The organism is Flavobacterium silvisoli (genome assembly GCF_004329815.1).
Taxonomy (GTDB): Bacteria; Bacteroidota; Bacteroidia; order Flavobacteriales; family Flavobacteriaceae; genus Flavobacterium; species Flavobacterium silvisoli.
The window spans coordinates 230,686-288,356 of the sequence record NZ_SJPE01000002.1; the positions used below are offsets into that span (position 1 = coordinate 230,686).

The 57,671-nt window shown below is 42.7% G+C and carries 51 protein-coding genes (2 of these 51 only partly in view); 20 read left to right on the plus strand and 31 right to left on the minus strand.

Going from position 1 to position 57,671, the window contains the following annotated elements:
- A protein-coding gene (locus EZL74_RS03355; protein ID WP_131475174.1) for a beta-ketoacyl synthase N-terminal-like domain-containing protein crosses the window boundary here: on the minus strand, positions 1–423 show its start. Its footprint begins 750 nt before the window's first position; 423 of the gene's 1,173 nt are visible here — the first part of the coding sequence; the start codon lies at positions 421–423; its stop codon lies beyond the left edge, outside the window.
- Positions 424–450: 27 nt separating this feature from the next.
- Between EZL74_RS03355 and EZL74_RS13230 the strand changes: the two genes are divergently transcribed.
- Complete coding sequence (locus tag EZL74_RS13230; RefSeq protein ID WP_131475175.1) at positions 451–672, plus strand: hypothetical protein; 222 nt, start codon at positions 451–453, stop codon at positions 670–672.
- Positions 673–675: 3 nt separating this feature from the next.
- On the opposite strand, the gene bioA is transcribed toward EZL74_RS13230, so the two are convergent.
- The 3 genes from bioA to EZL74_RS03375 form a co-directional block, all read right to left on the minus strand.
- Positions 676–1,947: an adenosylmethionine--8-amino-7-oxononanoate transaminase gene (gene bioA / locus EZL74_RS03365; RefSeq protein WP_131475176.1), complete on the minus strand. Its 1,272-nt coding sequence runs from the start codon at positions 1,945–1,947 to the stop codon at positions 676–678.
- A gap of 120 nt (positions 1,948–2,067) precedes the next feature.
- Positions 2,068–2,685, minus strand: a complete 618-nt coding sequence (gene bioD, locus EZL74_RS03370; protein WP_131475177.1) for a dethiobiotin synthase — start codon at positions 2,683–2,685, stop codon at positions 2,068–2,070.
- A 143-nt stretch (positions 2,686–2,828) separates the two neighbouring features.
- Entirely contained in the window at positions 2,829–3,977 is a 1,149-nt protein-coding gene (locus EZL74_RS03375) for an aminotransferase class I/II-fold pyridoxal phosphate-dependent enzyme (protein ID WP_131475178.1), read from the minus strand.
- A 119-nt stretch (positions 3,978–4,096) separates the two neighbouring features.
- Here EZL74_RS03375 and EZL74_RS03380 point away from each other — a divergent pair, with 119 nt between their 5' ends.
- From EZL74_RS03380 to EZL74_RS13085, 3 genes are read left to right on the plus strand one after another with little or no spacing between them, the layout of a single operon-like run.
- Positions 4,097–4,600, plus strand: a complete 504-nt coding sequence (locus EZL74_RS03380; RefSeq protein WP_131475179.1) for a DUF2975 domain-containing protein — start codon at positions 4,097–4,099, stop codon at positions 4,598–4,600.
- A gap of 3 nt (positions 4,601–4,603) precedes the next feature.
- Complete coding sequence (locus EZL74_RS03385; RefSeq protein WP_131475180.1) at positions 4,604–4,816, plus strand: helix-turn-helix domain-containing protein; 213 nt, start codon at positions 4,604–4,606, stop codon at positions 4,814–4,816.
- Positions 4,817–4,822: 6 nt separating this feature from the next.
- A complete protein-coding gene (locus EZL74_RS13085; protein WP_154669975.1) occupies positions 4,823–4,987 on the plus strand; it encodes a GldL-related protein in 165 nt (54 codons plus the stop codon).
- Positions 4,988–5,047: 60 nt separating this feature from the next.
- Here the strand turns inward: EZL74_RS13085 and EZL74_RS03390 are convergent, their stop codons facing one another.
- From EZL74_RS03390 to EZL74_RS03420, 7 genes are all read right to left on the minus strand, one after another.
- Entirely contained in the window at positions 5,048–5,329 is a 282-nt protein-coding gene (locus EZL74_RS03390; RefSeq protein ID WP_131475181.1) for a F0F1 ATP synthase subunit epsilon, read from the minus strand.
- Positions 5,330–5,401: 72 nt separating this feature from the next.
- Entirely contained in the window at positions 5,402–6,913 is a 1,512-nt protein-coding gene (atpD, locus tag EZL74_RS03395; RefSeq protein WP_131475182.1) for a F0F1 ATP synthase subunit beta, read from the minus strand.
- 215 nt (positions 6,914–7,128) lie between these two features.
- Positions 7,129–8,715, minus strand: a complete 1,587-nt coding sequence (locus tag EZL74_RS03400) for a G-D-S-L family lipolytic protein (protein WP_131475183.1) — start codon at positions 8,713–8,715, stop codon at positions 7,129–7,131.
- Between the two features lie 33 nt (positions 8,716–8,748).
- A complete protein-coding gene (locus tag EZL74_RS03405; protein WP_131475184.1) occupies positions 8,749–11,571 on the minus strand; it encodes a TonB-dependent receptor in 2,823 nt (940 codons plus the stop codon).
- A 284-nt stretch (positions 11,572–11,855) separates the two neighbouring features.
- Positions 11,856–13,703, minus strand: coding sequence for a glutamine--fructose-6-phosphate transaminase (isomerizing) (glmS, locus tag EZL74_RS03410; protein ID WP_131475185.1), 1,848 nt, complete (start codon positions 13,701–13,703; stop codon positions 11,856–11,858).
- Positions 13,704–13,728: 25 nt separating this feature from the next.
- Positions 13,729–15,597 (minus strand): DUF4270 domain-containing protein, encoded by a 1,869-nt coding sequence (locus EZL74_RS03415; protein ID WP_131475186.1) that lies wholly within the window; start codon positions 15,595–15,597, stop codon positions 13,729–13,731.
- Positions 15,598–15,614: 17 nt separating this feature from the next.
- Positions 15,615–16,421, minus strand: a complete 807-nt coding sequence (locus EZL74_RS03420; RefSeq protein ID WP_131475187.1) for a glycogen/starch synthase — start codon at positions 16,419–16,421, stop codon at positions 15,615–15,617.
- Positions 16,422–16,527: 106 nt separating this feature from the next.
- On the opposite strand from EZL74_RS03420, the gene panC reads away from it, so the two are divergent.
- The 7 genes from panC to EZL74_RS03455 are packed head-to-tail and all read left to right on the plus strand — an operon-like array spanning position 16,528 to position 24,822.
- Positions 16,528–17,376 (plus strand): pantoate--beta-alanine ligase, encoded by an 849-nt coding sequence (gene panC / locus EZL74_RS03425; RefSeq protein WP_131475237.1) that lies wholly within the window; start codon positions 16,528–16,530, stop codon positions 17,374–17,376.
- Positions 17,377–17,390: 14 nt separating this feature from the next.
- Positions 17,391–17,741, plus strand: a complete 351-nt coding sequence (panD, locus tag EZL74_RS03430; RefSeq protein WP_131475188.1) for an aspartate 1-decarboxylase — start codon at positions 17,391–17,393, stop codon at positions 17,739–17,741.
- Between the two features lie 3 nt (positions 17,742–17,744).
- Positions 17,745–18,707, plus strand: coding sequence for a lysylphosphatidylglycerol synthase transmembrane domain-containing protein (locus EZL74_RS03435; protein WP_131475189.1), 963 nt, complete (start codon positions 17,745–17,747; stop codon positions 18,705–18,707).
- 57 nt (positions 18,708–18,764) lie between these two features.
- Entirely contained in the window at positions 18,765–20,024 is a 1,260-nt protein-coding gene (locus tag EZL74_RS03440; protein ID WP_131475190.1) for an alpha/beta hydrolase, read from the plus strand.
- Between the two features lie 48 nt (positions 20,025–20,072).
- The gene (gene radA / locus EZL74_RS03445; protein WP_131475191.1) at positions 20,073–21,434 is read left to right on the plus strand and encodes a DNA repair protein RadA; all 1,362 of its coding nucleotides are present in this window, start codon (positions 20,073–20,075) and stop codon (positions 21,432–21,434) included.
- Positions 21,435–21,449: 15 nt separating this feature from the next.
- Positions 21,450–23,402 (plus strand): transglycosylase domain-containing protein, encoded by a 1,953-nt coding sequence (locus EZL74_RS03450; protein ID WP_131475192.1) that lies wholly within the window; start codon positions 21,450–21,452, stop codon positions 23,400–23,402.
- 52 nt (positions 23,403–23,454) lie between these two features.
- Entirely contained in the window at positions 23,455–24,822 is a 1,368-nt protein-coding gene (locus EZL74_RS03455; protein WP_131475193.1) for a PQQ-dependent sugar dehydrogenase, read from the plus strand.
- A gap of 2 nt (positions 24,823–24,824) precedes the next feature.
- Here the strand turns inward: EZL74_RS03455 and EZL74_RS03460 are convergent, their stop codons facing one another.
- Positions 24,825–25,859: an NADP(H)-dependent aldo-keto reductase gene (locus EZL74_RS03460; RefSeq protein WP_131475194.1), complete on the minus strand. Its 1,035-nt coding sequence runs from the start codon at positions 25,857–25,859 to the stop codon at positions 24,825–24,827.
- A 328-nt stretch (positions 25,860–26,187) separates the two neighbouring features.
- Between EZL74_RS03460 and EZL74_RS03465 the strand changes: the two genes are divergently transcribed.
- The 5 genes from EZL74_RS03465 to EZL74_RS03485 all read left to right on the plus strand — a co-directional run bounded on the left by EZL74_RS03465 (position 26,188) and on the right by EZL74_RS03485 (position 33,779).
- Positions 26,188–26,871, plus strand: a complete 684-nt coding sequence (locus EZL74_RS03465; protein WP_131475195.1) for a response regulator transcription factor — start codon at positions 26,188–26,190, stop codon at positions 26,869–26,871.
- Positions 26,868–28,238: a sensor histidine kinase gene (locus EZL74_RS03470; protein ID WP_131475196.1), complete on the plus strand. Its 1,371-nt coding sequence runs from the start codon at positions 26,868–26,870 to the stop codon at positions 28,236–28,238. Before EZL74_RS03465 ends, EZL74_RS03470 begins: the two co-directional genes overlap by 4 nt.
- Before the next feature lie 74 nt (positions 28,239–28,312).
- Positions 28,313–29,563, plus strand: a complete 1,251-nt coding sequence (locus tag EZL74_RS03475; protein ID WP_161971685.1) for a TolC family protein — start codon at positions 28,313–28,315, stop codon at positions 29,561–29,563.
- A 10-nt stretch (positions 29,564–29,573) separates the two neighbouring features.
- The gene (locus EZL74_RS03480; RefSeq protein ID WP_131475198.1) at positions 29,574–30,659 is read left to right on the plus strand and encodes an efflux RND transporter periplasmic adaptor subunit; all 1,086 of its coding nucleotides are present in this window, start codon (positions 29,574–29,576) and stop codon (positions 30,657–30,659) included.
- Between the two features lie 18 nt (positions 30,660–30,677).
- The gene (locus EZL74_RS03485; RefSeq protein WP_131475199.1) at positions 30,678–33,779 is read left to right on the plus strand and encodes an efflux RND transporter permease subunit; all 3,102 of its coding nucleotides are present in this window, start codon (positions 30,678–30,680) and stop codon (positions 33,777–33,779) included.
- Positions 33,780–33,868: 89 nt separating this feature from the next.
- On the opposite strand, the gene EZL74_RS03490 is transcribed toward EZL74_RS03485, so the two are convergent.
- Together EZL74_RS03490 and EZL74_RS03495 are read right to left on the minus strand one after the other, a co-directional pair.
- Complete coding sequence (locus EZL74_RS03490) at positions 33,869–34,834, minus strand: OmpA/MotB family protein (protein WP_131475200.1); 966 nt, start codon at positions 34,832–34,834, stop codon at positions 33,869–33,871.
- A 58-nt stretch (positions 34,835–34,892) separates the two neighbouring features.
- A complete protein-coding gene (locus EZL74_RS03495) occupies positions 34,893–35,654 on the minus strand; it encodes an exodeoxyribonuclease III (RefSeq protein ID WP_131475201.1) in 762 nt (253 codons plus the stop codon).
- Between the two features lie 195 nt (positions 35,655–35,849).
- On the opposite strand from EZL74_RS03495, the gene EZL74_RS03500 reads away from it, so the two are divergent.
- Positions 35,850–37,661 carry a GNAT family N-acyltransferase gene (locus tag EZL74_RS03500; protein WP_131475202.1) on the plus strand — a complete coding sequence of 604 codons (1,812 nt, stop codon included), beginning with the start codon at positions 35,850–35,852 and terminating at the stop codon, positions 37,659–37,661.
- A gap of 36 nt (positions 37,662–37,697) precedes the next feature.
- Here EZL74_RS03500 and EZL74_RS03505 read toward each other — a convergent pair whose 3' ends face one another.
- The 16 genes from EZL74_RS03505 to EZL74_RS03580 all read right to left on the minus strand — a co-directional run bounded on the left by EZL74_RS03505 (position 37,698) and on the right by EZL74_RS03580 (position 54,679).
- A complete protein-coding gene (locus EZL74_RS03505; RefSeq protein WP_161971686.1) occupies positions 37,698–38,414 on the minus strand; it encodes a M48 family metallopeptidase in 717 nt (238 codons plus the stop codon).
- A gap of 83 nt (positions 38,415–38,497) precedes the next feature.
- Positions 38,498–38,929 (minus strand): DUF4870 domain-containing protein, encoded by a 432-nt coding sequence (locus EZL74_RS03510; protein ID WP_131475204.1) that lies wholly within the window; start codon positions 38,927–38,929, stop codon positions 38,498–38,500.
- On the minus strand, positions 38,926–39,330 hold the full coding sequence (locus EZL74_RS03515; RefSeq protein WP_131475205.1) for a DUF2752 domain-containing protein: 405 nt from the start codon (positions 39,328–39,330) through the stop codon (positions 38,926–38,928). The genes EZL74_RS03510 and EZL74_RS03515 overlap by 4 nt, the downstream gene beginning before the upstream one ends.
- Positions 39,331–39,333: 3 nt before the next feature.
- On the minus strand, positions 39,334–39,672 hold the full coding sequence (locus tag EZL74_RS03520; protein WP_131475206.1) for a TM2 domain-containing protein: 339 nt from the start codon (positions 39,670–39,672) through the stop codon (positions 39,334–39,336).
- A gap of 95 nt (positions 39,673–39,767) precedes the next feature.
- Positions 39,768–40,163: a VOC family protein gene (locus EZL74_RS03525; RefSeq protein WP_131475207.1), complete on the minus strand. Its 396-nt coding sequence runs from the start codon at positions 40,161–40,163 to the stop codon at positions 39,768–39,770.
- Positions 40,160–40,558, minus strand: coding sequence for a hypothetical protein (locus EZL74_RS03530; protein WP_131475208.1), 399 nt, complete (start codon positions 40,556–40,558; stop codon positions 40,160–40,162). The genes EZL74_RS03525 and EZL74_RS03530 overlap by 4 nt, the downstream gene beginning before the upstream one ends.
- Positions 40,559–40,605: 47 nt before the next feature.
- Complete coding sequence (locus EZL74_RS03535) at positions 40,606–42,348, minus strand: T9SS sorting signal type C domain-containing protein (RefSeq protein ID WP_131475209.1); 1,743 nt, start codon at positions 42,346–42,348, stop codon at positions 40,606–40,608.
- A gap of 271 nt (positions 42,349–42,619) precedes the next feature.
- A complete protein-coding gene (locus EZL74_RS03540) occupies positions 42,620–43,573 on the minus strand; it encodes a 2-hydroxyacid dehydrogenase (protein WP_131475210.1) in 954 nt (317 codons plus the stop codon).
- Between the two features lie 98 nt (positions 43,574–43,671).
- A complete protein-coding gene (locus EZL74_RS03545) occupies positions 43,672–44,907 on the minus strand; it encodes a M20 family metallo-hydrolase (protein ID WP_131475211.1) in 1,236 nt (411 codons plus the stop codon).
- Positions 44,908–45,026: 119 nt separating this feature from the next.
- Complete coding sequence (gene preA, locus EZL74_RS03550; RefSeq protein ID WP_131475212.1) at positions 45,027–46,295, minus strand: NAD-dependent dihydropyrimidine dehydrogenase subunit PreA; 1,269 nt, start codon at positions 46,293–46,295, stop codon at positions 45,027–45,029.
- Between the two features lie 4 nt (positions 46,296–46,299).
- Positions 46,300–47,685: an NAD(P)-dependent oxidoreductase gene (locus tag EZL74_RS03555; RefSeq protein ID WP_131475213.1), complete on the minus strand. Its 1,386-nt coding sequence runs from the start codon at positions 47,683–47,685 to the stop codon at positions 46,300–46,302.
- 102 nt (positions 47,686–47,787) lie between these two features.
- Positions 47,788–48,654: a nitrilase-related carbon-nitrogen hydrolase gene (locus tag EZL74_RS03560; protein WP_193553745.1), complete on the minus strand. Its 867-nt coding sequence runs from the start codon at positions 48,652–48,654 to the stop codon at positions 47,788–47,790.
- 80 nt (positions 48,655–48,734) lie between these two features.
- The gene (gene hydA, locus EZL74_RS03565; protein WP_131475214.1) at positions 48,735–50,117 is read right to left on the minus strand and encodes a dihydropyrimidinase; all 1,383 of its coding nucleotides are present in this window, start codon (positions 50,115–50,117) and stop codon (positions 48,735–48,737) included.
- A gap of 80 nt (positions 50,118–50,197) precedes the next feature.
- Positions 50,198–51,649: an NCS1 family nucleobase:cation symporter-1 gene (locus tag EZL74_RS03570; protein WP_131475215.1), complete on the minus strand. Its 1,452-nt coding sequence runs from the start codon at positions 51,647–51,649 to the stop codon at positions 50,198–50,200.
- Between the two features lie 12 nt (positions 51,650–51,661).
- Positions 51,662–53,014 (minus strand): aminotransferase class III-fold pyridoxal phosphate-dependent enzyme, encoded by a 1,353-nt coding sequence (locus tag EZL74_RS03575; RefSeq protein ID WP_131475216.1) that lies wholly within the window; start codon positions 53,012–53,014, stop codon positions 51,662–51,664.
- 207 nt (positions 53,015–53,221) lie between these two features.
- Positions 53,222–54,679: a CoA-acylating methylmalonate-semialdehyde dehydrogenase gene (locus EZL74_RS03580; RefSeq protein WP_131475217.1), complete on the minus strand. Its 1,458-nt coding sequence runs from the start codon at positions 54,677–54,679 to the stop codon at positions 53,222–53,224.
- A 272-nt stretch (positions 54,680–54,951) separates the two neighbouring features.
- Between EZL74_RS03580 and EZL74_RS03585 the strand changes: the two genes are divergently transcribed.
- Both EZL74_RS03585 and EZL74_RS03590 read left to right on the plus strand, forming a co-directional pair.
- Positions 54,952–55,383: a hypothetical protein gene (locus tag EZL74_RS03585; protein ID WP_131475218.1), complete on the plus strand. Its 432-nt coding sequence runs from the start codon at positions 54,952–54,954 to the stop codon at positions 55,381–55,383.
- A 67-nt stretch (positions 55,384–55,450) separates the two neighbouring features.
- Positions 55,451–55,948, plus strand: coding sequence for a nuclear transport factor 2 family protein (locus EZL74_RS03590; protein WP_131475219.1), 498 nt, complete (start codon positions 55,451–55,453; stop codon positions 55,946–55,948).
- 50 nt (positions 55,949–55,998) lie between these two features.
- Here EZL74_RS03590 and EZL74_RS03595 read toward each other — a convergent pair whose 3' ends face one another.
- The gene (locus EZL74_RS03595) at positions 55,999–56,937 is read right to left on the minus strand and encodes an L-threonine 3-dehydrogenase (protein WP_131475220.1); all 939 of its coding nucleotides are present in this window, start codon (positions 56,935–56,937) and stop codon (positions 55,999–56,001) included.
- Between the two features lie 192 nt (positions 56,938–57,129).
- Here EZL74_RS03595 and EZL74_RS03600 point away from each other — a divergent pair, with 192 nt between their 5' ends.
- Positions 57,130–57,671: the 5' portion of a hypothetical protein gene (locus EZL74_RS03600; protein WP_131475221.1), read on the plus strand. The gene runs 55 nt beyond the window's last position; 542 of the gene's 597 nt are visible here — the first part of the coding sequence; its start codon is at positions 57,130–57,132; its stop codon lies beyond the right edge, outside the window.

Below are 57,671 nucleotides of genomic sequence, written 5' to 3' on the forward strand. Positions count from 1 at the left end.
AGCCACCCAAGAAGATATATTGCCCAAAGTAGTTGTAGGCGACGTCAAAGTAGCCGTTTTACCGGTAGTCAAAAACTCTTCGTGAAATTTTTCAAACAACTGAGTAGCCCCGCGAGAAGAACCTATATTTACTCCAAAATCATCGCCTTTTTGCCAACCCGCCTCTTGCATCGCTTTCCTCGAAGTCAGCAAAGCCAATAAAACGGTTTCGTCTAAGGCTTTATATTTAATATCTTCTTTACGCAAAAGTTCCAACTCTGCTTTAACATCCTGCGGAATAGTGGCAACAAACTGCTTTTTCCCCGCAAAAGTTTGAGTCGAAATGAACGTTTCAGGCAAAAGATAATTCTCCCAAATCGCTTCGGGTGTAGACCCCAGAGGCGAAACGGAAGCAAAAGAAGTAATGGCAATCTTGGTTTTCAAAATCGTGTTTTCTGAAGCGCAAAGGTCGTGAAACTCTTCCGTACTTCAGTACAATTTGCCGTGTTTTTGTGCATGAAAAAATCAGCAATCCTTACAGACCCACAAGCAAAATCCAATCAGAAAAACCAATGTCATGCTGAGCCTGTCGAAGCACAACCCAAGCAAAATCCAATCAGAAAAACCAATGTCACCCTGAGCCTGTCGAAGGGCCCAAGAGCCGAAGAGCACTTCAATACGCAAACCGACTAAACCCTAAACCATCTCAACCGCTCGTTCAATAACGCTGTACACCCTGTCAAGCTGTTCATCCGTCATGATATAAGGCGGAATGATATATACAATATTCCCCACCGGACGCAGTATAACCCCATTTTCAATAAAGAAATTATACAACTTGTTGCGCATGCCGCCATAATAACTCTCTTGCCCTTCAGTCTTAATCTCGAGTGCAAAAATCACTCCCAGCACCCGGGTCGTTTGAACTTTGGGATGCTGTTTAATTTGAGCTTCAAAAGCCAAATGCTTAGTATTAATCCGAACAATATTATGTTGCATCTCGGGCGTTTCCAACAAACCTATACTGGCTATAGCTGCAGCACAACACGTTGGATTGGCGGTAAAAGTATGTCCGTGAAACAAAGCTTTGTTCACATCTTCATTATAAAATCCGTCAAACACTTCCTGAGTAAAAGTAGTAATGGCCATCGGAATGGTTCCTCCGGTAAGAGCTTTGGACAAACACATCATATCGGGCTTGTTCACCAAATAATCGGAGGCAAACGTCTTCCCCGTTTTCCCGAAACCGGTCATCACTTCATCAGCAATGGCAAATACCTGATGCTTCCGGCAAATGGCAATCATTTGGTCTAACACTTCCGCCGGATACATAACCATCCCTGCAGCCCCTTGCACTAAAGGTTCAAAAATAAAAGCGGCGTATTCCTCAGTAGCGGTCAATTCCCGCAAAGCATTCAGACTTCTCTCTTCGTTACCGGCTGTAGGCACCGGAATACGCACAACTTCCAACATTGAACCCTGAAAAGCTTCGGTATAAAAAGTAATTCCGCTGGCCGCCATAGCTCCAAAGGTATCCCCGTGAAACGCATCTTCAAAGGCAATAACCTTGGTTCGTTTTTCACCTTTGTTGTAATAGTACTGCAAAGCACCTTTCAAAGCGACTTCCACCGCCGTAGAACCGTTATCGGAATAAAAGATTTTCTTTTGGTTAGAGGGCAAAATAGCGAGTAACTTCTCCGAAAGTTCTACCGCTCGGTTATGTGTAAAACCGCCAAACAGAACGTGCTCCAGCGTAGTAAGCTGTTGGTAAATCGCATCGGCAATCACTTTATTGGAATGCCCAAACGGATTCACCCACCAGGACGCAATGGCATCTATGTATTCTTTACCGCTGTCTTCCCAAAGCAAAGCGCCTTCGCCCTTAACAATGGCAGGCAGTAAGCCCGTGGTTTTGTGTTGTGTATAGGGATGCCAGTTGTAGAGCTGGTCTTTTTCTGATAAGTTCATTTTTTTTAGAGAATATGAGGAGAAACAATAAAATAACAGAGTAAGAAGTAGAAATGAAAAACAGATAAAATACTGCGACAGTCTATTATCTATCCGTCTATCATCTCATGTCTTCTTAACTTACAATTTCAAAAGATTTTCACGGAATTTATCGGCATAATAAGCGATGACATTAGCATCAAAATACGGTTCGTTGTCAATTCTGCCTATCATAGCCAGTCCGGTTTTATTCAAAATAATTGATTCTGTAGCCTTATTTTCATCGCCCGAAAAGATGATTCCGGCCACGTTGATTTCACGGCTTTTCAAAGCTTCTATGGTCAACAGCGTATGATTAATACTGCCCAGATAATGGCGCGACACTACGATTACTTTATAGTCTTTCTGAATCAAATCGATGACACAATCGGTATCGTTCAGCGGAACCAAAACCCCACCGGCTCCTTCTACTACCAGATGATTTTTAGTTTGGGGCTCTTTAATGGCTTTCAGGTCAATGGTGATTCCGTCCAGAGCCGCTGACAAATGCGGACTGGCAGGAGTATTCAATGCATAAGCATTGGGATGAAATTTCGAATGGGGATTCTGTACTTGCGCTTGTACTTTGTGTGAATCGCTGTGATCTAAATCGCCGGCTTGTACAGGTTTCCAATAATCGGCTTCGAGCGCCTGAGTTACGATGGCAGAGGCTACTGTTTTACCCACATCGGTACCAATTCCTGTGATGAATACTTTCATAATCTTTTTGCTTTGGGTATTTATTTAATCATTTGAAAACGGGCACCACAAAAGGCATAAGGAAAAACAAAGTCACAAAGAAAATCTCTGCGGTTATGGGTATCTTTTTGACACTTTGCGGTTAAATCATTACCCTGTTTTTTTCAGAACACAAAAGTAGCTAACATTTCCAACACACGGGTAATTTCGGCTTCAGAATTGTAACTGTGTAAACAAAAACGCAAACGCTCCTGTCCTTCGGGAACGGTAGGTGAAAGAATAGGCTTAACATCAAACCCGTTTTCCTGCAGTTGCCCGGCGATGCGTTTTACGTTTTCATTTCCCGGAATAATCGCGCATTGTATAGCCGATTTGCTGTAAACAAAAAGCGGTTTCAGCCCCAAGCGCAATTTCTCTTGGTTGAAGAATGCAATAGTATGCTTCAGTGCGGCTAACGCCTTTTGTTCCTGTTCCAAATGTCGATAGGCAACTACTATCGTGGCAACCGCATGCGGAGACAAGCCTGTGGTGTATATAAAACTTCGCGCAAAGTTGATTAAATATTGCTTCAAATCTGAACTCCCCAATACTGCCGCTCCGTGGCATCCCAGTCCTTTTCCGAAGGTCATGATGCGGGCAAATATTTTATCCTGCAAATTCAATTGCTGAACCAGTCCTGCTCCCCCATTAGTTTCGGCACAACCAAACACCCCCAAAGCATGGGCTTCATCAATGACCAGATAGGCACTGTACTTTTCTGCCAATTGTGCCAATTCTTCCAAATTAGGCGCATCACCATCCATAGAAAAGACAGATTCGGTAACGATATATACGGTCGTTTGAGGCAGCTTCTGAATCAATTTTTCCAGCCCAACAAAGTCATTATGTCCAAACTTATAGGATTTGGCATGACCCATCTGAATTCCGTCTCGGATGGAAGCATGACACAATTCGTCGTACAACACCACATCGTTCCGTTGAGGCACTGCACTGAAAAAGCCCACATTAGCATCGTAGCCCGAATTAAAAAGTAAAGCCGACTCCGACTGATGAAAACGGGCAATCTTTTCTTCAGCCATTGGGTATATTTTGTGATTTCCGGTCAGCAATCGGGAGCCGGTAGCTCCGTTACTCTTTATTTTGTGTTCCAAAAGATACTGATGCGCCTCGTTGAAAATAGTTTCGTTTTGGGCAAAACCCAAATAATCATTAGACGCAAAATCGACTAACGTATTCCCCGAAGGCAACTGTCGCAAAGCGTTATCCGTTTCGCGTTGAAAAAGCTTTTCCTGTAGTATTTTGGGCAGTTTCATCGGTACAAATATAAGGAACGATTTAGGATTCAATTGCAAAATAATTATTGTTTTTTATCAATTTATTATTGTTTATCAATAATTATTTTATATTTGCTGAAACTAAAACGCCAATTCTCATGAAAAAACTACACTTACTCAAAACGATTGTCGACTTCATTTGGATCATGTCGTTATTTTGCTATCCGTTGATTTTGGTCTTTGCGGTTATGGTCCTGATAGACAAAGAACCTTTTGACATCCCGATTACCATGATGGGAACCCATGTAGACATAAACAATACATGGGGCAAATTAGCATTGGCATTATGCCTGGCAAATTTTGGTTTATTGCTGTACGCCGTATACTTTTTCAGAAAACTGTTGAAAAGCTTCAGCAACAGGGAAATTTTTGAAGGAACGACCTGTCATCTATTGGATAAAATAGGAACGCTGGTGATGGTATCTTCCTTCATTTACTTACTCACCGATTTGATTTCGAACCTGAAACACGGTGACATTAGCATCCAATTTGGCTACGGACCATTCCTGTACCTATTGGCTTTGGGCTTATTTTTCAAAGTCCTTTCCGAAGTATTTACGATGGCCAAAACCATGAAGGAAGAAAACGAATTAACGATTTAAGCCATGCCTATCATTTTAAATCTGGATGTGATGTTGGCCAAACGCAAAATGCGCTCCAACGAGCTGGCGGAGAAAATCGGCATCACCACCGCAAACCTCTCCATCTTAAAAACCGGTAAAGCCAAAGCCGTGCGCTTCTCAACTCTCGAAGCCATTTGCGAGGTATTGGAATGCCAGCCTGGTGATATTTTAGAATATGTAAACGAAAAAAACTAAATAATTATGAAAAAAGAACTTATACTGTTGGTGGTTGGAATGATACTTGTCGTAATCGGAGCCTTGATAAAAATCATGCATCATGAATTTTCAAAATACATACTGATAGCCGGACTGGCTCTTGAAGCTTATGTCCTGGCTGCTTTAGTAATCAAATCACTAAAAAAATAAATTCGGAAATAAAAAAAGCCCAACATAGTGTTGGGCTTTTTTTTGATTAGTAAATCGCGATTAGTCAGCTAATACGATTACTTTATTGTCTTTCATTTCAATAGTCCCTGAGGCAATCTCCAAAGTGTAGTTCTGGTCATTTACTTTGGTAAACTTTCCGGCTACTTCTTTATCGAATTTAAAACTTTGAGCCGCTATGGATACGGTACCTTGTTTTAAGATAGAAACTATAGGCGCGTGGTTGTTCAAAATCTGGAACGAACCGTCAACACCCGGTAGGGAAACTGAGGTTACCTCGCCTCTGAATAATGTAGCTTCCGGTGATACTATTTCTAAAATCATAAATTTTTAATTACGAATTTGAAATTACGACTTACGAAAATTATTCATTCGTAATTCGTAATTCATAATTGATTACGCTTCCGCTAACATTTTTTGACCCGCCTCGATAACGTCTTCAATGGTTCCTTTCAAGTTGAAAGCAGCCTCTGGCAAGTGGTCTAATTCACCGTCAATGATCATGTTGAATCCTTTGATGGTATCTTTGATGTCAACCAATACTCCCGGTATACCGGTAAACTGCTCCGCTACGTGGAACGGCTGTGACAAGAAACGTTGTACACGACGCGCACGCGATACGGCTAATTTATCTTCTTCAGACAACTCTTCCATACCTAAGATGGCGATGATGTCTTGTAATTGTTTGTATTTTTGAAGAATCTCTTTTACTCTTTGCGCACAGTCATAGTGCTCATTTCCTAAGATAAGCGGAGTAAGGATACGAGAAGTAGAATCCAAAGGATCTACCGCAGGATAAATACCTAACTCAGCAATTTTACGAGACAATACGGTTGTAGCATCCAAGTGAGCAAACGTGGTTGCCGGTGCCGGGTCGGTTAAGTCATCCGCAGGTACATATACCGCTTGTACGGATGTAATCGATCCTTTTTTAGTAGAAGTAATACGCTCTTGCATCGCACCCATCTCAGTAGCCAAGGTTGGTTGGTAACCTACCGCTGAAGGCATACGTCCTAACAACGCCGATACCTCAGAACCTGCTTGAGTAAAACGGAAGATGTTGTCTACGAAGAACAATACGTCTTTTCCTTGATCTGAACCTGCTCCGTCACGGAAGTATTCCGCAATTGATAATCCTGAAAGGGCTACACGAGCACGAGCTCCTGGTGGCTCATTCATTTGTCCGAATACGAAAGTAGCTTTTGACTCTCTCATGCCCGGTTTGTCAACTTTAGACAAGTCCCATCCTCCATTTTCCATAGAGTGCATGAATTCTTCTCCGTATTTGATAATGCCCGACTCTAACATCTCACGAAGCAAGTCATTTCCTTCACGGGTTCGTTCTCCTACTCCTGCGAATACAGAAAGACCTCCGTGACCTTTGGCGATATTGTTAATCAACTCCTGAATCAATACGGTTTTACCTACTCCGGCACCACCAAACAATCCAATTTTACCTCCTTTGGCGTAAGGCTCAATCAAATCGATTACTTTAATTCCTGTAAATAAAACTTCAGTTGAAGTGGATAAATCTTCGAACTTTGGCGCTTGTTTGTGAATTGGCATTCCGTTAGCACCGTCTTTTGGTAAATCTCCTAAACCATCGATAGCATCTCCAACTACGTTAAACAAACGTCCGTAAACATCTGCCCCGATTGGCATCTGGATGGGAGCACCTGTAGCTGTTACTGCAGTACCTCTGCTCAAGCCGTCTGTAGCTTCCATAGAGATGGTACGAACTGTATTCTCTCCAATGTGAGATTGCACTTCAAGTATTAATTTTGATCCGTTTGGATTAACGATTTCTAATGAGTCATAAATTTTTGGTAACTCAACATCTTTGTTGTCAAATACTACGTCTACTACCGGACCGATGATTTGCGAAACTTTTCCTATTGCTTTTGACATTGTTTATGTATTTATTAAATAGCTATTTAGGCTTGAAAAAAACACCTCTTTTTTCAGAGCGCAAAGGTAATTTTTCTATTTTAAAAATCAATACTTAAATCAAGTTTTTTTGTTTATTTTTTAAATAATTACCTTTCAAAAATTCATCAGTCTAGCCGTAAAACAAAAAACCATCTGTAAAAACAGATGGTTTTGTAATGGTATTGCTTTGTATTTTAAAGCATAGGCGGATAAGACGCCTGATAATCTTTTGCTTTTTTAAGCGGAATAGTAGCTTTGTAAGTAGCATTGATAGCCTCAATGAATTTATTAGCAATATAAGCATTTCCTCGGGCGGTGATGTGAATTCCGTCTAAACTGAAAGCACCTCCTTTCAGGAAGTCAGAAGTCATGTGGAAATCATCAAAAATAACTCCTCCTACCGATAACTTCACCATCAGACCGTTTACATCAACAAAGGCCAATCCTTTCGCTTCAGATAATGATTTGATTGAAACATTATAGGCATCTGTAGCCACTTTTATTTTATTACTTTCAAAAGGAATCAGGATATGTTTGTCCTGCAACGGGTAAGTCACGCCAAACTTATTTAGCGGAAACGGAGGGGCAATTCCCAAACCTGAATCAGCCGCTGTTGGTGCCGCTCCGATGGCAGATTTAGTAGACAAAAGCACTAAATCAGCACTGGTCGCTTGTCGGGCCTGACCAAAAACCAAACCATAGAACGCAGCATTTGTAGGTCCCAAGGTCGGTGTAAATGCAGCGGTCAACTCAGCGGTTAAATCGGACAAAGTTTCGTCTTTGATCAATAGCGGGTTTCCTTTGGTTTTTGACAACAAATTGATTCGGTCACCGGCTCCAAACGCACTCAAGGCTTGTTTCAAGGGTCCGTATAAAGAAGCATTCAACTGGTCGATAGTCGCATCACCAACAGCCACATTACCACCTCCAATTAAACTTGACGTAAGAGGATTGTAGGGCACAGTGGTAAAGAAAGGCACCGTATTCACATAAGGAATATTGGCCACAACCCCCTTAGCACCGTTACCGGTAAGTGCATCCAAAAGACCGCTGTAAGTTTGTCCGAAAACGGTCGGATCGGTTATATCGTTAGACCCGTAAGTGGCCGGATTAAGATTTCCGGTTTGATCAATACCGGTACCTCCCGATGTAGCGTACGACAACACATCAACATTTCCAATCCATAAAGAAAAGAAAGTTGGATTTTGCGCCATCGCATCATCAATAATTCGGGCTGTAGCCGAAGAAGCAAAACGCACAAAATAAGGGTTAGACTGACCGGAAAGCAATCCGGCTATGTTCCCGTAACCCGGTGCCAACAGATGAAAACTTTTCGCCCCGGGCACTCCCATATTATTGAAAGGTCCGGTTAAATGAGTGGTCACATCAGTAGTAGGTGTTCCGGGCAAGCTGCCTATGTTCGGAGTTCCATCGGGATTGAATCCCAAAACCACCAATCGGTTGCCCAATATCGGCATTCCTCCCAATAGCATTCCTCCCAAATTGTCATTCATATATGGTATTTTAAACTCACCGCCGCCTACCAGTGCAAACTGTTCGGCCAACAACTTAGGATAAGCATTGTTTTGTCCGGCTGCAAATAAAGCACCATCACTAAAACCGGCTGTGAGTGAATTCCCCAAAGCCACATATTTAGAAAAATCCGCCGTTCCTGCTGTTGCCGGCACTTCCGGTTCTATACCTGAAATATCTGTTTCATCCGAATTACATGCTACAAAGGTTAGAGAAACCAAGAGTAGCCATTTGAAATTTTTTATCATGATATTTTAATTTAAAATTGTTGATGTAAAGAATTAAGGATTAATCGTCAAACTAACCAAATACATTTGGCCAATTCTACCGGCACCAATTACTTGTAAATAATCTTTGCCTCCAATGTTAGAACCGCTGAATTTAATCACCGATTTTAAGGTTGGAATAGCATAACTGATTTGGGCGTCGAATACCGTAATGGCCGGGATAGTACCATCGGCAAAAGAAGACTGCCACATGTATTCGTCACTCCATCTGGCATTGACGTTAAATCCGAAATTTTTAAACAATTTAGGATTCCCGAATGATCCCTTAATTCTGTGTTTAGGAGTGTTGAATCCTGCAATAAAAGAAGGATCTTTGGCCTGATCAAAATCAAACTGTGCGTGGTTGTAATTGATTCCCAATTCAAAATCTTTATACACTTTTTTAGCCAAGCCAACTCCAAATCCGAATGAATTGATAGTAGTGGCCGAATTAGAATAGATTTGGAATGTTCTTCTGTCTTTTCTTCTCACGGCATCAATAGCTTCATCAGTATACGGAAGATTTTCCTGAGCTACTCCATAGTATGGCAATACCAGGCGACTGGTACTCAAGAAGTCGTTGTACATGTTGTAGTATCCATTCAAATCAACAGATAATCCGTTTTCTAAAACGGTTTTGTATCCCAACTCAAAAGCTTTTACTTGTTCCGGTTTAACCAAATTAGGTTTAGTCGCTAATTTTAAAACTGAAGGATCTTGTGTTTGGTCAAATTGTTTAATGGATGCTTCTGTGTAAGCGGGTCTTGTGTAGGCATCAACCCCACTGAAACTTACGGTAGGATCTTGTCCGGCTGCTATTGCTTCCGAACTTACCGGCAGAGTTTCATGGTATCTTGTTAAGTTAGAGGCTTCGGAACCGATCAAAGCAAATGGTCCTAAATTTAAACCGATGTATAAATCCTGTGTTGTTGGATTTCTGAATCCGGTTTGGAAAGATGCTCTGAAATTGTGATTTTTATTTACACCCGCTGTATATACGAAGGAAATTCTTGGTGAAAACTGACCGTCAAACAATTGAGATTTGTCGTAACGCAATGATCCTGTAAATTTAAGGCGTTCGTCTTTCATGAACTTTTTCTGCATCTGAACATAGGCTCCGTACTCATCGTAATCAATACCACTGTCTTTATCGGTAAAGATGGTTCCTTTGGAGTCTAACGAATATCTTCTAAACGATCCTCCCAATTGAAACTCGGCATATTTAATCAACTCTTTGAAGTTGTAATTCACATCGGAATGGTAAATTTTGGAGTTGTCAATAAACTTAGCTCCGGTAGCAAAATTAGAATCTTGTCTAACCGCTGTTAATGCGTTGTTGTACTGAGGAGTTCCAGGCTCGTAACGAATTCCGGTTGGTGCATTCGGATTTTCAGGGTCAACATAAGGCGTTAAAGGCGTAGCCAATCCTGTTGGTGAAATATTAAAATCGGCAAAGTTGCGGGCCAATGCAGCGGCTTGAGTAGCGGTAGCGCCCAACTGTATTTGTGAATTTAGGAAAGCCGTGGCGTAATCCGTGAACCAGTTTTTGTCTGCTTTCCAGGTTCTGTTTATGTTCCATGCCGCAAAACGCATATCATAGGAATCTCCGGCATCTTCTGTTGTCATGTAAGCGCGCACAAAGAAGTTGCGGTTTTTGATTTCTATCTTACTTTGTTGCATAATGAAATTTTCCAGTCTGTATCGGTTTGCTCCCTGATACACTGTGTTTCCAACTCCTATTTTATGGGTTCCGATAATTTCAAAATCATTAGCCCACGGTTTGATGTGAACCGAGAAATCAGCTTTGATGTTCTCAAGCTTATTGTCATTTAAATCTTTTTCGGCATAACCGGTTCTTGAAACCTGACCTACATCTCTGATGAAAGTAGTCACTTCATCACCATATAAATTCAATCCGTCATAGTTTTGGTTGTTGGCGTGTCCTATGGTTCCGCCGCTGACACTTCTTTCGTCATTCGGAATCCACTCGGTGGCTCTGGTATACGTGAAATTAGCTTTGGCTGCAAAATGTTTGCTGAAAGCATGTGCCGCTCTTATTCCGAAATCCCAGTAATCATTATCCCCGGCTACCTTTTGAGAAGTCATTCCGTATTTGGCATAAAAACTAAGACCCTGGCTGGTAAACGGACTTTTACTGTTCATAAACAATATCCCGTTAAAAGCATTGGCACCATAAAGAGCTGATGAAGCTCCGGGAAGCAATTCAACACTGGCGATGTCTAATTCTGACACCCCCACTAAATTACCTAAAACAAAATTCAACGCTGGAGAAGAGTTATCCATGCCGTCAACTAATTGCATGAAACGGTTGTTGGCTACTGTGGCAAATCCACGGGTATTAATGGATTTAAAGTTCATACTGCTGGTATTAAAATGAACCTCTTTCAGGTTTTCCAATCCTTCATAAAAAGTGGCCGAAGACGTCTTTTTAATGTCATTAATCCCCATGCGTTCCACTGTTACAGGTGATTCCAAAATGCGTTCCGGTGTTCTGGATGCTGAAACGATTATTTCATCCAATTTGGTCTCTTCGTCTGCCAGTGCTACGGTAATTTTTTGGTTGTTAGAGGTGATGCTCACTTTTTTCACTCCATAACCCACACTGGAAACTTCGATGCTGAACGGCGGTTTTTTGGCAGTTGATAAACTGAAATTACCATCACTGTCGGCAATAGTTCCGGTGCTTTCTCCGACAACTTTGACATTAGCTCCGGGCACGGGCTGACCTTTGTCGTCTTTTACCGAACCGGATACTGAAGTTTGCGCAAAACTGATGCTGCAAAAAAACAAGGAAACGATAAATAAATAAATTCTCATTTGGTTGTAAATTTTGTTGGTTTAAGGAACCAATGTACAACTATTTTTTATTGATTCTTAGAAAATCCCTCGTAATTTTGACAATTATTTACTAATCAGGCTCTTTTTTGACAATCCTTTATTTATTGTTTTTTAAGATATTATTAACGTTTTAATAATATTGCTAAAAAAAATACTATGCGTACATATAAAATTGAATTTCTTTTGCATAAATCATAAAAATAATGACATAAAAAAAGCGGGAATCAATCCCGCTCTTTCTCATTATATCTGTAGAAAATTATTTATTCTACCGTAACCGATTTAGCCAAATTTCTGGGCTGGTCTACATTACAACCTCTCATCACTGCTATGTGATATGATAACAATTGTAACGGTATAGTAGTAATCAACGGAGACAAAGCATCCGATGTTTCCGGAATTTCGATTACGTGATCCGCAAGTTCTTTAACCTGTACATCACCTTTGGTCACCACGGCAATAATTTTACCGCTTCTTGATTTAATCTCCTGAATGTTACTCACCACTTTATCATAATGTCCTTGTTTGGGTGCAATAACTACCACCGGCATCTGCTCATCGATTAATGCAATAGGACCGTGTTTCATCTCAGCTGCCGGGTAACCCTCAGCATGAATATAAGAAATCTCTTTTAACTTTAAAGCTCCTTCTAAAGCCACCGGAAAATTGTATCCTCTGCCCAGATAAAGACAATTGGGAGCGTCTTTAAATTTGGCCGCTATCTCTTTTGCTTTTTCATTAGACTCCAACGCTTCGTGTACTTTTTCCGGAATAACTTCTAATTCCTGCAGATAACGGTAGAAATCTGAATTAGACAGTGTTCCTTTGGCTTTGGCCAAACGCAGAGCAATCATGGTCAATACCGTAATTTGTGTGGTAAAAGCTTTGGTTGAAGCCACTCCAATCTCAGGGCCTGCATGGGTATAAGCTCCTGCGTGTGTTTCTCTTGAAATAGAAGAACCAACCACATTACATACACCAAAAACAAAAGCTCCTTTTTCTTTAGCTAACTTAATAGCCGCTAAGGTATCGGCCGTCTCACCCGATTGCGAAATAGCAATCACAACGTCGTTAGGATTGATGATCGGATTTCGGTATCGGAACTCTGAGGCGTATTCTACCTCTACCGGTATGCGGGTAAACTCTTCTATAATGTATTCGGCCACTAAACCGGCGTGCCATGACGTTCCGCAGGCAACAATTAAAATGCGTTGCGCGTGAAGAAATTTTTCTAAATTATCTTCTACTCCCGCCATTTGAACAATCCCACTGTTGGCATGAAGCCTTCCTCGGTAGGTATCTTTGATGACATTAGGTTGCTCATAGATTTCTTTCAGCATGAAATGATCATACCCCCCTTTTTCAATTTGCTCCAAATTCATCTGAAGCTCCTGTATATAAGGGTCTACCAATGAGTCGTCTTTAATTTTTCTGATTTTTAAAGGTTTGTGCAGCCTTACGATGGCCATTTCCTCATCTTCTAAATAAATGGCGTTAGACGTATATTCAATAAACGGAGAGGCATCGGAAGCAATGAAAAATTCGTTTTCACCAACACCAATAGCCAGCGGACTTCCCAAACGGGCTACCACAATTTCATCCGGATTTTCTTTATCGAAAACACAAATAGCATAAGCCCCCACTACTTGGTTCAGGGCCACCTGGACTGCTTTGCCTAATTTTAGTTTTTCATTTTTCTTTACTTCTTCAATCAGGTTTATCAAAACTTCAGTATCTGTATCCGATGAAAAAGTATAGCCTCTGTTCAGCAATTCCTTTTTTAACGGCTCGTAATTTTCGATAATTCCGTTGTGAATAATCACCAGATTTCCAGAATTCGAAACATGGGGATGCGAATTAATATCGTTCGGAACTCCATGAGTTGCCCAGCGGGTATGTCCCATTCCTATGGTTGCTGCCGATTGGGCAATATCTGATGACTTTGACTCTAAATCAGAGACCTTTCCTTTGGTTTTGGCAATCTGAAGATTTTTGCCGTTGTACAACATAATTCCGGCACTGTCATACCCTCTGTATTCTAATCGCTTCAGTCCTTTTATAATGATAGGATACGCTTCTCTGTATCCAATATATCCAACAATTCCACACATAATAATGTTGCTTAATTAGTTAGTATCAGTTTTTTGGTTTGGTGTAATAAATTTCCAGTTTTAATCTTTTGGCATAATTTACATCGGTTTCCGGTATATCGGTTCCGTATAAAATGGTTCCCAAAGGATTCATCACCGACATCGTTGGCACTTTCTTGATGTTACTGCCATCGGTAATAGGTGTTTTTCTTTTCTTGAAATCCGAACTGTTGATGTTCTCGGTCACTACCAATCCGAGTCTGACATTAGTAGAATCCTTCTTAATCAGATTTCTGACGTGACTGGTAATGCGGATTTTGTATTTGGCTCCTTTTCTTGTGCTGGTATATGCTCCTTGAGCGTTTTTTTGCGACACTATCTTTCCGTCGCTGTCAAGCAAAAGTCCTCCGTAAACGTACTTGTTGTACTTTGGATAAACGTTATTGGAAGTGAAATCATAGGTGTAGTCAACCAGCATTTTACTGTTGTCCAAATCATATAAAAAGAGGCGATTAGGTTCTACTGTCTTTTCATCCTGCATGGAACCGGCATCAATAGTAAAGGTAAGGTTGGCTTCGTTGATCAACCAATCGTTTGCTCTTATGTCGTCTATTTCATCCGACACCCCGTTTGGACCGGTAATCACATATTTGGGATTCGTATCGCTGATGGGAAGGCTCGAATTGTAATCAGGGCTAATCAAATATTTTGAGTTGCCGTCATTAATAGGAAGGTTAGGATTGTAATCCGGGTTTAAGGCTAATCCTTTCAAATCAGTTTTGCTGAAAATTTCAACTACGGCCATAGAACCTTGCCCGCCTTTAAGGAACAACTTTCCTGCACCCGCCGGGTTGCTGTTGTTAGCCGGATTGATACCGTAAACATAATTAGGATTCAGATTGTAATTGTTCTGTAAACTAACGGTGTTTCCTTTTAAAGTGAGCACATACGTTTTAGAAATGCGCTCCACTTTGTATTCATTAACGGTGGTGGTAGACGGATTATCAGGCGTGATTTTATCCTCTTTGTAGTATAAGGTGATGTCTCCTTTAGCAAAATTCATCATAGCCATATTACCTTCGTTACCCGTACTTTGAACCTGAAAGTACAAGCCTCTGAAATAATTTTTAAACGTTGCCTGACTCGACAGGTTGGCTGTTGGAGTAGAAATTATTTTATCCAAAAAGAACTGATTGTCTAAATGCAAACGCATAGATGGTGCAGAACGCGTATAAACCGGTTCATTGTTCTCATCGTAAGTGGTGGTTTTGTGCTCTTTAGGATTGAAAAAGAACTCAACGTTCTCGGCAGTATTGGAAGAATTATTCAATACCCCCGAAGCATAGTCAATGTTGTTCCCAATGACATTGTCATCCGTGTAATAGGACTGTTCTTCATCAAAAGCCTGATTCGGATCTAAGTCTCTCAAATAATAATTGGAGCGATAAATACTCAATTTAAACTTAGATTCAGCTTTGCCGTAAATAGAGTCCAGCACATAAGGCTTTACCCCGTCTGTTATGGTAGCATCTTTCGGAATATGACAATAATAAGGAATATTCAACACCACACTATCCATTGAAGGAAGGGCCACAAACTTTGTCGGATCGGTATTGTTAAAAACCGGAGAAGTGGTTGACAGGGCAAGTTGCGTAACAAAATCGGCTTTGGTAGAACCGAAAGCAGGATTGTCATAAATTCCGAGCGGATTTATCGGCAAATCATTGGAAGCTACCGGACCCAAATCCTGATTGTAGGCCTTTACCGTACGGTATACCGGCTTGTCAAAACCACCAAAATGGTCATCTGCCACAATATCGGTTCCCAATTGATCGAAATCTTTATCGCAAGACACAAAAAGGACAGTTACCAGTCCTATCATCAAAATTGGGCGTAAAAATGAGTGTTTATACATAAGTAAATACTGTTTTTCTATGGAAGCATATTTTTGTAAAAAGTAGTATAGGCTTCGGCAAATTTTTCTTTTGAGGCGAAAGGTAAAAAAGGTTTTCCTGAAGATTCTATAAATTTTGTTAAACTTGGAGGCACGCTTTCGGAAGCAATAATCACCCCGTCTGAATGATTTACGGATGCCTTCATCAGGTTTTCATAATTCGGAACCTCAAGCTCTTTCACAGCATCGTGCGGAATATTATCAAACTTGACTTTATTAATCATTTCCATATCCAACGTACCCTCAAACGACTGTCCGTAAATGGAAGTTACTATTTTAGTGTCTGAAAATAATGCTTCATCTTTGTAGTAATGTTTCATGTAAATAGGCAACAAACTGGCCATCCAACCGTGAACGTGAATGATATCGGGAACCCAGTTTAATTTTTTTACCGTTTCTACAACGCCTTTGGCAAAAAAGATAGCTCTTTCATCATTATCCGGATACAATACCCCGTCTTCATCACTAAAAGTTGCCTTTCTTTTAAAATATTCATCATTATCAATAAAGTAAACCTGAATACGCTCTTTGGGAATGGAGGCCACTTTGATAATCAACGGCATGTCTAAATCATTTACCACTAAATTCATTCCGGATAATCGGATAACCTCATGCAGCTGATGCCTTCTTTCATTGATATTTCCATATCTCGGCATAAAAATTCTTATTTGTCCTCCCTGATCATTAATCATTTTCGGAACATCATAAGACATTAAAGAAACCTCATTTTCAGCCAGATAAGGCACCACTTCAGATGATACATACAATATCCTCTTATCTTCCATAATCTATTTTACTTTATTTATTGGCAATAAAAAACAGGCAAAAGTACAAAAATTTATGCAGTTATTTATGAAAATAGTAAGTTTGCAACTCATTTACCGAAAGCCAATGCTCATTTTTAACACTCAAAATGAATTAGTTTCTCATCTGACTTCTATTTCAAACGCAGCTGCTCCCATTGGTTTTGTGCCTACTATGGGGGCACTTCATCAGGGACACTTATCGCTGCTCAAAGAGGCATTGCTGCACAACACTACAGTGGTCATCAGTATTTTTGTCAATCCGACCCAATTCAACAATGCTGAAGACCTTGCCAAATACCCGCGAACGCTCGAAGCCGATATTGAAAAAGTAAAATCCGTTTCCGATAAAATCATCGTTTTTGCGCCCAGCGTTGACGACATTTACGAAGGGAATACAGTTTCCAAACATTTCGACTTTGACGGATTGGAACATCAAATGGAAGGTCAGTTCCGCCCCGGCCACTTTGACGGGGTAGGCACCATAGTAAAACGTCTGTTTGAAATCGTAAAACCCACCAATGCTTATTTTGGCGAAAAAGATTTTCAACAGCTGCAAATCATCAAAAAAATGGTGGAAAAACTGAAAATACCGGTCAACATCATAGGCTGTCCAATTTTCAGAGAAACTAACGGTTTGGCCATGAGCTCACGCAACGAGAGATTATCCGCCGAAGAAAAAGAACAAGCTGCCATCATTTTCAAAACACTGACACAGGCCAAAACTCTTTTTGAAACCAAGACAGCTGATGAAGTATCCGCTTTTGTGGCAGAAACATTCAAAAAACAACCCGGTTTCGAACTGGAATATTTTACCATAGCCGATGAAGCTACCTTGCAGCCTTGTCATACCAAAAAAGAGACTGAAAAATACCGCGCTTTCATAGCCGTTTTTGTCAACAATGTCAGATTGATAGATACCATTTCACTAAATTAATTTACCTTTGCCCCATGCAAATTCAAGTAGTAAAATCTAAAATTCACCGCGTAAAAGTTACCGGTGCCGACTTAAACTATATAGGCAGCATCACCATAGACGAGACGCTGATGGAAGCCTCTAACCTTATCGAGGGTGAAAAGGTATCCATTGTCAACATCAACAACGGAGAACGTTTCGAAACCTACGCCATCAAAGGCCCGAAAAATTCAGGCGAAATCACACTCAATGGCCCGGCCGCCCGAAAAGTACACAAGGGAGACATTGTCATCATCATGTCATATGCCCTGATGGATTTTGAAGAAGCAAAAACATTCAAACCTTGGTTGGTCTTCCCCAACGAGAATGATAATTCCTTGACATAACCCTTGAAAAATCAAATCGGAAAATGGTTGTCAATTTTGGTGCCGCTCCTTCTGGGTGTGGGCATCATCGTTTACCAGTACAATTCATTCACCGAAGCCCAAATCAACGAAATCAAAAGCTATTTTAAAAACGCAGACTACTTCTACATTTACCTCTCGTTGGTTATTGCCCTTTTCGGATTTTGGTCGCGTGCTTACCGCTGGAAATTCTCTTTGCAACATCTGGGCTACGAAGCAAAGTTTCACAATAACTTCATGGCCGTTTGCATTGCCTACTTGATGAATCTCACCGTGCCGCGTTCGGGTGAAATTTCTAGAGCTTTGGTCCTCAAAAAATACGAAAAAATCCCGTTCGACAAAGCCTTCGGAACCATAGTAGCCGAAAGAGTGGTCGACTTACTCATCTTTTTCCTCTTCGTTTTCATTGGTTTTGTCGTACAATTCAACGTGCTGAAATCCTATGTGTTAGAAAAAATTCCATACGAAAAGCTCATCCTGTTGCTCATTTTGGGAATCTTGGGAATCATCGTTTTCACGCTGATTTGGATTTACTCAAATTGGGAAATAGTAAACAAACTCAAAGAAAAATTTTCAGGCCTTATCGAGGGCATGACCAGCATTCTAAAGATGGAAAACAAATGGGCCTTTTTGTTCCATTCGTTCTTCATTTGGTTCACTTACCTTTTGATGTTTTACGTAACCATCTTTGCATTGAAAGAAACCAGCGACATTGGTATGGGAGCCGTAGTCATTGCCTTTATTTTCGGAAGTCTTACCATCGGATTCACCAATAGTGGCTTTGGATTTTATCCATTGGTCATTGCCGAAATCTTCGTTTTATACCACGTGGATAAGCCGGCCGGAATCGCCTTCGGTTGGTTGGTCTGGACCTCACAAACCATTCTCATGATTGCTCTTGGAGGGTTGTCGTTTTTATTCCTGCCTATTTTAAACAGAAATAAATAATTTTGTTATCTTGCTGATTAATTTAGCAAAAACGGCTGTTTAACCAAACCCTTATCCATGAAAAAACTTCTTGTATTAGTCTTACTAATTTGTTCCAATAGCATTTTTTCACAAAAGAGAATTACCGATACCATCAGTTCTAAAAAGCTGAACGAAAACCGGGAAATTACTATAGGGCTACCGCCGTCTTATGCCAAAAACAGCAAACAGAGCTACCCTATTTTACTCTTGCTCGATGGCGATTTCTTGTTTGACCCGTTTCAGGGAGCCTTGAGTTACGGCTACTATTGGGATGATTTACCCGAAGTGATCATCGTGGGCATCAGCCAAAACAAAAACAACGAGCGCGAAACCGATTGCGCTACCGAAGCTACCACCGGTTTGCCGGATGAAAAAGGAGAAAAATTCTTTGAGTTCATCGGGATGGAATTAATCCCGTACATTCAGAAAAATTTCAGAACAGCTCCGTTTAAAATTGTCGCCGGATTAGATACTACCGCCGGATTTTTAAATTGTTACTTATACAAAGACAACCCGGTCTTTGATGCCTATATCTCCATGAGTCCGGAATTACCCACCGGCATGGAAGAACAAATTCCCGACCGATTGGCGGCGATTCAAAAACCGATTTTTTACTATCACTCTACAGCCGAAGGTGACGTCAAAAAAATGCGCACCCGAATTATGGCGATGGACGAAGAGATAAAAAAAATAAACAACCCGAAACTGAATTACCGCTTCGAAGACTTCAAAGGCGCCTCCCATTACTCCATGGTTTTGAATTCGATTCCGAGTGCTTTATACCAAATTTTCGCCGTTTATCAACCAATTTCCATCACCGAATTTCAGGAAAAAATTGCCACTTTACCCTCGGGTTATGTCGATTATTTAGCCAATAAATACGATGTGCTCGAAAAGTCATTGGGGTTGAAAGTACAAATTCGTTTAAATGATTTCAAAGCTATTGAAGCGGCCATCATAAAAAATCAGGCGTACAACGAGTTTGATTTACTCTCTCAATTGGCCCGAAAAAATTATCCGAAAGCGATGCTGGCCGACTACGAAATGGCACAGATGTACGAAAAGAAAGGCGACAATGCCCGAGCCGTAAAGTCTTATTTGGCGGCCTTTCAAAAAGAAGAAATTGGCGATTTGACCAAAGATATGATGATGGAAAGAGCCGAAGCTCTAAAAGTTAATTTGCCTAAAAAAGGAAAAAAAGGAAAAGAAGAACCGATAGTAGAGGAAACGCCTCCGGCTGAAACTCCTGCCGATACACCACCGGCTGAAACTCCGGCTGAAGACAAAAAACCTTAAAAAAACTGAGCCAGTCCGACAAGAAATTCGGAATAAATTACAACCCAAATGTCGAAACTAAAAACTACTTTTTTTTGTCAAAATTGCGGAGCTCAATACGCCAAATGGCAAGGGCAATGCAACTCGTGCAAAGAATGGAATACCATAGCCGAAGAAATCATTCAAAAAGAAGAAAAAACAAGCTGGAAACCCACCTCAACCGAAACCAAGCGTGTTTCCAAACCGCTGAAAATAAAAGAAATTGACTCGACTCAGGAAATCCGCATGGACACTACTGACGGGGAGCTAAACCGCGTATTGGGCGGCGGAATTGTTCCGGGTTCTTTGATTCTGTTGGGAGGTGAGCCCGGCATCGGAAAAAGTACGTTATTGTTGCAAATTTCCCTGAAACTCCCTTTTAAAACTTTATATGTTTCGGGCGAAGAAAGCCAAAAACAAATCAAAATGCGCGCGGAGCGCATCAACCCGAACAGCGAAAACTGTTTGATCCTCACCGAGACCAAAACCCAAAACATCTTCCGGCATATTGTAGAAGTGGAACCCGATATCGTCATCATCGACTCCATCCAAACCCTGCACACCGATTATATCGAATCGACCGCCGGCAGCATTTCACAAATCCGGGAAACCACGGCAGAGCTTATCAAATTTGCCAAAGAAACCAACATTCCGGTCATCCTCATTGGGCACATTACCAAAGACGGCAACATCGCCGGACCTAAAATTTTAGAACACATGGTCGATACCGTCTTGCAGTTTGAAGGCGATCGCAACCACGTCTACCGCATCCTGCGCTCGCTTAAAAACCGCTTTGGGTCAACTGCCGAACTGGGCATTTATGAAATGCAGGGCTCGGGCTTGCGCGAAGTGTCCAATCCTTCCGAAATTTTAATCTCCCACCGCGAAGAAGAACTCTCCGGAACCGCCATCGCGGCAACACTCGAAGGGATGCGACCACTCATGATTGAAATTCAGGCGCTCGTATCAACAGCCGTTTATGGCACACCGCAACGAAGCACCACTGGGTACAACGCGAAAAGATTAAACATGATTTTGGCCGTATTGGAAAAACGCGCCGGTTTCCGCTTGGGCACCAAAGACGTTTTCCTCAACGTAACCGGAGGCATTTCGGTAGATGACCCGGCCATTGACTTGGCAGTGGTGGCGGCCATCCTGTCTTCCAACGAAGATATCGCCGTGGGCAAAGATGTATGTTTTGCCGGAGAAGTAGGGCTTTCGGGCGAAATCCGTCCGGTAAACCGCGTCGAACAACGCATACAGGAAGCCGAAAAATTAGGTTTTGCCACTATCTTTGTATCTAAATACAACAAGATTGCCATCAAAAATCCGTTAATCAAAATTATTTTGGTATCCAGGATTGAAGAAGTAGTCGAACAGTTGTTTGGGTAACCGATTTCATAAAAAATGAAAACCGCAAAGCAAAAAGCATTTCTCGCACTAAAAATCAGCGGTATGATGTTACTGCTGGGAATCGCTTTGGCTTTTGCCTTCAGAAATGCCCTTTTGGAAAAAATCATCCACCGCATCGACACCAAACTCGACCGGGATTACCAATGCCGCCTTACCATTCAAAAAGCCGAATTCCACGGACTGACCGAATTGGAATTTCAACACATCGCTCTGGTTCCCAAACAAGCCGATACACTGGTTCGGATTGAGGGACTGAAAACCAAGGTTACCTTTTGGAAACTGTTAATCGGAGACATACAACTTGGGAAATTGGAAATCAACAAAGGGTATATACAATTGGTGAAAACCAAAAACGGCAGCAATTTTGACGCGTTCCTTCGTTCTAAAAAGGACCCATCGGAAAACGCCGAAGTCAATTACGCCAAACTGCTGAACCGCATCACCTCTCGGCTCATGAACTTGGTTCCTACCGACATGAGTGTCAAAGGTTTTGCTTTCAGAATCAATGACCAAGGCCATAAAGTTGTCTTCGATTTTCAACAGTTGGCTTTGGAAAACAAAAAACTCAACACGCGGATTCAGGTAACCTCCGAGGACTTTTCACAACAGTGGAGCATCAGCGGATTTGCCGACCCCCGCGACCGAAAAGCTGATCTGGACTTTTACAACCCCGATAAAGATACCGTAAAAATTCCGTATTTGGATAAAAAATGGAATTTGAAAACCGGTTTTAAATCCATTCACTTTAATCTGGAAAATCTGACGATGCGCAGCGGGGAACTCCACATCGACGGCTATTCCTCCATCAAAAACCTCTTTGTAAACCATCCCAAAATTGCCGGCAAGGATGTCACCGTGCAGAGCGCCCGGTTTGATTACCACTGGGTGGTTGCCTCACGCGCCATCGCCTTAGACAGCACCTCAACCCTACAACTGAACCGCATCCAATGCAATCCCTATTTGTCTTATACCCATGATACCGACAAAATATACGCGCTGAAATTATCCATTCCCAAGATGAAGGCGCAGGACTTTATCGCTTCACTGCCCAACGGCCTTTTTCGCCATTTTGAAGGGATGGAAGCCCAAGGCAATTTTAGTTATGCGCTTCATTTTGCCTACAACAACCACAAACCGAACGAGGTTGTTTTTGAAAGCAAACTCCGGCCCGAAAACCTGAAAATCACCCAATACGGGGAAGCCGATTTGAACAAAATCAACTCCGAATTCGTCTACCGTGCCGTAGACAAAGGAATTCTGCAACGGCCCATTGTTGTAGGAAATTCGAATCCTTATTTTACGCCTTTGAGTGCCATTTCGCCTTACCTCCAAAAATGTGTACTGACCAGTGAGGACCCTTCGTTTTTCAACCACAGAGGGTTTATCAATGAAGCGTTCAAACAATCAATCGTGAAAAACATACGCACCAAAAAATTCTCGCGTGGTGCCAGTACCATCAGCATGCAGCTCGTCAAAAACGTATTCCTGACCCGCGAAAAAACGCTGTCGCGAAAACTCGAGGAAATCCTGTTGGTGTACATTTTAGAAAACAACCACATCAGTACCAAAGAACGCATGCTCGAAGTGTATTTCAACATCATTGAGTGGGGGCCAAATGTGTATGGCATAGGCGAAGCTTCGCGGTTTTATTTCCAAAAAAGTCCGGGCGATTTGAACCTGAACGAATGTTTGTTCCTGGCCACCATCATCCCGAAACCCAAAGGATTCATGTACCGTTTTGACGCGAACCACGAACTCAAATTATTTGCCAAACAGCAGGAAACGTTTCTCACCAAACTCATGTTGCGCCGCAATGTCCTGACCGCTAATGACACTATAGGCAACTTCCCGCTGACGATTTCGGGACCGGCCGCATCGTTTTTGAAACAAAAAACAATTAACACTATAGAAAACGACAGCCTCAGCACAGATGAATTTGAATTCTGATTTTAAGGTTTAATCGGTTGAATTTTATAACTTTACCCAAAACCGATTGACTATGAAAAAAAATCTATTCTTCTGTTTCTTGTTTTGGACCGGCATTAGTGTTGCGCAAACCATAGGCGTACAAAGTTTTGCCACCGGATTTACCTCTTTGACCGAAATCACCCACGCCCCAAACGACAGCCGTTTATTTGCCGTGCAACAGGGCGGAATCATCAAAATCATAAATCCTAACGGCACTGTCAACAGCACTCCTTTCCTGACCTTGACCACAACCACCATTGCATCGGGTGGCGAAAGAGGCTTGCTGGGTTTAGCCTTTCATCCGGATTATGCCACCAACGGTTATTTTTATGTGAATTATACCCGTGCCGGAGATGGGGCTACGGTCATTGCACGTTACTCAGTGTCGGCCGACCCCAATATAGCCGATCCCAACAGCGGAACCGTGCTACTAACCATTGCCCAGCCTTACTCCAATCACAACGGCGGCACCATCAAGTTTGGTCCCGACGGGTATTTGTATATCGGAATGGGTGACGGCGGCAGCGGCGGTGATCCGGGTAACAGGGCCCAGAACATCAATGAAAACCTGGGGAAAATGCTTCGCATCGATGTCAATTCGGGCTCGCCTTATGGGATTCCGCCTACCAATCCGTATGTGGGTGTAGCCGGTAATGACGAAATTTGGTCTATCGGGATGCGCAACCCGTGGAAGTTTTCTTTTAACCGACTCAACGGAGATTTATGGATTGCCGATGTGGGTCAGGACGCCATCGAAGAAATCAACAAAATCAGCAGTCCGCTGCCTGATACGGGACTGAATTTCGGATGGCGTTGTTACGAAGCCAATGTGGTTTACAATACCTCTTCGGGCAATTGTCCGTCTTATGCTTCAACCGTCGCGCCATTTGCATTATACCCGCAAACCGGGAGCCGTTGCTCTGTAACCGGCGGGTATTTTTACACCGGGACCGCTTATCCGAATTTTGCCAACAAATATATCTTTGGCGATTACTGTTCGGGCGAAATCGGAACCATTGACAGTTCGGGGACGATAACCTGGGGCTATGATGCTTCCTTTTTCATAACTACGTTCGGAGAAGATAAAGACGGCGAACTGTATGTAGCAGGCGGAAGTACCATTTATAAAGTCATTGACACTTCATTGGGGGTAGCCACCACCCAAAAGAACGGGCTGAGCTTTTATCCGAACCCGGCTAAAACCGAAATTTTCTTCAAAAATCCCGACGGGATAAGCCTTTCTAACGTTACCCTTTTTGACGTCAGCGGCAAAGCGGTACTGACCAAAAACGGCGACATCCCTTCGCTATCAATAGCTGATTTGGCCAAAGGCCTATACCTGATGGTACTGGAAGACAGCACGGGCAACCGCTATCCTTCCAAACTGGTGGTAGAATAAATTTAAGGAGCAGGATCGGGATAAAGGGCCTGAATTTTATTAATTTCGGTCAACACCTCGGGCGATAAAACTACCGCAAAAGCAGCCAGGTTTTCCTTAAGTTGCTCCATGGTAGTCGCGCCAATGATGGTCGACATCACAAACGGTTGCTGGTTGACAAAAGCCAAAGCCATTTGCGTAAGTGTCATTCCGTTATCATGAGCCAACTGCTGGTACCTTTGGGTCGCTTTATAACAATTCTCACTGCTGTAACGCGTAAACTGCGGAAACAATCCCAAGCGGGAATCGGGCTGTATACCGTTCAAATGCTTACCGGTCAGAAAGCTGAACGCCAAAGGGGAATAGGCCATCAAACCAACCTGTTCGCGCATACAAATTTCAGACAAGCCCACTTCAAACAAACGGTTCAACAACGAATACGGGTTTTGAATGGTGGCAATTCTGGGCAAATTGTGCTTCTCGCTTTCGGTTAAAAACTTCATCACCCCATACGGGTTTTCGTTAGAAACTCCGATGTGTTTGATTTTCCCTTCTTTGATTAATCCTTCGTACACGGTCAATACTTCAAAGAAATTGTCCTGCCATTGGGTGTCTAATTGCGTGACGCCCCGTTGCCCGAACATGTTCATCACCCGCTCCGGCCAGTGCATTTGGTACAAATCAATATAATCGGTCTGCAGGTTGCGCAAACTTTGGTTCACCGCTTCGTGTATGCTTTTTTTCGAAAAATCGAGGGGCTGACGAATGTAGCCCATCCCGCGGTTCGGACCGGCTATTTTGGTAGCCAATACCAACGCTTCTCTTTTTCCCGACTTTTTCAACCAGCTGCCAATGTACTTTTCGGTCAAGCCCAATGTGGCCTCGCGGGCTGCTATGGGATACATCTCGGCGGTGTCAATAAAATTCACTCCGTGAGCTAGGGCATAATCCAGTTGGGAGTGTGCGTCGGCTTCGGTATTTTGTTCGCCAAAGGTCATCGTGCCCAGGCATACTTTGCTGATTTTTATATTGGTATTGGGTAAGGTAGTGTACTTCATCAGTAGTGCTTTTTTGCGGTACAAAAGTAAAATATTGCCGGGGTTAATTGGGCTGGATTAACACATTTTTTGAAACCGTTTGAAATAAAAAGGCCCTGAATTAATTCAGGACCTTATGGAACAAAAAACGATATTTATACATTAAAACTCATTCAGCATTTTCGAAATTTCGCGCAGATCTAGAGTTCCAATGATTTCAATTCTAATACCCTGAGCTTGATATGGAAGTATCCCGCAACCTGACTTTCGATGATTTGTTAAACAAATCCAAAACTTTCAAAACGGTACAGTATTATATCCCTATTTTTACCTTAAAATTAAGCCACCCATGAGAGTATTGTTACTGGAAGACGACCATATTCTGTCTAAAGAAATCATCAGTTTTCTCAAAACCATGCAAATGGATTGTGATGCTGTTTTTGATGGGGAATTATTTTTCAGGCAATACAAGCAATACCCCTATGACATTTTTGTGCTCGACATAAACGTGCCGAAAATAAACGGCTTGGATGTGTGTAAAAAAATCAGAGAAACTGATAAGTCAACCCCTATTTTGATGCTGACCGCCTACCGGGAAATTCAGGATAAACGGGATGCCTTTCATTTGGGTGCCGATGATTATTTGGTAAAACCTTTTCATTTCGAAGAACTTTTTATCCGCATCATGGCCCTGCACCGCAGAAGCAACAGCCCACAGGAAGAGAGCAATACCATTCGGATTAAAGATTTGGAAATTGACCTGAACGCCAAAAAAGTAACCCGAAACCATACCGTTATTGAACTCACGCCGAAAGAATACCAACTGCTGCTCATTTTAGCGAAAGCCAACGGGCGGATTCTCTCTAAAAAATACATCGCAGAACAGATATGGGATATTCACTTTGAAAGCAGCATGAATACCATTGAAGTGTACATTAATTTCCTGCGCAAAAAAATTGACAAGGATGCCGAAGAGAAACTCATCATGACGCGTTCGGGATTTGGGTATTACTTAAACGTAGAGGAATCATGACTTTAAAAAGAAAGATTACAGTTAATGTTTCGCTGGTTTTTACCGTTATCTTCGGCTTGTCATCTACGCTGATTTATGTGAGTTTTTACAACTTCAGAAAGGAAGAATTCAAAAACCGTCTCAAGGAAAAGGCCATGACCACGGCCAAGCTCTTGCTCGAAGTTAAAGAAATAGACAAGCAGATACTGGAGTCTATCGACCAAAATTCGATCAATAAACTCTACAACGAAAAAACATTGGTGTTCAACTCCGATTACAAGTTGATTTATGAAAGCCTTGACAATACCACCATCGAATGGACTAAAGCCGACTTGGTAACACTCAACCGCGAAAAACTGTTTTTTAAATCGCAAAGCCACAACAAGGAACTTTTGGGCATTTACCTGCGCATGTCAACCGGCGATTATTATGTCTTGATTACCGCCGAAGACAATTATGGGTATTCTAAATTAAGGTACCTCCTGTATTCATTAATCATCACCTATTGCATCGGCATCATCCTGGTTTGGTTGTTTATTTACATTTTTGTTCAAAAACTACTGCGCCCGTTAGATACTTTTCAGCAACAAATTACTTCGATAACGGCCAACCAACTCAACATACATTTGGAAGAAAACAACAGCAACGACGAAATCAACCTGCTCACCCGGGCATTCAACCAAATGCTGACGCGACTGGAGGACTCTTTCACCACACAAAAGGAGTTTACCGCCAATGCTTCGCATGAATTGTACACCCCACTGACCCGAATTTCGTTGCAACTCGAAAACTTGATTCAGTTAGAACAGCATTCGGAAAACACCCAAAAATACCTCAAGAGCATCAACAACGATGTGCACCACATAGCCGATTTGATTGACTCGTTATTAATTTTGGCCAAAGCAAACAAAGAAGACATCGGCAAAAAGTTTCGTTCGGAACGCCTCGATGAAATCATGTTCGATGCCATGGATCAGGTGAAGAAAATCCATTCGGGTTTCAATTTGGAGTTTGACATTCAACTGGGAGAAAACCTCGAAAAACCAATGGAAATCAAAGGAATCAAATCGTTATTAAAAATAGCGTTCTTCAATTTGCTGAAAAATGCCTATGCCTATTCCTCGGATAAAAGAGCTGTTGTTTTAATAAAACAATTCAATGACCAAGAAATAAGCGTAATCATTTCCAACAACGGAAAAACAGTCACTGCCGAAGAACAAAAAAAGATGTTCGATCCGTTCATGCGAGGAGTAAACTCGGGCAAAACCAGCGGCTCCGGACTGGGATTGCCTATCGTAAAACGCATCCTAAACTACCACAATGCCACCATTTCGTATACCATTTCAAACGAACAGTACAACCAGTTTCTGATCGTCTTTTTAATTTAAGTTTTTTTTAAGCCCTTTTAAAGTTTGGTTTAAGAAGTGGTCTTGAGTTTTGTATGGATAAAAAATCATACAAAATGAAGTCATTCTGTTTTTATATTTTACTGGTATTTACTTCATCAGGGTTGGCACAAACCCCTTTGACCCTCTCAGATTGTGAAACTCTTTTTCTGAAAAACAACCTTTCGTTGTTGGCCAATCAATACAATATTGATAAAGCCGAGGCAACAGTACTGCAATCAAAAATATGGGATTTGCCTCAAGTAGGGTTTGAAGTCAATGCCTGGGCGCCCCAAAACGACCAAAAGTTTTTCAACATGGGGAAAGAAGGCGAAAAAGCCGCATACATTCAACAACTCATAAAAATTGGCGGGCAGCGCAAAAACCAAATCGGCTTATCCAAATCGAATGCCGAAGTAATCCGGTTAGAGTTTGACCAACTGTTGCGCGATTTGAAATACCAATTGCGAACGGCTTTTTTTTCGATTTACTTTGATTCCCGATCGATTGCAGAAATCGACAAACAACGCGACAATTTAAAAACCCTGATTGATGCCTATTTGATACAAACACAAAAAGGAAATGTAGCTCTCAAAGATTTGGTGCGTCTGCAAAATCTGTATCTGAGTCTGAAAAATGACCGCAATCTTTTGATGGCTGAAATTGTAAACAACAAAAAAACACTGATTACACTGCTCAACAGCAATGACATGACTCTGCAACCGGCACCTACCGACAAAGAACTGGAGGTATATCAAACCGGCACACTCTTCCCCGTAACCGAACTGCAACAAATGGCCGTAACCAACCGCCCCGACCTGTTGCGCAGTCAAAAAATCATCGAAAGTGCCAATTGGAACCTGAAATTGCAACGTTCGTTATCGCTGCCATCAGTAACATTAGGTGCTTCTTATGACCAACGCGGCGGAGCTTATGACAACCAAACCAATCTAACTTTGGGAATCCCGTTACCGCTTTGGAACCAAAATAAAGGCAACATCAAAATAGCCAAATACCAACTCGAACAGGACAAAACCGATAACCGCCAAAAGGTGTTGGAAGTACAAAACGAGGTGAGTGCCGCTTTTCAGAAATACCAAGAACTCAAAGACAGCTTTGTCTCCACCCGAAGCCCCATGGCCGAAGATTTGCAAACTGTCTATCAAGGGATTTATACCAATTTCAAAAAAAGCAACCTCAGCATTTTAGAATTCACTGATTTTATGGAAAGCTACAACGAGAGCATGATTACCTTGAATCAGTTTCACAAAAACCTGATCAATGCCTGCGAAGAACTCAATTATGCTACGGCAGCCAAACTCTTTTAAACTCTGATTTATGAAAACAACCGTTATAAAAAATACCCTTATTGCCTCTCTGATTGTATTGGTTTCTTGTGGTAAAAAGGAAGAAACCGAAAAAAAAGAAGTGTTTCAAATCACCGACGTGATGATGAAAACAACCCAATTTGCCAAAGCCGAACCCCAACAGTTGAAAAATGAATTGCGTTTTTTCGGGAAAATCAGTGCCGACAAAAACAAATTGATTGAAGTCTATCCTGTGGTGGGTGGTAACGTAGAGAAAGTGTATGTCGAATTGGGAGATTATGTAAAAAAAGGGCAAATTATGGCTACCATCCGAAGCACCGAAGCGGCAGGCTATGAAAAAGAATTGCAGGAAGCTCAAAGTCAGGTTTTGGTAGCCAAAAATGCCCTAAAAGTGGCACAGGATATGTTTGAAGGAAAACTGGTAACCGAAAAAGAAGTGCTGCAGGCTCAAAGTGATTTAACCATCGCCGAGTCACAACTGAACCGCATCAGACAAACCTATAAAATCTACAACCTCAAACCGGGTTCAATTTATCAGGTGGTAGCCCCCATCAGCGGTTATGTAATTCAAAAAAACATCAATCAGGACATGCAACTCCGCAGCGACCGTTCAGACAATATTTTTGACGTAGCCGATACAAACAACGTTTGGGCCATCGCCAATGTGAACGAAAGCGATATCAATCAGGTAGCATTGGAAATGGAGGCCACCGTTTCTACCTTATCCAATCCGGATAAAAAATTTTCGGGCAAAGTAGACAAGATTTTTAAAGTCATAGACCCCGAAACCAATGCTATGAACATACGGGTGGTGCTGAACAACTCGGCTTCTTTGTTGGTGCCCGAAAGCAAAGCAACCATAACCGTATCGTATAAAGAAAACAAAACCATGTTGGCCGTCCCGGCCGAAGCCCTGATTTTTGACAACAATAAAAACTACGTCATGGTGTATCAATCGGCAAAAAAATTAGAAACCCGTGTGGTAGACGTTTACCGTCAGGTAGGGGACGTTGCTTATATCGCTTCGGGACTTAAAGAAGGGGAAACCGTTATCACCCACAACCAGTTGTATTTCTACGATGCGTTAAATGACTAACCTAATCTACACTCCAACATGAATCGTTTTATTCGAAATATTATTGCTTTTTCCCTAAAAAACAGGGCTTTCACCTTTTTTTGGGTAAGCATTTTGGTCATCTGCGGGTTTTTGTCGTTCAAAAACATGCCCATCGAAGCCTTTCCGGATGTAACCAATACCCAAATCATAATAATCACCCAATGGAATGGTAAAAGTGCCGAAGAGGTAGAGCGTTTTGTAACCACGCCCATTGAGTTGTCAATGACCTCATTGCAGAAAAAAACCAGCGTCCGCAGTACTTCCATGTTTGGTTTATCAGTCATCAAAATCATTTTTGATGATGGCGTTGATGATGCTTTTGCCCGAAATCAGGTCAATAACCAACTTCGAAATGTCAATTTACCCGAAGAGGTTGAACCCGAAGTACAACCGCCTTATGGCCCCACAGGCGAAATCTTCCGGTATACGCTCGAGAGCAAAACACAGGATTCCCGTTACTTACTCACCATTCAAAACTGGGTAGTCGACAGAGCACTTCGGTCGGTTCCGGGCGTGGCCGACATCAATGCCTTTGGCGGTCAAACCAAAATATTCGAAATAAATGTCGACCCCAGAAAATTAGAAAAATACAAACTCACTCCGCTACAAGTGTACGATGCGGTAAACAAAAGCAACCTCAACGTAGGCGGAGATGTGATCGAAAAAAACGGACAAGCCTATGTGGTTCGCGGAATCGGATTGTTGCAGTCTATCCCCGACATCGAAAACATTATTGTTACACAAGGTAACGGCAATCCGGTTTTGGTAAAAAACCTCGCTTCGGTGAGTGAAGGTTCCATGCCCCGGGTAGGACAAGCCGGTTTAAACGACAACGAAGATGTGGTCGAAGGCATTGTGGTCATGCGCAAAGGCGAAAACACCCCTCAGGTGTTGGAACGGGTCAAAGAAAAAATAAAAGAACTGCAAACCAAAGTTTTGCCCAAAGACGTTGAGCTGAAGGTATTTTACGACCGTGACAATTTAATGGAATTTTGCACTGCTACCGTAATGCACAATTTGCTCGAAGGTATTTTGTTGGTTACCCTGATGGTCTTGCTGTTTATGGCCGATTGGAGAACAACGGTAGTGGTTTCTATAGTCATTCCGTTAGCCTTGCTCTTTTCCTTCTTTTGCTTGAATTTGATGGGAATGAGTGCCAACTTACTCTCACTCGGTGCGGTCGATTTCGGAATCATCATTGACGGTGCCGTAGTAATGGTCGAAGGGCTTTTCGTGATGCTCGACCATAAAGCCAAAGAGGTGGGCATGGAAAAATTCAATAAACTGGCCAAAGCCGGTTGGATCAAAAAAACCGGAACCGAGATGGGGAAAGCCATTTTCTTCTCTAAGATGATTATCATAACAGCGCTGCTTCCCATTTTTGCTTTTCAAAAAGTAGAAGGCAAAATGTTCTCGCCATTGGCCTATACATTAGGATTTGCTTTGCTCGGTGCGCTTATTTTTACGCTGACACTGGTACCTGTTTTATCTCACATGTTGCTCAACAAGAATGTTAAAGAAAAACACAACAAATTTGTAGATTTTTGGAACCACATCGTAGAGAAAGGCTTCCGGTTTACCTTTCGATTCAAACGCTTATCATTATTGGTGTCTGTTGCAATTCTCGTACTTACACTGGCTTCGGCGAAGTTTTTAGGAACTGAATTTTTGCCTCCGTTAAATGAAGGCGCCCTGTGGGTAGAAGCCAAACTGCCTATGAGCTCCAGTTTGGATGAAACGGTAAAAATGGTCAAAGTGCTGAAAAAAGAAATCCGCAGTTTCCCCGAAGTCAACGGAGTACTGTCGCAAACCGGGCGCAGTAATGACGGTACCGATCCCAGCGGATTTTATTATGTACAGATGCAGGTGAATCTGAAACCCAAAGAGGAATGGAAGCGAAAAATTTCGGTGGATCAGCTGGTAGAAGAAATCGACCGTAAACTGAAGAAATTCCAAGGAATAGGATACAATTATTCCCAACCTATTATCGACAATGTAGCCGAAGCGGTAGCCGGTATCAATGCCTCAAATGCGGTCAAAATTTATGGCGATGACTTGGAGAAATTAAATGAAATTTCCAATCAGGTGATCAAACAAATCGAAACGGTAGACGGAATTAAAGACGTAGGGATCCTGCGCAACATAGGACAACCCGAGTTGAGCGTAACCTTAGACAAAGAAAAAATGGCCGCTTACGGGGTTACGCTGGCCGATGCCCAAGCCGTATTGGAAATGGCCTTTGGCGGAAAAACGGCTACTCAAAAATACGAAGGGGAGCGCAAATTTGACGTGCGTATTCGCTATGACAAAGACTACCGAAAAAATGCCGATGACATGGCCAATTTGATGGTGCCTACGTTGCGCAACACCAAAGTACCGCTGAAAGAAATTGCTGAAATCAAAGCGGCTACAGGCCCGGCCTTCATCTACCGCGACAACATGAAACGTTTCATTGGAGTTAAATTCTCGGTTCGTGACCGCGATTTGGGCAGCACCATAGCCGAAGCCCAAGCTAATGTTGAAAAAAATGTCAAACTCCCCGACGGTTACACCATTGGCTGGACCGGAGAATTTGAAAATCAGGTGCGAGCCACTAACCGTTTGGGGCAAGTGGTTCCGGTGAGTTTAATCCTGATTTTCGTCTTGCTGTTCATCATGTTTGGTAAAGTAAAAGACGCGCTGCTGGTATTGGCCAATGTTCCTTTTGCCTTGATTGGCGGTATTTTGGCTTTACACATCACCGGAATCAATTTCGGAATTTCAGCCGGGGTCGGATTCATTGCCTTGTTCGGAATCTGTATTCAAAATGGTGTGATTCTGATTTCTGAATTTCATAAAAATCTTAAAACCGGAACCAACATCGAAAATTCGATTTTAGAAGCGGTAAAAGTCCGAACCCGCCCGGTAGTGATGACTGCTTTGATGGCTGCCATCGGATTATTGCCGGCAGCGCTTTCCACCGGAATCGGCTCTGAATCTCAAAAACCGTTAGCCGTAGTAATTATCGGCGGATTGATTACCGCTACAGTGCTGACGCTTTTAATTTTCCCGATTATCTTCTGGATATTCAATCGAAGCAAACACAAACTGATGGATTAAAATCAGAACAAACTCTTTTACATGTAATTTTAAAGTTAAACAAAAAAGCCTCACTATATGTGAGGCTTTTTTACTAGGTGAATCAATAATTAAAATTCATTCAACATTTTCGAAATTTCGTCCAACTTAGGCGTTAAGATAATTTCGATTCTTCTGTTCTTGGCTTTGCCTTCGGGGGTGTCGTTGCTCATGATAGGGGCAAACTCTCCGCGACCGGCCGCCGTTAGGTTTTTCTTTTGAATACCGGCATTTTCGCCCAAAATATTGACGATGGCTGTAGCTCTTTTGGTTGATAAATCCCAGTTATTTTCTACTCCGCCACCAATGGCTCCGAAAATTTTATCGTTATCGGTGTGGCCTTCAATCAACACGGTAATGTCAGGGTTTTGTGCCAACACTTTACCTACTTCCACCACGGCTTTTCTTCCTTCGGTACCTACAGCCCAGCTTCCGGTTTGGAACAATAATTTGTTTTCCATAGACACGTAAACTTTTCCGTTTTTCTGTTCTACAGTCAGTCCTTTACCTTCAAAGGCGTTCAGAGCTTTAGACAAGGTTTCTTTCAATTTTTTCATGCTGGCATCTTTGGCCGCAATCATGCTTTCCAACTCGTTTAAACGCTGCGTGCTCGAAGCGAGGTCGTTTTTCAGTTTATTCAAACGATCCTGTTCGGCAGCAAGAGCCTTTTGTTTAGCTTCCAATTGTGCCAATAACTCGCGGTTTTTGTTCATATTGGTTTCTAAAGCGTCGTTGCTGTTTTTTTCCAATGCAGCGTAGGAATCTTGTAAGGTTTTAAGATTACTGGCCGTGGCAGCACAGTCGGATTGGAGTTTGTCTTTCTCCGCTTTGATTTTGCTGAGCTCTGCCGTAAGCGATTTGTTGATGGAGTCAAACTGAGCATTGGCTTTGTGCAACTCATCGTTTTCATCGGTCAGCGAACGATTTTCTTTCTTCAAATCGGTGTACTTGTTCTCCAAATCGTTGTAGATTTTTTTGGAAACACAAGAACTCATCATTCCCAACAATACTACACCTAAAATTGTTCTTTTTATCATATTACTATTTTTAATCTATTATCTGTTGTCTATCCGTCTATCATCTATTAATCTAAAATCAATCTATCTCCACCAGTACCGGGCAATGGTCAGAATGTTTAGCCTCGGGCAAAATCACGGCTCTTTTTAAGCGGTCGCGCAGGGGTTCGCTGGCCAGGCAATAATCAATACGCCACCCTTTATTATTAGCACGGGCATTGGCACGGTAGCTCCACCAACTGTAGTGATGAGGTTCCTTATTAAAGAAACGGAAGGTATCGATAAAGCCGCTTTTCATAAACTTATCCAACCACAAACGCTCTACCGGCAAGAAGCCCGAGACATTTTTGTTGCGCACCGGGTCGTGTATGTCTATGGCCTCGTGACAAATGTTGTAATCGCCGCAGATGACCAAATTCGGGATTTCTTTCTTCAGTTGGTCAACATACTTTTGAAAATCGTCCATATACATAAACTTGTGATCCAGTCGGTCAATGTTGGTACCCGAAGGCAGGTAAAGGCTCATCACCGAAAAATCGTCAAAATCAACACGGAGGTTTCTGCCTTCAGCATCCATATAGTCGATACCGGTGCCGAAAACTACATTGTTGGGTTTTATTTTAGATAAAATGGCCACGCCGCTATATCCTTTTTTGGCAGCGGGAAACCAATAGTGATACGGATAACCCGAAAGTTCCACATCGAGCAACGGAATCTGATCTTCGGTAGCTTTTATTTCCTGCAGGCAAATTACATCGGGGTTGGCTTGCTGCAACCAATCTAAAAAACCTTTAGAAATAGCTGCCCGTATGCCGTTTACGTTGTATGAGATGATCCTCATAAAGGTGGGTTTAGTGTTTAACGTTGTTCCATTCGGCCCAAATGACCTTGGGCTCAAAAGTAGAGAAAAACCTAAACATTTGAAACTCATAAGTCATAATAAAAAATTAAAATTAGGCAGTGAATTCGCTTTTTTCTGAAAGCTATTTAAGCAGAATTGTTATCTTTGTTTCTTACTCAAAAATCAGAAGTATACATGGGTTTAGTTACTGCCAAAGAGGTTGCAAAAGCGATAAAAGCTGATAAATATGGGGTTTTCGGAACTTTTTGTGGCTGGTTACTAATGAAAGCTTTAAAAATTTCAACCTTAAACAAAATTTACGACCGAAATAAACATTTAAGCGAAGTAGAATTCCTGAATGCTATTTTGGATGAGTTTCAAATCAAATTTGAAATTCCCGAAGAAGACTTTAAACGATTGCCCAAAGAAGGCGCCTATATTACCATATCCAACCATCCGCTTGGCGGCATTGACGGTATTTTACTTTTGAAGTTAATGCTCGAAAGAGAACCTAATTTCAAAATTATTGCCAATTTTTTACTGCACCGTATTGAGCCGATGAAGCCTTATATCATGCCGGTGAATCCGTTTGAAAATCACAAAGACGCCAAATCAAGCGTTATCGGAATCAAGGAAACCCTGCGCCATTTGAGCGACGGCAAACCCCTGGGGATGTTTCCTGCCGGTGAGGTTTCGACCTATAAAGACGGACAACTGGTAGTAGATAAAGACTGGGAAGAAGGCGCTATCAAAGTCATCCGAAAAGCTCAGGTGCCGGTAGTTCCTATTTATTTTCATGCCAAAAACAGCTATTTCTTTTACCTTTTATCCAAGATCAATCCAACACTCAGAACCGCCAAACTTCCATCGGAATTGCTGACTCAAAAGGACCGGGTAATCAAGGTGCGTATTGGTAAACCCATTTCGGTAGCCGAACAAAATGAACACAAAAGCATCGAAGAATATTCAGAGTTTTTGAGAAGAAAAACATACATGCTGGCCAATTCCTTCAACAAGGAAAACAACCTTTTCGACCCTCAAAACCTGAACCTGAATTTAAAATCACCCAAAAACCCGAAACAAATTGTAAAACCGGCCAACCACGATAAAATACTCGAAGAAATTGCCGCTTTAAAAGACAGCGATTTCCGTTTGCTGCAAAGCAAAAACTACCTGGTTTTTCTGGTTCCGGCCGATAACATCCCGAATATTCTTCACGAAATAGGCCGTTTGCGCGAAATTACCTTCCGGGAAATTGGTGAGGGAACTAACGAATCCATCGATTTAGACCGTTGCGATTCCTATTACCACCACATGTTTTTGTGGGATGACGAAGCCGAGCAAATTGCTGGAGCTTACCGCATGGGATTGGGTTCTGAAATTTTTCCGAAATACGGCATAGAAGGGTTTTATCTTCAGGACTTATTCCGATTTGAACCCGAATTGTATGACATGATGTCTAAATCCATCGAGATGGGAAGGGCCTTTATTGTCAATGAATACCAACAAAAACCAATGCCGTTATTCCTGCTTTGGAAAGGAATCGTACATACCACGCTGCGGTATCCGGAGCACAAATACCTCATTGGTGGAGTAAGCATCAGCAACCAATTTACCGAGTTCTCCAAATCGTTGATGATTGAATTCATGAAGTCGCATTATTACGACCCGTATGTGGCGCAATACATTCACCCGAAAAAAGAATTCAAAGTAAAACTCAAGGATGCCGACAAAGATTTTGTCTTCAACGAAACCGAGGCTGATTTGAATAAATTTGACAAAATCATTGATGAAGTAGAGCCGGGAAATTTGCGTTTACCGGTGTTAATCAAAAAATACATCAAGCAAAATGCCCGGGTAGTGGCGTTTAACGTAGACCCCATGTTCAACAATGCCGTTGACGGGTTGATGTACATCCGCATAGCCGATTTGCCCGAAAGCACCGTAAAACCGGTTATGGAAGAATTTCAGGCCGAGCTGGAACGAAAAGAAAAGAATTATAAGTAAGCATAAAAAAGGCAACCTCATTGGTTGCCTTTTTTATTATTCTTTTGCCACTTGTTCCTGAAAGGTTTTCCAGTCTTTCTCGGAAATAGAGGATTTGTTGTTCAGTTTTTTGCCCTTGATATACTCCAGGATGTATTTGGCGCGTTCTTCCGATTCGGGATGATCGGCTATCCAGCCCATGCCTTCGGGCATTTTTCGGTCCTGAGCAATTTGGTACATAAAATCAGCCATGGGTCTGGGGTCGATGTGTGCTTTTATCATATACTCTACGCTGGTGATATCGGCTTCTTTTTCGAGTTTGCGGTCATAGGCTGACGAAGACAAGGTTTTGAGAATTTGTTTGGCCAGTTGCCCTCCCTTATTTCCGCCGGCAGCCGTCAAAAGGACAGAATATCCGATTTCTTTAGAGAGTTTTTTCATCACATGATTGCGTTCGATATGAGCAATTTCATGACCCAGTACGCCCTGTAGCGCTTCTTGCTTTTTACAATCTTCGATTAAACCGGTGTACACCACCAAATGATTATTGGGCAAGGCAAAAGCATTGATTTCATCTTTAATCACAAGGTGAATCTTCAACGAATCGCGTTCGATATCATTGGCTTTACAAAGAGGATTTACTAGTTTATCTAAGGTTTTGATCAGTGTATCATTGGTAACCATTTGCTCGGAATCCTGAATTTGAGACCAAATCATATCGCCCAATTTGGTTTCCATAGTATGCGTTCTCTCATTTACTTTGAAGAGCTTCATAAAATCTATTTGAGAAAATCCGAACCAAATCAGAAAAAATCCCGCTACGATAATCAGTCCTTGAATTAGTGTTTTCTTTATCATCAGGGTTTACAGATTAAGTTAGTAATGTTACCAAAAAACAAGAACTTGATGTGTTTTCCTTTACGGGTTTGCACGGCTGCGTAAATGGTTGAAAAAATCTCCAGTAAATTAAAGATAATCACGGTAAAGATGTAGGCAAAGTATTGATTGCTTACCTTTTCATCGGAAAACACTATGGAAACTGTCCACCAAAAACTGGCGCTGTTGATGCCCAAAAGGGCTAATTGTGAAAACAATGCTTGTGTACAATGCCAACGCACATAATACGTTCCTTTCCGGTTGGCCAAATAAAAGAAAAAAGTAGCCAGCAAATTGATAATCGGCAAAGGCAAACCGGCAATAAGGGCCACCAGAGACATCAAATAGCTGTTAGACGCTTTTTCGCGTTCGTGTTCGCTGGGTTTATAAGTAAAAGAGGTTTCCTGTATCATAAATGTTTGTATAAATTCCAAATCCAGTTGAGCACCACCAAGAGCACCAAAAATGGGGCAAGTCGTGGGGTTCTGAGTAATGCTTCCGTTTTTTTATATCGGATATAAAAAGTTTCTTTTTGTAAAACGATATCGGCAAAAATCCAAATGGGCAAAACGGTCATTATTGTCGCCACCAGTATTCCAAAAGGATTCACGAGCAGGGATTCGGTTATTTTTCCTTTCATAAGCAGCAAAACTGCTCGAGTAGTACCACACGACGGACAAGGATACCCCGTCACGTTTTTGATGATACACACTCGAACAGTGTCATTTTGTACCGCATGCGTTTGGTAAAAAAGATAACTGAATCCGGCGAAACAAGCTATAAGCAATAAGGAATATAACTTATTCCGGGTCATTTTTTAGTAAAGTGAATTTTGGAAAAGCTCCATGTTTTTTTCACGGGTAGCTCCCATGATTAGGAACCAGTCGATGATGGTCCAAATCCCTAAGCCCCCACAAGTCAACAATTTTCCGATTCCCATACCGGTATCGCCTATCATGAAACGATCGATTCCTAAACCTCCTCCCAATAACGAAACAATGATACTGGTAGTAGGATCTTTGAACTGAAGGGTTTGTACCATACCCCATTTTGAATCGTCCAGACTAAGTAATTTTTCTCTGATAGCGTTTAAATGATGTCCCTCGAAGTACTTGGCATTTGTCATCATGAACATGTCAACCTTTTGTGATTCCATACGTTTTGTTTTTTATTTGGTTAGTTAATTGATGGCTCTAATATATAAAATTCTTATAAAAAAATCATTTCAGACCCAACATTTATAACCCTTTTTTACAAAGCGCTGTCCACGGGTTCCCAAAGTTCTATTTTATTGCCCTCGGGATCAAGTATCCAACCGAATTTTCCATAGTCATAACTTTGCATTTCCCCAACTATAGTTACCCCTTCTTCTTGTAAAGCGGCTAATAAAGCTTCTAAATTGTGTACTCTGTAATTAATCATAAATGGTTTATCACTGGGTTCCAAATAGTTGGTTTTGGCATCAAATATAGACCATTGGGTGGTGCCGTCATTGCCTTCAGCATCCTTCCATTCAAAGGACCATCCGTAAGGTCCTGCCGGAATTCCAAGGTGAGTTGCATACCATTCATTCATTGCCTTTGGGTCCTCACTTTTGAAGAAAAAACCACCCAAACCTGTTACTCTCTTTAAATCTTTGTTACTCATGATTGTTCTTTTTTATAAAATACAGTTACCGCCAATAAAAGTAAGATTCCCTCAGCAGTAAAGAAAAACATCTGATTAAAAACATCCTGAACAATATAACTGCAGCCCAATCCAAAAGCAATTAACCCGATACTCAGATACAAAACCTGAATTCGGGCTACGTGTTTTCCTTCTAAAACAGGCTTTGCTAAAAAGAACATCCAGATACCCGACAAGAGCATCATGATGGAAGAATAAAGCCAAATCATTTGCATGCTTTGGGTGGCACTGCCGTTGATTTCTCCTTTTTGTATGTGTTCTAAAACCGCAGGAAATCCCACGAAAGCATGGGGAATGAATTGCAGCAGGGTCAGTACACCCACCACAACCACTAAATAGTAACTAACTTTGTTCATATTCTTTCGGTTAAGGGTTATAAACAAAGCTAGTAAATACCGAGCAATTATTTGATGACTTTTTTGGTAACCTTTACCCCATCTTCAGAAGTGAGTTGCACCAAAAGCAACTGATTGGTGGAATCGGTATTTATAATAGTTTGAGTGGCATTGATTCCTTTTTTCTCAAGCAACAATCTGCCTTGTACATCAAAAACCGAAACAGCAGCCAGTTTCACAGCACCACTGTTGACAACCAATTCGTTAGCTGAAGTAGTATAAAGCACCACCTGATTGGCATTGAACTCCGGAGCCGCAACCGCTAAAGGCAATTGATACAACAACTGAAAACGAGAATCAAAATTACCTGCTGCTGAAGAAAACGTATACCCTCCGGTATGTAAATCATGAATGATTCCTGTGGTATTGTCTTTTAAATAAATGGCTTGATTTCCCGAAAACAATCCGTCTGCATGATCCAAAGCGATGGTATAATCTCCGGCAGCGGTAGCCTTAAAGTATAACGGAACCACATCATCAGCGGCAAACGGCAACGCTCTGCCTTGAATGGCATAGGGAGTTGAACCAATAAGAGACGTCAACGACACTGAGCCGTCGTTCATGGCTTTCCCGTCAACAGAAGCGTCCACGCCCTGAGTGGCGTTGGCTACATATCCAATTAACGTTTGCGAAAAAGCACCGGATGCATTAGTAACATTCAACCAAATTCTGTTTTTTTCCACATTGTTAGCCGCCGTTCTAAAAAACTGGTTGTCGTGATTGAAAATACGCATCGTATTATCAAAATTCAAAGCCGTTCCATTCCCGGTAGCTTCCACAAAAAAGCCCTGACCAATTTGTATAACCCCGTTCGGGTCAACGGCCTGGGGATCTTCATTGGTAACAAAACCTAAGGTTGACCAGGTACAATAAGCCGCATTTAGGGCATTATTGGTTTTTCTCCAAAAGTAAAGTGTTCCGGTAATGTTATCACTATTGGCCGTTACAAAACTAGTAGCATCCAAGGGCGATGGATAAGGGTTTCCCACCAGGTTGAATCGTTTCCCTACACCATAATCAGCCATCGTATAAGTATAATCCCCGTTATTGGGAACCCCTGCAAACTGACCGGTCCAAATGGTAGGTGTAGTAGCCGGGTGATTGTTAGGTATTCGTATCAAATAACCCGTGGCATTTGCAAAAGTTGTGGTAGACGGATCGGTTACATCATACAGATTGGTATTGGTATTGTACTTATAAAAACGGATATTGTTGGGACTGATATTAGAAGTTTCCGGAGAAAACGCCAACAAGGTTTGCGTACCGGCAACAGGAGAAGACCACAAGGTATAATCCAAGCGTTTCAACAATGAACTGTTGCGCTTAATAATAATGGCTCCCGAATTCGTATTGGTTGTTCCATCCTGAATCAAATTGGCATTGTTATTAAACACCACTAAACTTCCGGGTTCTACGATAAGACTTCCTGTCAAGCTTACGGTATCACCTGAAGAAATCACCACACTGGCATTGTTATTTATGGTTAGCGAATTGGCATCAAGATTTACTCCACCCGAAATAAAAGTACTCGATATCACGGCATTCATCGTAAAATCGGGCGCACCATTATCCCAAACTCCACCAGACCACGTTGTTGTAACCAAATTGGTTTGATTCGTCGATTTTAAGGCAACTGCTCCCGAAGAAGCCAACCCGTGATTAACATTGCCGTTATGCTGTGCATTCCCGTTTATACTGCTTAAAAACAACAATGGCAGTAAAATATAATGAAGTGGTATTTTTATTTCCATAATTATTGAGTAGTTAAGGAGTTAAACGTAAAGAAACAATCAGGTAGTCTTGGGGATACTAATATCTATCAAATATCCGAAAGATAGAGTTACTCCTTTTCTCAAATTAGACCAAAACACTTCTCTTAAAGACGAAATGACATTTATTGTAGATGAAATGTATTTTTATCGACTAAATACAATAAATAATGGTTTTCACGACATCACATCGACACGCAGTATAAAAAAATCCCTGTCGGACAACAGGGATTGAATTGCTTTTATGTAGTAATCAGCAGAATAATTGTAAAATCTTATCCACTATGGTTTGTGCCAACTTTTGATGGCTTTCAAAAGTCCAGCCCGCGATATGGGGCGTCAGTAACACATTCTCCGCCTGCAGCAGGTATTCAAAGGCTTTGGGTCTTTCGGTATCGATAAATAAATTTTCGAAAGACAATTTCTCGTATTCCAACACATCCAATCCGGCTCCAAGAATTTTACCCGATTCCAAAGCGGCGACCAAATCATCGGTCACTACATTTTTTCCGCGCGAGGTATTGATAAACCAAAACGGCTTAGCAAAAGCATGGATAAAATCGGTGTTGATCATCTTATCCGTTTCGGGCGTCCAAGGAATGTGAAGACTGAGCACATCCGCTTTGGCTTGTAATTCCGAAAGCGATACTTGTTTGGCATTGCCATCCCCCACATTTGGGAGTAAATCGCAACACAAAACGTCAACGTCAAATCCGCGTAGTTTTTGTGCAAACGATTTTCCCATATTACCATACCCGATAATCCCCACCGTTTTCCCTTCCAACTCATACCCACGGTTGCCTTCGCGCACCCATTGCCCTTGTCTGATAAGCCTGTCCGCGCGGTTCAGTTTGTTCATCAACGACAACAACATCCCCAAAGCGTGTTCGCCCACAGCGTTGCGGTTGCCTTCCGGAGCGGCAATGAGTTGTATTCCCTTAGATTCGGCATAGTCGCAATCAATACTTTCCAAACCGGCACCCACACGGGCTATAAATTTTAAATTAACAGCTTTGTCAATAAACTCTTGGTCTATTTTAAAACGACTTCGAATGACCACACCTTGATAGTTGTGGATTTTAGCTTCAATTTCAGTTTTAGACGAAGTAAAGTCGGCTTCGTTTTGAAAACCGGCCTGCTCCAATTGGTCCCAAAGCAAAGGATGATTGCTGTCGAGGTGAAGGATTTTGGTGTCGTGTATGGACATGGTCGTGTGTTGAAAGCGTAAAGGTAGCATTTTGATGAAAATAAAAAAAGCCGACAGATTACTCATGACGACTTTCAATCAACTTAACTAAACTATTTTTATTTTTTCAAAACTTCTGTTACGGTGCCCAATAAGACATTCGCTCCAAGGGCCAAATCTTCATACGAAGCATATTCCAGCGGATTGTGACTGATGCCGTCTTTGCAGCGCACAAAGATCATACCGTAATCACAAGCATAGGACAACGCGAGTGCATCGTGAAACGGACCGCTCATGAGTTCGGGGGCATCCAACTGCATTTTTTCACATTCCGAGTGAATGATTTTTTTAATCCAATCGGCACAATAGCGCGGCTCGCTGTTGGTGTCTTCGGAGATGGAATACTCCAATTTATGTTTGGCACAAATGGCCGCTATGCGGTCGCGAAGTTGTTGTTCATATCGGTTTCTGCGGTCCAAATCAATATCGCGCAAGTCCACCGTCATTTCCACTTCTTCGGCGATGATGTTACGCGAAGCCGGAAACACTTTCAACGTTCCCACCGTCCCTACGGTTGGATTTCCGGGTACCTGCGTGGCAATTTCGTTCAAAGCGATGGTGATTTCTGCGGCGCCCATCATGGCATCGCGGCGCATCGGCATGGGCACCGAACCGGCGTGGCCCGCCATTCCTTTCAATTTGACCGTCCACCACAAGGGCCCTGAAATTCCGGAAACCACGCCAATGGGTTTGTTGCTGTAATCTAAAATCGGCCCTTGTTCGATATGCAGTTCCAAAAAGCAGAAAATGCTTCCGGGTTGGTATTCGGAGACTGCGAATTTAGTGATATCACAGCCAAAATCTTTTAACGCTTGCGCACGGGTAATGCCGTCTTGGTCTTTGCGTTGCAATTCGCCTTCTTCCAGTTTTCCTAAAATGCCGCGAGAGCCGAAAAGCCCTTTGTTAAACCGCCAGCCTTCTTCATCGGCAAACGAAATGACTTCGATGGAACGCTCCGGTTGGATCCCGTTTTCGTGCAAAGTCCTAACGACTTCAATAGCACACAATACACCGGCCACCCCGTCAAAGCGGCCACCATAGGGTTGGGAATCGAGGTGAGACCCCATCATCAAAACAGGCAAGCCGGGATTTTTACCTTCCAGTCTGCCAATGAGGTTTCCGAAGTTGTCGATGCGGACCGACATCCCAGCTTCTTGCATCCAGGAGCCTGCGAGTTCAAAGGCTTGCTTTTCCAAGGCAGTATGCGCCGGGCGGCAGGTTCCGGTTTCGCCGATTTTGCCTATTGCTGACATCGCTTCAAAATACGATTGAAGACGCACATTGTTTATTTTCATAAGTTATTATTACTGTTAACCGCGTGAGGGATTGGAGCAAGTACCGTGTACTGCGGAAAGCCCGACCCGTAGGGGCACGCCCAAAATCTTTCTTCTTGCTTCTTGTTTCTTTCTTCTGATTAGTGGTCGTTTAACGGACGTCCTTCGCGTTGCCAGTCTTTCCAGTTTACATACTCAGGAGCCACACGGTGTTCAACCATGGTGATACAGCCGTCAACCGGACACACGAGTTTGCACAAATTACAGCCCACACATTCTTTTTCGTTGACCGTGTAATTGTTATACGGATTGCCTCTTTCGATGTTAATGGACTGGTGCGAGGTGTCTTCGCAGGCGATGAAACACAATCCGCAATGGATGCACTTGTCCTGATCGATGTTGGCGATGTGATGATAATTGATATCCAAATCTTCCCAATGGGTGATTTTTTCTACGGATTTTCCGATGAAGTCGGTGGTTTTTTGATAGCCTTTTTCGTCCATCCAATTGCTCAATCCTTCACACATGTCTTCCACAATGCGGAAACCGTGATTCATCGCCGCGGTACACACCTGTACCGAAGTGGCACCCAACAACATGAACTCCACCGCATCTTTCCAAGTGCTTACACCGCCAATTCCCGAAATCGGAACTTTAGAGGTTACCGGGTCCTGAGCCACGGTGGTCAACATTTTGAGTGCAATGGGCTTCACGGCCGGGCCGCAATAGCCGCCAAAAACACTTTGTCCGGCCACATACGGATTGGGAACCAAGGTGTCTAAATCCACTCCGGTCACACTTTGAATGGTATTGATTAAACTCAACGCATTCGTTCCGCCTTCTACAGCCGCTCTGGCCGTTGGCACTACGGAATGTACATTCGGAGTCAGTTTGGTAATGACCGGAATCGTCGCTTTTTCCATGACCCATTCCACCACCATTTTGGCAATTTCGGGATCTTGGCCTACGGCGGCCCCCATGCCGCGTTCGGTCATCCCATGCGGACAACCAAAGTTGAGTTCGAAGCCCATGGCACCGGCATCTTCGGCTTTTTTAATCAGCTCGTGCCAAGCGGTGCGGTTGTTATCGGCCATGAGCGAAACAATCATGGCACGGTCGGGGAACATTTTGACGACTTCAGTGATTTCGCGTAAGTTGATTTCCAGCGGTCGGTCGCTGATCAGCTCAATATTGTTGAACCCCATCATGCGTTTTCCGCCATAATTCACGGATGAATACCGCGAGGATACATTTTTGACTTGGGAACCTAAGGTTTTCCAAACGACACCCCCCCAGCCCGCTTCGAAAGCACGGACTACGTTTATTTTTTTATCGGTGGGCGGCGCACTGGCCAGCCAAAAGGGGTTTGGTGATTTGATGCCTAAAAAATCGGTGGATATATCTGCCATATTCTTAATTATTAAACGTTGGTTTTAATTCGGATTCGATGATGTAATCCGGGGAAATGATGTGTTTCAAAATCGCAGCGGCTCCGTCTTTTCCGGCCTGTACCGCATCGACTACTTCGCGGCCCCCGTTGACGCAATCGCCACCGGCAAAAACACCGGCCATTTTGGTGGTTGATTTTCCGCTTACGGCAATCTTTCCATTGTTGTTTTTGATGTTATTGGCATTCACCAAAGAGGTGAAAGGCATTTGCCCTGCCGCTTTGATGACCATGTCTACGTCGAGTGTAAAGGTTTCGCCTGAAGCTATCGGACTTCTTCTACCGCTGGCATCGGGTTCGCCGAGTTTCATGACATCACAAACCAATTGGGTAACCTTTCCGTTTTCGCCTTTGATTTCTTTTGGTGCGGCTAACCATTCGATTTTGCAACCGTCTAATTTGGCAATATCCAATTCTTTTTGGGTACACGGCATTTCGGCTTGCGTTCTTCGGTACACCAAAGTCACCTCGGAAGCACCCAAACGTTTGGCTTGGGTGGCCGCGTCAATCGCGGTCATTCCCATACCGATAACCGCCACTTTATCGCCTACGGCTATTTTGGAATAATCATTGTTTCTTAATTCGTAAATAAACTTGATGGCATCTTCCACACCTTCCAAATGTTCGCCCGGGATGTCCAACTGTCGCGCCATTCCGACTCCAAACGCCATATACACGGCATCGTAGTTTTGTTGTAAATGCTCCAGCGTAACGTCTTTTCCGAATTCGTGATTGTATTTGATGTCGATGCCGCCAATGGACGTAATGTAATTTACCTCATCTTCGCAAAACTGCGGCGTTACTTTGTAGGCTGCGATGCCATACGTCATGAGTCCACCGCCTTTGGCTTCTTTTTCATAAATCGTCACATCGATGCCTTCGCGGCTCAACGTATGCGCACAACTCAATCCGGCCGGACCGGCACCAATGATGGCTACCTTTTTGCCTTTCGAAGGTTTACGGTCAAACAACTGCCAGTTGTTTTCCATCGCTTTTTCGGTAGAATAACGCTGCAAACGGGCAATATTAATCGGTTCCTCGTGCATCATGTTGTACACACAGGCGCCTTCACACAACTTTTCTACCGGACACACCTTGCTGCAACCGGCACCCATGATGTTGGAGGCCAAAATGGTATGGGCCGAACCTTTGAGGTTGTCGGTGGCAATTTGTTTGATGAATTTCGGTACATTAACAGATGTCGGGCACGACTTCATACACGGCGGGTCGTAGCAAAACAGACAACGGTTGGCTTCGGTTAACGCTGCGTCGCGTGTTTCAAAAGGCGGGTGGATATCGGCAAAGTTCTCCTGATATTCGGCCGCAGTTAATCGGTTATTTTTAATACTCATATTTTTTCTATGTTAAATTTTTGAATGGTAACTGCTGAATGGTAACTGTCAAATGCTTTTTTTATTCAACATTCAACATTTAGCATTCAACATAATTAGCTATTAAGGTGCTGTTATCTCTCCATACGTTTCCGGTCTTCGATCACGGTAGAACTGCCATTTGCTTCGGACTTGTTCGATGAGATCCAAATCGAATTCGGCCACCAGCAATTCATCTTCAAATTCAGAGGCACAGGCAAAAATTTCACCCAACGGATTCACGAAATACGAGGTCCCGTAAAAACGTCCGAGGTTCCAGGGTTTTTCTTCTCCCACACGGTTGATGCACCCCATAAAATAGCCATTGGCCACCGCATGCGCCGGTTGTTCCAATTTCCATAAATACTGGGATTGCCCGACAGTGGTTGCAGAAGGATTGTACACGATTTCGGCACCGTTCAAGCCCAAACAGCGAGCGCCGTCGGGGAAATGACGGTCGTAGCAAATGTACACGCCCACTTTGGCATACTTGGTTTGAAACACAGGATAGCCTAAGTTCCCCGGTTTGAAGAAATACTTTTCCCAAAAACCGCCCGTTTGCGGAATGTGATTTTTGCGGTATTTACCCAAATAAGTGCCATCGGCATCAATCACGGCCGCCGTGTTGTACAACACGCCCGCTTGATCCTTTTCATACACGGGAACAATAATCACCATGTCGTATTTTTTGGCATACGCCGCCATTCGTTCGGTAGTCGGTCCCGGAACGGGTTCTGCGGAAGCATACCATTTGGAATCCTGCCCCGGACAAAAATAAGGTGTGTTAAAAATTTCCTGAAAACACAAAATCTGCACCCCTTGTCGGCCCGCTTCTTCAATATACGGAATGTGCTTTTGTACCATGGCCTCCATGATTTCGGGGATGGTGCCTTCGCCTTCCGTTTTGGCCAAACTCAATTGAATGAGTCCTGATTTTACGATTCTTGCCATTTTAGTTGATAGTTGACGGTTGGCGGTTGATGGTTTCCTTGTCTTTCCGACAACTAACAACTATCAACCAACAACCATTTTTAAATTTTTCCGTCTACTTTATTGCGTTTCACAAATTGGCCGTAACCCTTTTGTACTTTACATTCATTATTGTCAATGACTACTTTACCGCGAAGCAACACGGTCTTTACTTTTCCTGTCAATTCCCAACCTTCATACCCGCTATAATCCACATTCATGTGATGGGTTTTGGCGGAAACAGTGTGTTTTTCGTTGGGATTCATTAAAATGATATCGGCATCGCTGCCAATGGCAATCGTTCCTTTTTTGGGGAACATCCCAAAGATTTTAGCGGCATTGGTCGATGCCACTTCCACGTATTTATTCAAGGTAATTTTGCCTTTGTTAACGCCTTCGCTAAAAAGTAATTCCATACGGTTCTCGATGGCCGGATGCCCGTTCGGAATTTTGGAGAAATCATCCTTACCCATCAGCTTTTGTTCCCACATAAACGGACAATGGTCGGTAGCCACTACGTTGACCAGGCCTTGATTCAATCCGGCCCAAAGCGTTTCCTGATCTTTCTTTTCGCGCAAAGGCGGTGACATCACCCATTTGGCGCCTTCAAAATTTTGTTCGTACAAGCTCGCATCCAAAACCAAATACTGAATACAGGTTTCTACAAACACGTGTTGGTTTCTTCGGGTGGCAAAACGCACGGCATTTAACGCGCCTTCACACGTTAGATGCACAATATAACCGGGACAACCGGTGTAATCGGCCATATCGGCAAAGCGACTGCTGGCTTCGGCTTCGGTGACTTCGGGTTGGGATAAATAATGGTACAAGGGTGCGGTCTTTCCTTCCGACTTGTGTTTGGCAATCAAAAAATCAATCATGTCGCCATTGGTCGCATGCACGTTGATCAAACCGCCGTGTTTTTTGACTTCCTGCATCAAACCCACCATTTGGCGGTCGTCGATCATCAACGCACCTTTATAGGCCATGAAGGTTTTGAAAGAGGTGATGCCTTCGACTTCGATAAAATGCCGGATTTCTTTTTTGGTTTCCTCATTAAAATCGGTTACCGCCATGTGGAAACTGTAATCGCCTACGGCATTGTTGTCGCTACGGCCTTTCCATTCCTGTAGGGCAGATTGCAGGCTTTTACCTTGGGTTTGCAGGATAAAATCAATCACCGTCGTCGTTCCGCCAAAAAGTGCGGCACGGGTTCCGGTTTCGTAATTGTCGCTCGAATAGGTTCCCATAAACGGCATGTCGAGATGCACATGCGGGTCAATACCTCCCGGCATAACTAACTTCCCCGAAGCATCAATGACTTCATCGGCTTGCACGTTTAAGTTTCTGCCTATGGCCGAAATGGTTTCGCCTTCTATAAAAATATCCGCTACATAATCATCGGTTGCGGTGATGATTCTTCCGTTTTTGATTAAAACACTCATTTCTATTTTATGTTAAATGCTGAATGCTGAATGTTGAATTGGAGTTGTTTAAAATTCAACGTTTAACATCCAACATAATTTTATTTCTTCTTCATTAAAATATAATACATCAATCCGCTGATGCCAAAGCCTACAAACCAGGCATAGTGGTATAGTTCCGAAATCCAACCCGGGAATGCAGTGGCATCCACCACTTTAATTGTCGTTAAAAAACCCGGTACATTCGGGAGAATCCCTATCAGTAAAGCCCAAATAGCTTTGTGATTAAACCCTTTGGTAAAACGGTATATTCCTTGGCTGTTGTATAAATCATCCACCGCTAAAGTCTGTTTTCGGATGAAATAATAATCAACGATCATGATGCCGCCCACAGGCCCAAGCAAACTGGAGTAACCCACCAACCAGGTAAAAATATACCCGGATGGGTCGGCGATTAATCTCCATGGGAAAATTAAAATCCCAATGATTCCGGTGATATAACCGCCTTTGCGAAAATCGATTTTACTCGGTGCCAGATTGGCAAAATCGTTGGCCGGACTCACTATATTGGCCGCTATGTTAGTAGCCAATGTTGAAACCGCCACGGCTATCATGGCCAAACTGACCAATACTTTGCTGTCAAACTTTCCGGCTAAAATTACCGGATCCCAAATCGTGGTTCCGAATACAATCGTGGTGGCCGAAGTCACTACGACCCCGACAAAGGCAAACAGTGTCATCGAGGTAGGCAAACCGTACAATTGCCCTTTGATTTGTGCGTTTTGGGAAGTGGCATAACGCGTAAAATCGGGGATGTTTAAAGACAACGTGGCCCAAAAACCGACCATACCGGTCAAGGCCGGAAAAAAGAATTTGAAGAAATCCGAACGGGTCGCAAACTTGGACGGTGTGTCTAAAATTGGCCCTAATCCATGCGCTGCATTCAGCGCCCAAAGCAATAACGCCAAAGCCGCTACCGGAAGAAAAATCGCCTTGAATACCAGTAATTTTCGGATGCTGTCGACACCCAAATACACCACATACATATTGAGCAACCAAAATAGGAAAAAACAAATCGCGGGTCCGGTTTGCAAGCCCCAGGAATCGGGAAAAATTGGCGTCAGGGTTTCTAAAGCCGGAATCCACAACCGCAGCATTTGGTATAGCGCAAAGCCGCCAATCCAGGTTTGGATACCAAACCAACCACAGGCCACTATGGCCCTGAGTATGGCCGGTATGTTGGCGCCCATCGTTCCGAAACTCGCCCGGGCAAACACCGGAAACGGTATGCCGTATTTGGCGCCCGCGTGACCGTTGAGAATCATCGGAATCAAAACAATGGAATTGCCCAAAAAAATAGTCAGTATGGCCTGCCACCAATTCATACCGCCTTCAATCAACGAACTCGACAACATATAGGTCGGAATACAGAGACTCATGCTGATCCATAAGGCCGCATAATTCCAAGTCGTCCAGCTTCTTTTATCGGCAGAAACCGGCGCCAAGTCTTCACTGTACAAAGACGAATTTGTAAGATGTTGATTTTCGGACATGATTGGTATTGGTTAAACTAGGGCCGCGTCGGAAATTTTGAGCGCTTCGCTGATGATGGCTAACCCTTCATCGATTTGGGCCTCGGTGACACACAACGGCGGTGCGATAAAAATGTAGCCCCAACGCACAAACGTGTACATGCCGAGTTCTCGGATTTTGGCCGCAATCTGATTGGTAATTTTCAAATCGTCGCCGGCGGCGTTGTAGGGTGCCATTAATTCGCCGGTGGCTTTGTTTTTTAAGACATCCAAACAACCCAACAAACCGGTATTGCGGAAGGCTCCCATACTGGGGTGTTGTGCCCGCATGGCTTCGATTCTCGATTCGAGATAGGCGCCCATTTTGCGGGTATTTTCGATTAGGTTATCGCTTTCGTATATATTGATAACCGCCAAAGCCGCGGCCAATGCCACCGGATGACCGTTATAGGTCAACCCAATCATCATGGGTGTGTTTTCAAATTTTTCGGTAATTTTGTCGGATACCATCAAACAGCCTAACGGCAAATACGACGCAGTTAAGCCTTTGGCCATACATACCATATCGGGCACGATGTCGTGGTTCTCAAACCCGAACCATTTACCGGTACGCCCAAAACCGCTCATGACTTCATCGGCGATGAACAGGATACCGTATTTTTCGCAAAGCGCTTTTACGCCTTTTAAGTAGCCTTTCGGATAGTGCAAACAGCCCGAAGAACCGCTTTCGCCCTCAAAGATAAAGGCCGCAATATTGGTTTTGCCTTCCAAATGAATGACTCTTTCGACGTATTCCAAACTTAAACTTAGCTTGGTGGCTTCGTCTAAATTTTTCATGCCAAAGAAATAATACGGGTCGTCGAGATGAATGGCATTGGGCATTTGCTGGGAATCGTTGGCCAATTTTCTCGGGTCGCCGCCTACCGACATCCCGCCGATGGAACCGCCGTGAAACGCGCGATACCGTCCAATGATTTTGTGTCTTCCGGTATAGAGTCTTGCTAATTTGATGGCGTTGTCAATCGAAGACGTCCCACAAAGCGTATAGAAGGCTTTGTTCAAATCGCCCGGGCAGATTTCGGCCAGCTTTTTGGACAGTTTGGCGCGGATTTCCGTGGTGCAGCTGGGCGTCACAAAACTGACTTTTTGCATTTGCTCCACTACGGCATCGGTAACGCGTTGGTCGCCGTGGCCGATATTGACAGACATCAAGCCCGACGAAAAATCGATAATGCGGTTGCCGTCATAGTCGTATAAATAAACGCCTTCGGCCCGTTCGATGGCGATGGGATTCACACTCGCTTGGGCTGACCACGAAAATAAACTGTATTGTTTACTGTCGCTTATAATTTGTTCCTTGGTTAAGGTTTGTTCTTTAGTAATCATTCTTTTATTATTTTGACCCGAGCGCTAGCGAACAGATCGTTAGATAATTTTGAATGTTAAATGAGGTTTCCTTTTAAGCATATCCCCTAGCCCCGATTCCTTCGGCAGTCGCTTCGCTCGTGTGCAGCAAGCTACCGTGTAGCGCGGAAAGCGGGATTAGCTCCTAAAATCATTCAACATTTAGCATTCAACATTTAACATAATTCATTAACTCATCCAGTTCACGCCGGCTTCGGCATTCCATTTGACGGTGCTTTTCTTGAGTTTCGTCCAAAACTCGATGGAGCTTTTTCCGGTGATATCGCCCACGCCGAATTTACTCTCGTTCCAACCGCCAAAACTGAACGGTTCGCGCGGCACCGGAACACCCACGTTCACGCCTATCATCCCCGCACTGACCTTGTCGATGATGTAACGCGCCATACCGCCGTTTTGGGTAAAGACACTGGCCGCATTTCCGTAGGGATTTTTGTTTTCGATAGCCAAAGCTTCATCGACGGTGTTGGTGCGCATGATGGAAATGACCGGGCCGAAAATTTCTTCGCGCGCCACGCTCATTTCGGGGGTTACATAGTCGATGACGGTTGGACCGACATACGTTCCGTTTTCTTTTCCGGGTACTTTGGTGTTTCGGCCGTCGACTAATATTTTGGCGCCGTCTTTCTCGGCTTGGGTGATATACCTTTCGATGCGTTGTTGGGAAGCCGCGTCGATCACGGCACCAAGGTTTTGGCCGGGTACAATTTTGCGCGCTTCGTCACAAATTTTGGCGATGATATGATCCACATTGCCCACGCCTACCATAGCCGAAGCCGCCATACAGCGTTGTCCGGCACAGCCCGACATGGAAGCGGCCACGTTTTGCGCCGTCATATCCGGAATGGCATCGGGCAACACCATTAAGTGGTTTTTGGCACCGCCCAAGGCTAAACATCTTTTTAAATTTTGAGTGGCGCGTTGGTAGACAATTTTGGCCACTTTAGTGGAACCGACAAAAGAAACCGCTTCAATATTTGGGTGGTCACAAATGGCGTTGACGATATCGACACCGCCGTGCACGACATTGAACACACCATCAGGCAGACCGGCTTCTTTTAATAATTCGGCGATTCTGCCACAGCTCAGCGGCACTTTTTCGGAAGGTTTGATAATCATGCAATTCCCCAACGCAATGGCATTGGGAATCGTCCAATTGGGCACCATCGATGGGAAATTAAACGGCACTATGGAAGCGACCACACCCAAAGGCACATGTTCCGTTCGACATTCCACTCCTTTGCTGACTTCCAACAATTCTCCTGTTATCAATTGCGGCAACGAAGTGGCGAATTCCGTCAACTCGATACATTTTTCGATTTCGGCTACCGATTCGCCGTAGGTTTTTCCGTTTTCTTCGCTGCAGAGTTCGGCGAGTTCTTTGAGGTGTTTTTCCAATAAGGTTTTATAACGGAAGAAAACCTGCACGCGTTCTTTAATGGGTGTTTTGCTCCACCCCGGAAAGGCCGCTTGAGCCGCTTGGACGGCATTGTCTAAATCGTTGCTGTTGGATAAAGGGACTGTAGATAAAAAACTCCCGTCTAAGGGAGAGATGACATTTAACGTTTCTGATGTGGTTGCCGGGACGAACCGCCCGTTGATGTAATTCTGAATTGCTGGGTATTTCATTGAAATTGTTATTATTTTACAAATATTTTAATAAAAGTACTAACAAATACTCAATAAACAAATTTTAGTAATGAATTATTATCATTTTACTATTTTTAGCTACAATTGATAAGCATTTTCAAGCATCGGAACACAAAAACATTACAAATCAGCTGTTTTCATAAAAAGTACATTGGGTTAATAACAACGAAATGTTAATGAAAACCGTTTTAGAATATAGCTTCGTTATAAAAAAAACTTATTTTTGTGACACAACAACACAACTAAACATCATGGAAGAAAAAACAACTAGTTACAGAGAAATTGGTCCTCTGAACCAATTCACTGTAACCATTAATGAAAAAGATGAGCCGCCTACCGCTTTCATCACCGTCAAAAAGAACGGCAACAAAGGAGAAGCCCGTTTTCAAACTACTCTTGACGACTTAACCCAAATGGCCAAAGTGGCCAACATGGCCAAAGCCAAATTCAAATCCATCAGAAAAAAACAGGAAGCTCAAAAAACAAAATCAGAAACTGAATCTTTTGAAGTCTTTGAAATTCAGGAAACCGTTTTGCCTCCGATTGATGAAAAAGATTTAAAAAAAATCATAACCGAATATTTTAAAGACGTACAAATCGAACAATTAGCCCAAAGGTATGCATACAGCGAAGAACAAATCCGCTACCACATAGAAAAGAAGGGAATCGTATTGTTTGACTAACCGCTGGATTATGTGAATTCAAAAAGATTTACGCGTATTTTTAAACTTTCGTACCAAATTATACTTTATGAAAAAAACCATCCTTGTTGCGTTAATTGGGCTAGTCTCAACACTTGTCTTTGCCCAGGACAAAACCAAAGAACAAATCAACCTGACTCTGGATTCCTGGCACAAAGCGGCAGCCGAAGCTAATTTTGACAATTACTTTAATGCGCTCGCCGATGACGCCATTTTTATAGGAACTGATGCTACCGAAAACTGGAACAAAGCCGCTTTTGAAGCCTTTGCCAAACCTTATTTTGGAAATGGTAAAGCGTGGAATTTTAAAAGTTTAGAGAGACACATCTATCTCAGTACCGATAAAAAAATGGCTTGGTTTGACGAATTATTAGATACCCAAATGAAAATTTGTCGTGGGTCAGGAGTTTTAGTCTCTGTAAACGGAAACTGGAAAATAAAACACTATGTGCTTTCGATGACGGTTCCTAACGAAAAAACAGAGGATGTGGTAAAAATTAAAGCCCCCATTGAAGAGCAACTCATTCAAACTCTCGGTAAACACTAAATCAAATACTCAGGGAATAAAAAAAGGCTGCACTTAAATGCAGCCTTTTTTTATTTCAAATTTTCCAACATTTCCACCGTCATAGAAGCCAAATCAAATTTATGCTTCCAGTTCCAATCCTTTTGGGCAGCACTGTCATCAATAGAAGCCGGCCAACTGTCAGCAATCTTCTGACGAAAATCGGGTTGGTAAGTAATGGTAAAATCGGGAATGTGTTTTTTAATTTCTGCGGCTATTTCTTTGGGGGTAAAACTCACCCCGGCTAAATTATACGAAGAGCGTATTTTAATCTGTTCTGAAGGAGCCTGCATGATTTCAACGGTAGCATTAATAGCATCATCCATATACATCATCGGCAAAGCAGTATTTTCGGAAAGGAAACATTCGTATTTGCCTTCTTTCAGGGCTTTGTGGTAAATGTCTACTGCGTAATCAGTAGTTCCTCCGCCTGGCTCGGTTGACCAACTGATCAAACCCGGATAACGAATACTACGCACATCTACTCCATAAACATTATGATAGTACTCACACCATCTTTCACCTGTTTGTTTGCTGATACCGTAAACGGTGGTAGGCTCCATAATGGTGTACTGAGGGGTATTAATTCTTGGAGTGGTAGGCCCGAAAACCGCTATACTCGAAGGCCAAAATACTTTTTTAACTTTTTGCGCTTTGGCCAAATTCAGTACGTGAAATAATGAGTTCATGTTCAAATCCCAGGCAAAAGCCGGATTCTTTTCAGCTGTAGCCGAAAGCAAAGCGGCCATCAAATAAATATCGGTGATTTGGTATTGCTCCACCAAATGTTCAATCTGATTGAAATCCAAAGCATTGACTACTTCAAAAATCCCTTCATTTACAATGTCAATATTCAGTTTTCGGATGTCGGAAGCTATCACATTGTCAACGCCGTAAATGCTTCTCAGTTTTTTGGTAAGCTCTGTCCCAATTTGCCCGCAGGCACCAATGATTAGGATTTTTGTATTCATCTAGTGTGTTTGTTTTATTCCACTTCGCCCCTTAAAGTCTAAGGGTTCAAATGTGAAGCAAAGATACGGTTTTCAAAAATGTTTTTCGGGCAAAAAATCGTGTTCTTTTTTCAAAAAAATTACCATTCCGTTAACTGCCTTATACTGAAGTTTGCTTTTACCTTTGTACCTTTGTGACTTAAATTTTGAACCATGAAAATCACTTTTTTGAGTTTACTTTTATCTTTAGTCTGCCTTTCCTCGTGCCAGGAAGATCCAAAACTTCGCGCGTTGGAACAGGAAAGAGAAGCCCAAAAAAGAGAAATCATTTTCAACAACATCAACAAAGGATGGACATTCAATGCACAACCCATCAATACAACATCTCGAAATTTGACGGCCAATTGGGCCGAATGGCGCACTTTCCTGAATGAATTAAACCAAAAACCCAAGAGTAGTTTGGGTGCTTTTCAACAAAAAGCCAAAACCCTCTCCAAAAAAGCTTCCGAACTCAACAACAACATTCCGGCAGTTTTTGATTTGCCCGAAACCAGAAGCCGAATTGATGTGATTGCTACCAAAATGAATTCGATAAATCTCTTTATCCATCTCAATCAAATTCCGGATAAAAAGGTTGTACAATTGGTACAGGAAGTCAATGTTGAATTGACGGCTTTCCAAAATCAGCTGGACGAAATTGTCCGAAAAAGTCAAATTAAAATGGAAGAAGGCGAAAGTGACATGCTCCAAATGTT

Excerpts from the sequence above, each read along its gene's own strand:
- bioA (WP_131475176.1), bottom strand. The coding sequence starts at position 1,947 with ATGAACTTATCAGAAAAAGACCAGCTCTACAACTGGCATCCCTATACA.
- bioD (WP_131475177.1), bottom strand. The coding sequence starts at position 2,685 with ATGAAAGTATTCATCACAGGAATTGGTACCGATGTGGGTAAAACAGTA.
- EZL74_RS03375 (WP_131475178.1), bottom strand. The coding sequence starts at position 3,977 with ATGAAACTGCCCAAAATACTACAGGAAAAGCTTTTTCAACGCGAAACG.
- EZL74_RS03380 (WP_131475179.1), top strand. The coding sequence starts at position 4,097 with ATGAAAAAACTACACTTACTCAAAACGATTGTCGACTTCATTTGGATC.
- EZL74_RS03385 (WP_131475180.1), top strand. The coding sequence starts at position 4,604 with ATGCCTATCATTTTAAATCTGGATGTGATGTTGGCCAAACGCAAAATG.
- EZL74_RS13085 (WP_154669975.1), top strand. The coding sequence starts at position 4,823 with ATGAAAAAAGAACTTATACTGTTGGTGGTTGGAATGATACTTGTCGTA.
- EZL74_RS03390 (WP_131475181.1), bottom strand. The coding sequence starts at position 5,329 with ATGATTTTAGAAATAGTATCACCGGAAGCTACATTATTCAGAGGCGAG.
- atpD (WP_131475182.1), bottom strand. The coding sequence starts at position 6,913 with ATGTCAAAAGCAATAGGAAAAGTTTCGCAAATCATCGGTCCGGTAGTA.
- EZL74_RS03400 (WP_131475183.1), bottom strand. The coding sequence starts at position 8,715 with ATGATAAAAAATTTCAAATGGCTACTCTTGGTTTCTCTAACCTTTGTA.
- EZL74_RS03405 (WP_131475184.1), bottom strand. The coding sequence starts at position 11,571 with ATGAGAATTTATTTATTTATCGTTTCCTTGTTTTTTTGCAGCATCAGT.
- glmS (WP_131475185.1), bottom strand. The coding sequence starts at position 13,703 with ATGTGTGGAATTGTTGGATATATTGGATACAGAGAAGCGTATCCTATC.
- EZL74_RS03415 (WP_131475186.1), bottom strand. The coding sequence starts at position 15,597 with ATGTATAAACACTCATTTTTACGCCCAATTTTGATGATAGGACTGGTA.
- EZL74_RS03420 (WP_131475187.1), bottom strand. The coding sequence starts at position 16,421 with ATGGAAGATAAGAGGATATTGTATGTATCATCTGAAGTGGTGCCTTAT.
- panC (WP_131475237.1), top strand. The coding sequence starts at position 16,528 with ATGCTCATTTTTAACACTCAAAATGAATTAGTTTCTCATCTGACTTCT.
- panD (WP_131475188.1), top strand. The coding sequence starts at position 17,391 with ATGCAAATTCAAGTAGTAAAATCTAAAATTCACCGCGTAAAAGTTACC.
- EZL74_RS03440 (WP_131475190.1), top strand. The coding sequence starts at position 18,765 with ATGAAAAAACTTCTTGTATTAGTCTTACTAATTTGTTCCAATAGCATT.
- radA (WP_131475191.1), top strand. The coding sequence starts at position 20,073 with ATGTCGAAACTAAAAACTACTTTTTTTTGTCAAAATTGCGGAGCTCAA.
- EZL74_RS03450 (WP_131475192.1), top strand. The coding sequence starts at position 21,450 with ATGAAAACCGCAAAGCAAAAAGCATTTCTCGCACTAAAAATCAGCGGT.
- EZL74_RS03455 (WP_131475193.1), top strand. The coding sequence starts at position 23,455 with ATGAAAAAAAATCTATTCTTCTGTTTCTTGTTTTGGACCGGCATTAGT.
- EZL74_RS03460 (WP_131475194.1), bottom strand. The coding sequence starts at position 25,859 with ATGAAGTACACTACCTTACCCAATACCAATATAAAAATCAGCAAAGTA.
- EZL74_RS03465 (WP_131475195.1), top strand. The coding sequence starts at position 26,188 with ATGAGAGTATTGTTACTGGAAGACGACCATATTCTGTCTAAAGAAATC.
- EZL74_RS03470 (WP_131475196.1), top strand. The coding sequence starts at position 26,868 with ATGACTTTAAAAAGAAAGATTACAGTTAATGTTTCGCTGGTTTTTACC.
- EZL74_RS03475 (WP_161971685.1), top strand. The coding sequence starts at position 28,313 with ATGAAGTCATTCTGTTTTTATATTTTACTGGTATTTACTTCATCAGGG.
- EZL74_RS03480 (WP_131475198.1), top strand. The coding sequence starts at position 29,574 with ATGAAAACAACCGTTATAAAAAATACCCTTATTGCCTCTCTGATTGTA.
- EZL74_RS03485 (WP_131475199.1), top strand. The coding sequence starts at position 30,678 with ATGAATCGTTTTATTCGAAATATTATTGCTTTTTCCCTAAAAAACAGG.
- EZL74_RS03490 (WP_131475200.1), bottom strand. The coding sequence starts at position 34,834 with ATGATAAAAAGAACAATTTTAGGTGTAGTATTGTTGGGAATGATGAGT.
- EZL74_RS03495 (WP_131475201.1), bottom strand. The coding sequence starts at position 35,654 with ATGAGGATCATCTCATACAACGTAAACGGCATACGGGCAGCTATTTCT.
- EZL74_RS03500 (WP_131475202.1), top strand. The coding sequence starts at position 35,850 with ATGGGTTTAGTTACTGCCAAAGAGGTTGCAAAAGCGATAAAAGCTGAT.
- EZL74_RS03505 (WP_161971686.1), bottom strand. The coding sequence starts at position 38,414 with ATGAAGCTCTTCAAAGTAAATGAGAGAACGCATACTATGGAAACCAAA.
- EZL74_RS03510 (WP_131475204.1), bottom strand. The coding sequence starts at position 38,929 with ATGATACAGGAAACCTCTTTTACTTATAAACCCAGCGAACACGAACGC.
- EZL74_RS03515 (WP_131475205.1), bottom strand. The coding sequence starts at position 39,330 with ATGACCCGGAATAAGTTATATTCCTTATTGCTTATAGCTTGTTTCGCC.
- EZL74_RS03520 (WP_131475206.1), bottom strand. The coding sequence starts at position 39,672 with ATGGAATCACAAAAGGTTGACATGTTCATGATGACAAATGCCAAGTAC.
- EZL74_RS03525 (WP_131475207.1), bottom strand. The coding sequence starts at position 40,163 with ATGAGTAACAAAGATTTAAAGAGAGTAACAGGTTTGGGTGGTTTTTTC.
- EZL74_RS03530 (WP_131475208.1), bottom strand. The coding sequence starts at position 40,558 with ATGAACAAAGTTAGTTACTATTTAGTGGTTGTGGTGGGTGTACTGACC.
- EZL74_RS03535 (WP_131475209.1), bottom strand. The coding sequence starts at position 42,348 with ATGGAAATAAAAATACCACTTCATTATATTTTACTGCCATTGTTGTTT.
- EZL74_RS03540 (WP_131475210.1), bottom strand. The coding sequence starts at position 43,573 with ATGTCCATACACGACACCAAAATCCTTCACCTCGACAGCAATCATCCT.
- EZL74_RS03545 (WP_131475211.1), bottom strand. The coding sequence starts at position 44,907 with ATGAAAATAAACAATGTGCGTCTTCAATCGTATTTTGAAGCGATGTCA.
- preA (WP_131475212.1), bottom strand. The coding sequence starts at position 46,295 with ATGGCAGATATATCCACCGATTTTTTAGGCATCAAATCACCAAACCCC.
- EZL74_RS03555 (WP_131475213.1), bottom strand. The coding sequence starts at position 47,685 with ATGAGTATTAAAAATAACCGATTAACTGCGGCCGAATATCAGGAGAAC.
- EZL74_RS03560 (WP_193553745.1), bottom strand. The coding sequence starts at position 48,654 with ATGGCAAGAATCGTAAAATCAGGACTCATTCAATTGAGTTTGGCCAAA.
- hydA (WP_131475214.1), bottom strand. The coding sequence starts at position 50,117 with ATGAGTGTTTTAATCAAAAACGGAAGAATCATCACCGCAACCGATGAT.
- EZL74_RS03570 (WP_131475215.1), bottom strand. The coding sequence starts at position 51,649 with ATGTCCGAAAATCAACATCTTACAAATTCGTCTTTGTACAGTGAAGAC.
- EZL74_RS03575 (WP_131475216.1), bottom strand. The coding sequence starts at position 53,014 with ATGATTACTAAAGAACAAACCTTAACCAAGGAACAAATTATAAGCGAC.
- EZL74_RS03580 (WP_131475217.1), bottom strand. The coding sequence starts at position 54,679 with ATGAAATACCCAGCAATTCAGAATTACATCAACGGGCGGTTCGTCCCG.
- EZL74_RS03585 (WP_131475218.1), top strand. The coding sequence starts at position 54,952 with ATGGAAGAAAAAACAACTAGTTACAGAGAAATTGGTCCTCTGAACCAA.
- EZL74_RS03590 (WP_131475219.1), top strand. The coding sequence starts at position 55,451 with ATGAAAAAAACCATCCTTGTTGCGTTAATTGGGCTAGTCTCAACACTT.
- EZL74_RS03595 (WP_131475220.1), bottom strand. The coding sequence starts at position 56,937 with ATGAATACAAAAATCCTAATCATTGGTGCCTGCGGGCAAATTGGGACA.